Source organism: Kitasatospora sp. NPDC091207 (genome assembly GCF_044768625.1).
GTDB lineage: Bacteria > Actinomycetota > Actinomycetes > Streptomycetales > Streptomycetaceae > Kitasatospora.
In genome coordinates, this window is the sequence record NZ_JBIVVS010000006.1 from 204,282 (window position 1) to 261,205 (window position 56,924).

General features: G+C 73.8%; 52 protein-coding genes (2 of these 52 cut by a window edge). 10 read left to right on the forward strand and 42 right to left on the reverse strand.

Translation table 11 applies throughout. From position 1 onward, the window contains the following. Positions 1-163, forward strand: partial view of a gamma-glutamyl-gamma-aminobutyrate hydrolase family protein gene (locus ACIQTO_RS14045; protein ID WP_402387475.1) — the 3' portion only. Its footprint begins 584 nt before the window's first position; 163 of the gene's 747 nt are visible here — the last part of the coding sequence; its start codon lies off the left edge, out of view; the stop codon is at positions 161-163. Here the strand turns inward: ACIQTO_RS14045 and ACIQTO_RS14050 are convergent. The 7 genes from ACIQTO_RS14050 to chrA all read right to left on the reverse strand — a co-directional run bounded on the left by ACIQTO_RS14050 (position 160) and on the right by chrA (position 7,458). Further along, the gene (locus ACIQTO_RS14050) at positions 160-1,053 is read right to left on the reverse strand and encodes an SGNH/GDSL hydrolase family protein (protein ID WP_402387478.1); all 894 of its coding nucleotides are present in this window, start codon (positions 1,051-1,053) and stop codon (positions 160-162) included. The genes ACIQTO_RS14045 and ACIQTO_RS14050 overlap by 4 nt on opposite strands. A gap of 134 nt (positions 1,054-1,187) precedes the next feature. Then, positions 1,188-2,411, reverse strand: coding sequence for a beta-ketoacyl-[acyl-carrier-protein] synthase family protein (locus ACIQTO_RS14055; protein WP_402387481.1), 1,224 nt, complete (start codon positions 2,409-2,411; stop codon positions 1,188-1,190). Then, positions 2,408-2,656 (reverse strand): acyl carrier protein, encoded by a 249-nt coding sequence (locus tag ACIQTO_RS14060; RefSeq protein WP_402387484.1) that lies wholly within the window; start codon positions 2,654-2,656, stop codon positions 2,408-2,410. The genes ACIQTO_RS14055 and ACIQTO_RS14060 overlap by 4 nt, the downstream gene beginning before the upstream one ends. A 33-nt stretch (positions 2,657-2,689) precedes the next feature. Continuing rightward, the gene (locus tag ACIQTO_RS14065; RefSeq protein ID WP_402387487.1) at positions 2,690-4,099 is read right to left on the reverse strand and encodes an MFS transporter; all 1,410 of its coding nucleotides are present in this window, start codon (positions 4,097-4,099) and stop codon (positions 2,690-2,692) included. A gap of 31 nt (positions 4,100-4,130) precedes the next feature. Continuing rightward, a complete protein-coding gene (locus ACIQTO_RS14070) occupies positions 4,131-5,036 on the reverse strand; it encodes a class I SAM-dependent methyltransferase (protein ID WP_402387490.1) in 906 nt (301 codons plus the stop codon). Then, the gene (locus ACIQTO_RS14075; protein ID WP_402387492.1) at positions 5,033-6,037 is read right to left on the reverse strand and encodes an acyl-ACP desaturase; all 1,005 of its coding nucleotides are present in this window, start codon (positions 6,035-6,037) and stop codon (positions 5,033-5,035) included. The genes ACIQTO_RS14070 and ACIQTO_RS14075 overlap by 4 nt, the downstream gene beginning before the upstream one ends. A 182-nt stretch (positions 6,038-6,219) precedes the next feature. After that, positions 6,220-7,458: a chromate efflux transporter gene (gene chrA / locus ACIQTO_RS14080; RefSeq protein WP_402387495.1), complete on the reverse strand. Its 1,239-nt coding sequence runs from the start codon at positions 7,456-7,458 to the stop codon at positions 6,220-6,222. Between the two features lie 172 nt (positions 7,459-7,630). Between chrA and ACIQTO_RS14085 the strand changes: the two genes are divergently transcribed. Continuing rightward, entirely contained in the window at positions 7,631-8,698 is a 1,068-nt protein-coding gene (locus tag ACIQTO_RS14085; RefSeq protein ID WP_402387497.1) for a cation diffusion facilitator family transporter, read from the forward strand. A 57-nt stretch (positions 8,699-8,755) separates the two neighbouring features. Further along, on the forward strand, positions 8,756-9,655 hold the full coding sequence (locus ACIQTO_RS14090; protein WP_402387741.1) for a 5'-3' exonuclease H3TH domain-containing protein: 900 nt from the start codon (positions 8,756-8,758) through the stop codon (positions 9,653-9,655). Positions 9,656-9,733: 78 nt separating this feature from the next. On the opposite strand, the gene ACIQTO_RS14095 is transcribed toward ACIQTO_RS14090, so the two are convergent. Further along, positions 9,734-12,589 (reverse strand): DEAD/DEAH box helicase, encoded by a 2,856-nt coding sequence (locus ACIQTO_RS14095; RefSeq protein ID WP_402387500.1) that lies wholly within the window; start codon positions 12,587-12,589, stop codon positions 9,734-9,736. 258 nt (positions 12,590-12,847) lie between these two features. On the opposite strand from ACIQTO_RS14095, the gene ACIQTO_RS14100 reads away from it, so the two are divergent. Then, a complete protein-coding gene (locus ACIQTO_RS14100; RefSeq protein ID WP_402387503.1) occupies positions 12,848-13,222 on the forward strand; it encodes a hypothetical protein in 375 nt (124 codons plus the stop codon). A 28-nt stretch (positions 13,223-13,250) separates the two neighbouring features. Then, entirely contained in the window at positions 13,251-13,583 is a 333-nt protein-coding gene (locus ACIQTO_RS14105) for an ArsR/SmtB family transcription factor (protein WP_402387506.1), read from the forward strand. A 73-nt stretch (positions 13,584-13,656) separates the two neighbouring features. Here ACIQTO_RS14105 and ACIQTO_RS14110 read toward each other — a convergent pair whose 3' ends face one another. Then, complete coding sequence (locus ACIQTO_RS14110; protein WP_402387509.1) at positions 13,657-14,832, reverse strand: aminotransferase class V-fold PLP-dependent enzyme; 1,176 nt, start codon at positions 14,830-14,832, stop codon at positions 13,657-13,659. Positions 14,833-14,925: 93 nt separating this feature from the next. On the opposite strand from ACIQTO_RS14110, the gene ACIQTO_RS14115 reads away from it, so the two are divergent. Further along, entirely contained in the window at positions 14,926-16,992 is a 2,067-nt protein-coding gene (locus tag ACIQTO_RS14115; RefSeq protein ID WP_402387513.1) for a prolyl oligopeptidase family serine peptidase, read from the forward strand. A gap of 280 nt (positions 16,993-17,272) precedes the next feature. Then, the gene (locus tag ACIQTO_RS14120) at positions 17,273-19,645 is read left to right on the forward strand and encodes an immune inhibitor A domain-containing protein (RefSeq protein ID WP_402387516.1); all 2,373 of its coding nucleotides are present in this window, start codon (positions 17,273-17,275) and stop codon (positions 19,643-19,645) included. 257 nt (positions 19,646-19,902) lie between these two features. On the opposite strand, the gene ACIQTO_RS14125 is transcribed toward ACIQTO_RS14120, so the two are convergent. The 6 genes from ACIQTO_RS14125 to ACIQTO_RS14150 all read right to left on the reverse strand — a co-directional run bounded on the left by ACIQTO_RS14125 (position 19,903) and on the right by ACIQTO_RS14150 (position 28,453). Next, on the reverse strand, positions 19,903-22,242 hold the full coding sequence (locus tag ACIQTO_RS14125) for a collagenase (RefSeq protein WP_402387519.1): 2,340 nt from the start codon (positions 22,240-22,242) through the stop codon (positions 19,903-19,905). Between the two features lie 480 nt (positions 22,243-22,722). Further along, positions 22,723-23,748: an ABC transporter ATP-binding protein gene (locus ACIQTO_RS14130; protein ID WP_402387522.1), complete on the reverse strand. Its 1,026-nt coding sequence runs from the start codon at positions 23,746-23,748 to the stop codon at positions 22,723-22,725. Next, entirely contained in the window at positions 23,745-24,743 is a 999-nt protein-coding gene (locus tag ACIQTO_RS14135; protein ID WP_402387525.1) for an ABC transporter ATP-binding protein, read from the reverse strand. Before ACIQTO_RS14135 ends, ACIQTO_RS14130 begins: the two co-directional genes overlap by 4 nt. Next, entirely contained in the window at positions 24,743-25,729 is a 987-nt protein-coding gene (locus ACIQTO_RS14140; RefSeq protein ID WP_402387528.1) for an ABC transporter permease, read from the reverse strand. The genes ACIQTO_RS14135 and ACIQTO_RS14140 overlap by 1 nt, the downstream gene beginning before the upstream one ends. Beyond that, positions 25,726-26,685 carry an ABC transporter permease gene (locus ACIQTO_RS14145; protein ID WP_402387531.1) on the reverse strand — a complete coding sequence of 320 codons (960 nt, stop codon included), beginning with the start codon at positions 26,683-26,685 and terminating at the stop codon, positions 25,726-25,728. The genes ACIQTO_RS14140 and ACIQTO_RS14145 overlap by 4 nt, the downstream gene beginning before the upstream one ends. 13 nt (positions 26,686-26,698) lie before the next feature. After that, a complete protein-coding gene (locus tag ACIQTO_RS14150) occupies positions 26,699-28,453 on the reverse strand; it encodes an ABC transporter substrate-binding protein (RefSeq protein WP_402387534.1) in 1,755 nt (584 codons plus the stop codon). Between the two features lie 214 nt (positions 28,454-28,667). Here ACIQTO_RS14150 and ACIQTO_RS14155 point away from each other — a divergent pair, with 214 nt between their 5' ends. Beyond that, positions 28,668-30,143 (forward strand): aminopeptidase P family protein, encoded by a 1,476-nt coding sequence (locus tag ACIQTO_RS14155; RefSeq protein WP_402387537.1) that lies wholly within the window; start codon positions 28,668-28,670, stop codon positions 30,141-30,143. A gap of 33 nt (positions 30,144-30,176) precedes the next feature. On the opposite strand, the gene ACIQTO_RS14160 is transcribed toward ACIQTO_RS14155, so the two are convergent. The 5 genes from ACIQTO_RS14160 to ACIQTO_RS14180 all read right to left on the reverse strand — a co-directional run bounded on the left by ACIQTO_RS14160 (position 30,177) and on the right by ACIQTO_RS14180 (position 33,742). Continuing rightward, the gene (locus ACIQTO_RS14160) at positions 30,177-30,449 is read right to left on the reverse strand and encodes a helix-turn-helix domain-containing protein (RefSeq protein WP_402387744.1); all 273 of its coding nucleotides are present in this window, start codon (positions 30,447-30,449) and stop codon (positions 30,177-30,179) included. Continuing rightward, positions 30,344-30,736, reverse strand: coding sequence for a type II toxin-antitoxin system RelE/ParE family toxin (locus tag ACIQTO_RS14165; protein WP_402387747.1), 393 nt, complete (start codon positions 30,734-30,736; stop codon positions 30,344-30,346). Before ACIQTO_RS14165 ends, ACIQTO_RS14160 begins: the two co-directional genes overlap by 106 nt. A gap of 39 nt (positions 30,737-30,775) precedes the next feature. Further along, a complete protein-coding gene (locus tag ACIQTO_RS14170) occupies positions 30,776-31,804 on the reverse strand; it encodes a nitronate monooxygenase (RefSeq protein WP_402387540.1) in 1,029 nt (342 codons plus the stop codon). Between the two features lie 73 nt (positions 31,805-31,877). Then, positions 31,878-32,537, reverse strand: a complete 660-nt coding sequence (locus ACIQTO_RS14175; RefSeq protein WP_402387543.1) for a response regulator — start codon at positions 32,535-32,537, stop codon at positions 31,878-31,880. After that, complete coding sequence (locus ACIQTO_RS14180) at positions 32,534-33,742, reverse strand: sensor histidine kinase (protein ID WP_402387546.1); 1,209 nt, start codon at positions 33,740-33,742, stop codon at positions 32,534-32,536. Before ACIQTO_RS14180 ends, ACIQTO_RS14175 begins: the two co-directional genes overlap by 4 nt. 234 nt (positions 33,743-33,976) lie before the next feature. Between ACIQTO_RS14180 and ACIQTO_RS14185 the strand changes: the two genes are divergently transcribed. Together ACIQTO_RS14185 and ACIQTO_RS14190 are read left to right on the forward strand one after the other, a co-directional pair. Then, positions 33,977-35,053 carry an ABC transporter permease gene (locus tag ACIQTO_RS14185; RefSeq protein WP_402387549.1) on the forward strand — a complete coding sequence of 359 codons (1,077 nt, stop codon included), beginning with the start codon at positions 33,977-33,979 and terminating at the stop codon, positions 35,051-35,053. After that, the gene (locus tag ACIQTO_RS14190) at positions 35,050-35,730 is read left to right on the forward strand and encodes an ABC transporter ATP-binding protein (protein WP_402387552.1); all 681 of its coding nucleotides are present in this window, start codon (positions 35,050-35,052) and stop codon (positions 35,728-35,730) included. Before ACIQTO_RS14185 ends, ACIQTO_RS14190 begins: the two co-directional genes overlap by 4 nt. 1 nt (position 35,731) lies before the next feature. On the opposite strand, the gene ACIQTO_RS14195 is transcribed toward ACIQTO_RS14190, so the two are convergent. The 22 genes from ACIQTO_RS14195 to prcB form a co-directional block, all read right to left on the reverse strand. After that, positions 35,732-36,328 carry a Uma2 family endonuclease gene (locus ACIQTO_RS14195; RefSeq protein ID WP_402387555.1) on the reverse strand — a complete coding sequence of 199 codons (597 nt, stop codon included), beginning with the start codon at positions 36,326-36,328 and terminating at the stop codon, positions 35,732-35,734. 102 nt (positions 36,329-36,430) lie between these two features. After that, entirely contained in the window at positions 36,431-37,144 is a 714-nt protein-coding gene (locus ACIQTO_RS14200) for a GntR family transcriptional regulator (RefSeq protein ID WP_402387558.1), read from the reverse strand. Between the two features lie 548 nt (positions 37,145-37,692). Beyond that, a complete protein-coding gene (locus tag ACIQTO_RS14205) occupies positions 37,693-38,595 on the reverse strand; it encodes an ornithine cyclodeaminase family protein (RefSeq protein WP_402387750.1) in 903 nt (300 codons plus the stop codon). A 74-nt stretch (positions 38,596-38,669) separates the two neighbouring features. Then, entirely contained in the window at positions 38,670-39,698 is a 1,029-nt protein-coding gene (locus ACIQTO_RS14210) for a proline racemase family protein (RefSeq protein WP_402387561.1), read from the reverse strand. Beyond that, positions 39,698-41,071 carry an aldehyde dehydrogenase family protein gene (locus ACIQTO_RS14215; RefSeq protein WP_402387753.1) on the reverse strand — a complete coding sequence of 458 codons (1,374 nt, stop codon included), beginning with the start codon at positions 41,069-41,071 and terminating at the stop codon, positions 39,698-39,700. Before ACIQTO_RS14215 ends, ACIQTO_RS14210 begins: the two co-directional genes overlap by 1 nt. Before the next feature lie 22 nt (positions 41,072-41,093). Then, positions 41,094-42,098 (reverse strand): proline racemase family protein, encoded by a 1,005-nt coding sequence (locus tag ACIQTO_RS14220; RefSeq protein WP_402387564.1) that lies wholly within the window; start codon positions 42,096-42,098, stop codon positions 41,094-41,096. 88 nt (positions 42,099-42,186) lie between these two features. Then, complete coding sequence (locus ACIQTO_RS14225; RefSeq protein WP_402387756.1) at positions 42,187-43,050, reverse strand: dihydrodipicolinate synthase family protein; 864 nt, start codon at positions 43,048-43,050, stop codon at positions 42,187-42,189. A gap of 118 nt (positions 43,051-43,168) precedes the next feature. Next, the gene (locus ACIQTO_RS14230) at positions 43,169-44,641 is read right to left on the reverse strand and encodes an NAD(P)/FAD-dependent oxidoreductase (protein ID WP_402387567.1); all 1,473 of its coding nucleotides are present in this window, start codon (positions 44,639-44,641) and stop codon (positions 43,169-43,171) included. Continuing rightward, the gene (locus ACIQTO_RS14235) at positions 44,622-44,966 is read right to left on the reverse strand and encodes a (2Fe-2S)-binding protein (protein ID WP_402387570.1); all 345 of its coding nucleotides are present in this window, start codon (positions 44,964-44,966) and stop codon (positions 44,622-44,624) included. The genes ACIQTO_RS14230 and ACIQTO_RS14235 overlap by 20 nt, the downstream gene beginning before the upstream one ends. A gap of 127 nt (positions 44,967-45,093) precedes the next feature. Next, positions 45,094-46,257 (reverse strand): NAD(P)/FAD-dependent oxidoreductase, encoded by a 1,164-nt coding sequence (locus ACIQTO_RS14240; protein ID WP_402387573.1) that lies wholly within the window; start codon positions 46,255-46,257, stop codon positions 45,094-45,096. A gap of 121 nt (positions 46,258-46,378) precedes the next feature. Next, the gene (gene tatC / locus ACIQTO_RS14245) at positions 46,379-47,269 is read right to left on the reverse strand and encodes a twin-arginine translocase subunit TatC (RefSeq protein ID WP_402387759.1); all 891 of its coding nucleotides are present in this window, start codon (positions 47,267-47,269) and stop codon (positions 46,379-46,381) included. 141 nt (positions 47,270-47,410) lie between these two features. Next, positions 47,411-47,710 (reverse strand): Sec-independent protein translocase subunit TatA, encoded by a 300-nt coding sequence (gene tatA, locus ACIQTO_RS14250; RefSeq protein ID WP_380577088.1) that lies wholly within the window; start codon positions 47,708-47,710, stop codon positions 47,411-47,413. A 278-nt stretch (positions 47,711-47,988) separates the two neighbouring features. Continuing rightward, the gene (locus ACIQTO_RS14255) at positions 47,989-48,165 is read right to left on the reverse strand and encodes a hypothetical protein (protein ID WP_402387577.1); all 177 of its coding nucleotides are present in this window, start codon (positions 48,163-48,165) and stop codon (positions 47,989-47,991) included. Between the two features lie 75 nt (positions 48,166-48,240). After that, positions 48,241-48,483 (reverse strand): hypothetical protein, encoded by a 243-nt coding sequence (locus ACIQTO_RS14260; RefSeq protein WP_402387580.1) that lies wholly within the window; start codon positions 48,481-48,483, stop codon positions 48,241-48,243. Positions 48,484-48,486: 3 nt separating this feature from the next. Further along, positions 48,487-49,461, reverse strand: a complete 975-nt coding sequence (locus ACIQTO_RS14265) for a helix-turn-helix transcriptional regulator (protein WP_402387583.1) — start codon at positions 49,459-49,461, stop codon at positions 48,487-48,489. Beyond that, positions 49,458-50,492: a helix-turn-helix transcriptional regulator gene (locus ACIQTO_RS14270; protein WP_402387586.1), complete on the reverse strand. Its 1,035-nt coding sequence runs from the start codon at positions 50,490-50,492 to the stop codon at positions 49,458-49,460. Before ACIQTO_RS14270 ends, ACIQTO_RS14265 begins: the two co-directional genes overlap by 4 nt. A gap of 168 nt (positions 50,493-50,660) precedes the next feature. After that, complete coding sequence (locus ACIQTO_RS14275) at positions 50,661-51,035, reverse strand: FKBP-type peptidyl-prolyl cis-trans isomerase (protein ID WP_380577083.1); 375 nt, start codon at positions 51,033-51,035, stop codon at positions 50,661-50,663. 161 nt (positions 51,036-51,196) lie between these two features. After that, on the reverse strand, positions 51,197-52,516 hold the full coding sequence (locus tag ACIQTO_RS14280; RefSeq protein WP_402387589.1) for an FKBP-type peptidyl-prolyl cis-trans isomerase: 1,320 nt from the start codon (positions 52,514-52,516) through the stop codon (positions 51,197-51,199). A gap of 216 nt (positions 52,517-52,732) precedes the next feature. Beyond that, positions 52,733-53,719 (reverse strand): FKBP-type peptidyl-prolyl cis-trans isomerase, encoded by a 987-nt coding sequence (locus ACIQTO_RS14285; protein ID WP_402387592.1) that lies wholly within the window; start codon positions 53,717-53,719, stop codon positions 52,733-52,735. Positions 53,720-53,847: 128 nt separating this feature from the next. Then, a complete protein-coding gene (pafA, locus tag ACIQTO_RS14290; protein ID WP_402387595.1) occupies positions 53,848-55,209 on the reverse strand; it encodes a Pup--protein ligase in 1,362 nt (453 codons plus the stop codon). Positions 55,210-55,481: 272 nt separating this feature from the next. After that, positions 55,482-56,249, reverse strand: a complete 768-nt coding sequence (gene prcA / locus ACIQTO_RS14295) for a proteasome subunit alpha (protein WP_402387598.1) — start codon at positions 56,247-56,249, stop codon at positions 55,482-55,484. Between the two features lie 30 nt (positions 56,250-56,279). Then, on the reverse strand, positions 56,280-56,924 hold the 3' portion of the coding sequence (gene prcB, locus ACIQTO_RS14300; RefSeq protein ID WP_402387601.1) for a proteasome subunit beta. It continues 198 nt past the right edge of the window; only the last 645 of its 843 coding nucleotides appear in the window; its start codon lies off the right edge, out of view; its stop codon occupies positions 56,280-56,282.

The window sequence follows — 56,924 nt, forward strand, 5'->3', positions numbered from 1 at the left end:
GGACGGCACCGTGGAGGCGGTGGAGGGGCCGGGGTTCACCCTCGGGGTGCAGTGGCACCCCGAGCAGGGGAACGACCTGCGGGTGATGCGGGCCCTGGTCCGGGCGGCGACGGCGGCCCGGACGGTGCCGCTGGACGCGGTCGGGGCCGCCGCCCTCGGCTAGGCCGGGTCGGCGGCGGACCCGGCGGACCCGGCGCGGTCGGGCCCGGCGCGGTCGGGCCCGGCGCGGTCGGGCCGGCACGCCGCCGTCAGCAGGCTCGGCAGCATCCGCTCCGCGTGTTCCGCGTAGCCGAGCGGGGACGGGTGCACGCCGTCCGGGCCGAGGAGTTCGCCCGCCCGGTCGTGGAACTCGGTCTCGGAGGCCGGCGCCGGCACGGCACCGGCCCGCTCGGCGGCACGACTCTGCAGCCGGGCCAGCCGGCGGGAGCGGCGACCGCCCCACCAGCGGGCCGGTGCCCGGAATCCGGGGGCGTACCCCGGATCGGGGCAGGGCACCACGACCAGCTCCCACCCGGCCTCGCGCAGGGCCCCCAGCAGGTGCGCGAAGCGGCGGCCGGACCGGCCGAGCGACAGCGGGAGCAGGGCGTCGTTGCCGCCGACGATCAGCACCGCGAGACCGGGCCGCAGCCGGGCCGCCCGGACCACCTGGTGCCGCAGGCCGGCCGTGGTGGCGCCGACCCGGGCCAGCACCCGCAGGTCCACCGACCGGTCCAGCCGGTGGCCGAGGCCCTCGGCGAGCCGGGCGCCGAGGGTCTCCTCGCGGCGGCCCGCCCCGAGGCTCCGGGCCAGTGAGTCGCCCAGCATCAGCAGGGTGAGCGGGCGGCCGTCGGCCGGTTCGGCGGGCCCGTACCGGCCGTCGGCGAACGGGACCGACCAGTCGGCGGGCGGGCGGCGCATCAGCGCCCGGCTGTAGAGGCGGGCGGCGGCGAGCCGGGCCCGGCCGAGCGGTCCGCCGGGGCGACCGGTGGTCCCGGCGGGGCGGGGCGGCGGCGGGGCCGGGGCGCTCGGGGCGGGGTCGGTGGTCGGGGCGGTCGGGACGGGGCCGGCGGGCATGGCGGTACTCCAGGGCGGGAGGTCGGACGGGGGTGGCGGGACCAGGGCAGGGCGGAGCCGCCGCCCGGCCCTTCCGGGTGCGGCAGCCGGGCCGGGAGCCCGGCGCGGACAGCGGGCAGGCGAAGGGAGGACGGTCAGGCGGCGGTCAGGACGACCACCGCGTTCTGGCCGCCGAAGCCGCTGGAGACCGAGACGGCGGCCTGCAGGGCGACCGGCCGGGGCACCTTGGTGACCACGTCGAGGTCGATCGCCTCGTCCATCCGGTCGAGGTTGGCGGTCGGCGGGATCAGCTGGTGCTGCAGGGTCAGCACGGTCAGCGCCGCCTCGATCGCACCGGCCGCGCCCATGGTGTGGCCGATCACGCTCTTGTTGGCGGTGACCGGCGGCGGGCGGCGGAAGACCTGCCGCAGCGCGGCCGCCTCCGCCGGGTCGTTCAGGGCGGTGCCGGTGCCGTGCGCGTTGACGTGCCCGATCTCGTACGGCGCCAGTCCGGCGTCGGCGAGCGCGGTGTCGAGGGCGCGGGCGAGGCCGTCACCGTCCGGGTGGGGCGCGGTGAAGTGGTAGGCGTCGGCGGCGGAGCCGTGTCCCGCCAGGTAGGCGCGCGGACGGACACCGCGCGCCCGGGCGTGCTCGACGCGCTCCAGGACGAGGACGCCCGCGCCCTCGCCGAGGACGAAGCCGTCCCGGTCGGCGTCGAACGGCCGGGAGGCGCCGGCCGGGTCGTGCCGGCGGCGGGAGAGCGCGCCCAGCCGGTCGAAGGCGGTCGCCACCATCCGGGAGCGGCCGCTGTCCGCACCGCCGGCCAGCACCAGGTCGCAGGTGCCGGCCCGGAGCAGGTCGCAGGCGAGCCCGAGCGCGCTGGTACCGGACGCGCAGGCGGTGCTGACGACCAGGCTGGGCCCGAGCGCCCCGAGGTCCAGACTGACCTCACCGGCCGCCATGTTGGGGATGCTGCGCGGCAGCATCAGCGGGGAGATCCGGTCCGCCCGGCCCTGCTCCAGCCGGGCGTACTCGACCTGGTGGGTCGTGACGCTGGTCGCGCTGACGCCGAGCACCACCCCGACCCGGGCGCCGTCCCACCCGGCCGGGTCGAGCCGGGCATCGGCGACCGCCTCGCGGGCTGCCAGGAGGGCGAGTTGGGCGAACGGATCGAGCCGGCGGGCCAGCCGGCCGCCGAGCAGCCCCGGCGCGTCGTACGGGTCGACGGTGCAGCAGAAGTCGGCGTTCAAGCCGGCCAGCGTCAGGTCCGGGCGGGCGGTCGGCCCGCCACCGAGGAAGTGCTGCCAGGTGGCCTCCGCCCCGAAGCCGGCCGGGGTGATCAGGCCGAGCCCGGTCACCGCCACCGTGCGCCCGCTCAACTGACGGCGCCCGCGGCCAGGCCGGCGTCGGCGAAGGCCGCGAGCTCACCCAGGGTGCCGTCCGGCCGGATGTCGGCCACGGTCACGCCGATCCGCTCCTCCACCAGCAGGGAGAGCTCGACCAGCGCCAGGCTGTCGAGTTCCAACGAGGCCAGGGTGGCGTCGGGCCGGACGCGCTCCGGGGCGACGTCGAACTCCGTGATCAGGCAGGCGTGGAGGATGTCGTAGCTCTGGGACGGGGACATGGCGGTGGGCCTTTCGCTGGCTGGCGGGGGTGGTCAGTCGAGCTCGGGGACGAGGACGGGGGACGGCACCGGGCGGCGCCCGGGCAGCAGGGACCAGGCGAGGACGGCGGCGAGCAGGGCGGCGCCGGCGCCCACCCGGGAGGCGGCGGCGAGACCGTCGGTGAACGCGCCGACGTCGCCCGCCGGGGCGCCGGCCACCGAGGTGGCCAGGACCGAGCCGAGCACCGCCACGCCCAGCGTCGAACCGACCTGCCGGGTGGCGTCGTTGAGGCCGGAGCCGACGCCCGCCATGCCCGCGGGCACCGCGCTCATCACCAGTTCGGTGGCGACCGGCGCCAGCAGCCCGGCGCCGAGACCGCAGATGCCCTCGAAGGCCAGCACCGGCGCGTCGCCCGAGCCGGCGGCCAGCCGGCCCAGTTGGGCGAACCCGGCGACGATCAGCAGCAGCCCGCCGGCCACCGGGACCCGGGCCCCCAGCCGCCGCGCCACCAGCGGGCCGAGCACCGCGCCGACCGCGAGCCCCAGCGAGAGCGGGACCATCCGCAGCCCGGCCTGCCAGGCCGACAGGCCGCGCACCTGCTGCAGGTAGAGCGTCAGCAGGAACATCGCGCCGAACATCGCGAAGGACATCAGCGCCAGACAGAGCGTGGCCGGCCAGACCGGGCCGCCGCGCAGCAGCCGGACCGGCACCATCGGCGCCGCGCACCGCAGTTGCCACCCCGCGAACGCGAGGAGCAGCAGCGCCGCCGCGCCGAAGGCGGCCAGCACCCCGGCACTGGTCCACCCCCGCCCGGGGGCCTCGATGACGGCCCAGACCAGCGCCAGCAGCCCGCCGCAGGAGAGCAGCGCGCCGGGGCGGTCCAGCGGCCGTGCCCCGGGATCGCGCGATTCGGGCAGCACCGGTACGGCCGCCAGGATCGCCGCCACCACCGGCACGTTCAGCCAGAACGCCGCCTGCCAGCCGTACCGTTCGACCAGCCAGCCGCCCGCGACCGGCCCGAACAGCGCGCCGACCCCGGCCACCGCCGCCCAGATGCCGATCGCCCGTCGCCGGTCCGCCGCCGCGGGCAGCACGTGCACGATGGTGGAGAGGGTGGCGGGCATGAAGAGCGCCGCGCCCAGGCCCATCCCGCAGCGGGCGGCGACCAGATGGGCGGGCGCGTCGCCGACCGCACCCGCCACCGAGGCGAGCGCGCAGAGCGCCAGCCCGGTGCCGAAGGCCAGGCGCCGGCCGTACCGGTCGCCCAGCGCGCCGGCGGCCAGGACGCAGCCGCCGAGCGCCAGGGCGTAGCCGTCGACGATCCACTGGGTCTCGGCCAGGCTCGGGCCCAGGTCGGCCCGCAGGCCCGGGACGGCCACGTTCAGGACGGTGAAGTCCAGGCCGAGCAGGAACAGCGCGGCGCAGACCACCGCCACCGCCGCCCACGCCCGCCGCCGGGTCACCGGCACGTTCTCCCGCCGCACGCGCCCGGCCTCAGGCCGGCAGCCGCAGCGGCTCGTCACGCCGCCGCATGCCGATCCGGTACAGCGTGGCCGCGCCGCGCAGGAAGGTCACCTCACAGGCCCGCAGGTACAGCCGGTAGCGCCGGTAGCCCTCCGGGCCGACCAGGCGCTCGGCCTCCGCGCGGGCCCGCAGCAGCCGGGCGGACCAGGCCTTGAGGGTGCGGGCGTAGTCCTCGGCGGAGGCGTGCAGCACGACGACCGAGAAGTACGGGTCGGCCGCCGCCGCGATCTCACTCAACCGGGGCAGCCTGGACCCGGGGAAGATGTCGCTGCCGACGAACGAGCCGACCGGGCCCCCGCCGTCGGCGGCGCCGTCGTACGCGATGGTCTGCAAGGACATCCGCCCGCCGGGGCGCAGCCAGCCGTGGCAGCGCTCGAAGTACTGGGCGTAGACGCCGAGCCGTTCGGCCCGGCTCATCCCGGCGGTGGCGAAGTGCTCGAAGGAGCCCATCCCGACGACCGCGTCGTAGGGCCGCTCGGGGCGGTGGTCCTCCCAGCTCTCCAGCCGGGCCTCGACGCCCGGCAGCCCGAGCGCGTCCAGGTAGGCGTACTGGGCACGGGAGATGGTCAGGCCGGTGGCGGAGGCGGCGCGGTCCTCGCGGACGGCGTGGGACAGCATCGCGCCCCAGCCGCAGCCGACGTCCAGCAGCCGCGCCCCGCCGCCGCGCTCGGCACCGACGAGGTCCAGGTGGTGGTCCAGCTTGGCCCGCTGGGCGCGGAGCAGCGCGGTGTCGTCCGGCTCGTCACCGGGGATGCCCGTCCACATCGCCGCCGTGTACGCCAGCGTCTCGTCGAGCCAGAGCGCGTAGAACTCGTTGCCGAGGTCGTAGTGGAACTCGATGTCGGTGACGCCGGTACCGGTGGTGGTGATGGTCATGCTGCTCCTGTTCGACCGGACGGACTTGCGGGCGACGCGGGCGCGGGCACCGCGGGCGCGGGGGCTCCGCGGCGGGCGCGGGCGGCCAGGGCCTGGTCCCGGCGCTCGACGAAGCGGGCGGCCCGGGTGTCCAGGCGCTCCAGGTGCTCGGCGAGCCGGTCCCGGGCCCGCTCGCCGACCGGGCCCAGGCCGGTCAGCTCGAAGAGCCTCAGCGAGCGGACCAATGGGACCAGGACCTCGTCGTGGTGGACCCGGAGGTCGTACACCCCGGCCACCGCGACCTCGGCCGCCATCCGGGCGAAGCCGGGCATGCCCTGCCCCGGCATGGCGAAGTCGCGGACGGTCCCGTCGAGCACGGCGAGCACCGGGTCGGGGCTCAGTTCCAGGGCGGCCCGCAGCAGTTCGCGGTAGAAGACCATGTGCAGGTTCTCGTCCTGGGCGATCCGGGCGAGCAGCCGCTCGCACACCGGGTCTCCGCTGAGCCGGCCGGTGTTGCGGTGGCTCACCCGGGTGGCCAGCTCCTGCACGGCGGCGTAGGCGACCACGCCGAGCACGCCGGCCGGTTCGGGCACGGCGCCGATGCCGAGCTGGGCCATCCGGGCGCGTTCCAGGGCGATCGGGTCGACGGCCCGGGCGGCGTGCAGGTAGGCCCGGATGGATCCGGCGTGCCGGTCCTCCTCGGCGGTCCACCGGTGCAGCCAGGCGCCCCAGGCGCCGTCCCGGGAGGTCTGCGCCCCGATCGTCCAGTGGTAGCCGGGCAGGTTGTCCTCGGTGAGCAGGTTGACCACCAGGGCGGAGCGCACGGCGGGGCTCAACACGGACTGGTCGGGGTGCCAGGACCGGCCGTCCAGCGGGCCGTCGAAGTCCCGGCCGAGGGTCCACGGCACGTACTGGTGCGGAAACCACTCGCGCGCCGAAGCGAGGTGACGATTCATCAAATCGGCGGCGGTGGGCTCCAATTCGACGAGCCAGCGGACGGCCCCCGCCGTAGTGATCTTCACGGATGGTGATCGTTGCGCAGCCGGGCGCACCTACGCAAACCGGCCTCACCCGATCGGGTCAAGCACGCCGCACCACTGACACGCGCGGCGCCCCGGGGCGGCATCGCGCCCCGGGACCGGACCTCGCCCCACCGCCGGACCGCACCTCAGGCCGGCGGCAGACCCCGGGACCGGACCTCACCTCAGGCCGGCGGCAGACCGGCCAGGACGGCGAGGACGCCGGCCCCGCCGGCCGCGAGCAGGGCGAGCACCACACCCCGGCGGGCCGCGACCAGCCACAGCAGCGCACCCACCAGCACCCCCCACTGCCACCCCTGCCCGAGCGCGGCGGCCAGCGGCACGGCCGAGCCCGCGATCGCGCCGATCACCGCCGGACCGGCCCCGGTGAGGAAGTCCTGCACCCGCCGGTCCGCCCGGAGCCGGTCGAAGTGCCGGCCGCCCAGGATGACGAAGAGGAAGGACGGCGCGAAGGCCACCACCGCCGCCAGCAGCCCGCCGCCGATCCCGGCGGCCGCGTAGCCGACCGCGGCGACGGTGTGCACCACCGGCCCGGGGGTGACCTGGCCGAGGGCGACGGCGTTGAGGAACTGACCGTCCGTCATCCAGTGGTACCGCTGGACCGCGTCGTTCTGCATCAGCGGGATGATCACGAAGCCGCCCCCGTAGGAGAGCGCCCCCACCTTGAACGCCACCCAGGCCACCGCGCCGAGCCCGGCGAGCCCGCCGGCCAACGGCAGCACGGGCAGCACGGCGGCCGGCGGCAGCGGGGCCCGGCGCCCGCCGGTCCGGCCGCCGCCACCGTCGCCGTCACCCTCGCCCCCGCCGTCACCCTCGCCCTCGCTGTCGGCGGGCCGCGCCCGCGCCCGGACGGCGACCTCGGCCAGGCCCGCGGCGACCAGCACCAGCACCAGCCACGGCCCGACGAGGACCGCCGCCGTCGCGCCCGCGAGCGCGTACCCGGTCCAGCGCGCCCGGGCGGAGCGCGCCCGGCCCGCGCGGGTGAGGCTTCCGGGGATCAGTGCGGTGGCCGCCTGCACCGCCACCGCCGGCACCGCCGCACCGGCGCCCGCCGCCGCGCCGAGCACCCAGAGCGGCGGGTGGCCGGCCAGGAAGAGCGCCGACAGGGCGAGGATCAGCACCAGTCCGGGCGCGACGAAGCAGAACCCGCCGACCAGCGCCCCGGGCGTCCCGCGCAGCCGCCACGCGGTGAGGACGGCCAGCTGGGTGGAGGCCGGGCCGGGCAGCAGATTGGTCGCCGCGATGCCGTCCTCGAACTCGCTCGGCTCCAGCCAGCCGCGCCGCTCCACGCAGAGCCGGCGCAGCAGCAGGATGTGCGCGGGCGGCCCGCCGAACCCGAGCACACCGATCCGGCCCCATTCCCGCGCGATGGTGCCGAGGCCGACCCGTCCGGTCCGTTCCATGCTGCGTCTCCCCCGCTCGGTGGCGGCGAGACCCTACCGGACGGGGGTTACGGCGCGGCAATGACAACGGTCTCCAATGCAGCCTTTGGATCTTCTTTCGATCTGCGGTTCACTTCGACTGCAGGAAGTCGCCTCCCTGTCTCCTCCCCCATGCGTCCACGAAAGGACCACGATGGCCGGGCACGAGCACTCCCACGATGATCATGAGCATGACCATCGGCATGCCGCCGGCGCCCACACCCACGGCGGGCACGGTCATGGCGGTCACGGCGGGCACACGCACGGCGTGGCCGCCGACGCGGACCGCCGCTGGCTGGTGAGCGCCCTCGCGCTGATCGTGGTGTTCATGGCCGGCGAGGTCGTGGTCGGCTTCGCCGCCCAGTCGCTGGCGCTGATCTCCGACGCGGCGCACATGCTCACCGACGCCGCCTCGATCGTGCTCGCCCTGGTCGCGATGCGGCTGTCCGCCCGCCCGGCCCGCGGCGGGTACACCTACGGACTCAAGCGCGCCGAGATCCTCTCCGCCCAGGCCAACGGCGTCACCCTGCTGATCCTCTCGGCCTGGCTGGGCTACGAGGCCGTCACCCGGCTGATCGACCCGCCGAACGTGACCGGCTCGCTGGTGCTGATCACCGCGCTCATCGGGATCGTGGTCAACCTGGCCGCCGCCTGGTGCATGTCCAAGGCCAACCGCAGCTCGCTCAACGTCGAGGGCGCGTTCCAGCACGTGGTCACCGACCTGTACGCGTTCATCGCCACCGCCGTCGCCGGCGCGGTGATGCTGGCCACCGGCTTCGCCCGGGCGGACGCGATCGCCTCGCTGATCGTGGTGGCGCTGATGCTGAAGGCCGGCATCGGCCTGGTCCGCGCCTCCGGTCGGATCTTCCTGGAGGCCGCCCCCGCCGGCGTCGACCCGGACGCGGTGGCGGACCGGCTGGTCGCCCAGCCCCTGGTGGAGGAGATCCACGACCTGCACATCTGGGAGATCACCTCCGGCCAGCCGGCCCTGTCCGCGCACATCCTGGTCACCCCCGGCGGAGACTGCCACGCCGTCCGCCGGGAGTTGCAGCGCCGGCTGGCGGGCGAGTACGGGATCACCCACAGCACCCTCCAGGTCGACCACGTCGGCGAGGACGAGGCGGGCGCGCTGCTGCAGATCACCACCCCGGGCGACCTCTCCCCCGAGCACTGCGCCGACGCGCACGGCCCGGTCCACCGCGCCGGCCCGCACAAGCACTGAACCGGCGAGCTGTCGGCCGGGTACGGCATGATCGGAGGCGTGACCGCACCGCGACTGATGCTGCTCGACTCCGCCAGCCTCTACTTCCGCGCCTACTACGGCGTCCCGGACTCCCTGCGCTCCCCGCGGGGCGAGCCGGTCAACGCCGTCCGGGGCCTGCTGGACTTCATCGCCCGGCTGGTCCACGACCACCGGCCCGACCAGCTCGTCGCCTGTATGGACGCCGACTGGCGTCCGCAGTGGCGGGTGGACCTGATCCCCTCCTACAAGACGCACCGCCTCGCCGAGGCGGCCGTCGACGGCGAGGAGGAGGTGCCGGACACCCTCGCCCCGCAGGTCCCGGTGATCGAACAGGTGCTGGACGCGCTGGGCATCGCCCGGGTCGGCTCGCCCGGCTACGAGGCCGACGACGTGATCGGCACCCTCACCGCCCGCGCCACCGGGCCGGTCCAGATCGTCACCGGCGACCGGGACCTCTTCCAACTGGTGGACGACGCCCGCGCGATCACCGTGCTCTACCCGGTCAAGGGGATGGGCAACCTGCAGGTCACCGACGACGCGCTGCTGCTGGAGAAGTACGGCGTACGCGGCGACCGGTACGCGGACATGGCCGCCCTGCGCGGCGACGCCAGCGACGGCCTGCCGGGCGTCAAGGGCATCGGCGAGAAGACGGCGGCGCAGCTGATCCACGAGTACGGCGACCTCGCGGGCATCCGGGCGGCCGCGCTCGACCTCGGGTCGAAGCTCACCCCGGCCCGGCGGCGCAACATCGTCGAGGGCTCCGCCTACCTGGACGTCGCCCCCACCGTGGTCCGGGTCGCCCCCGACGCGCCGCTGCCGGAGTTCGACCCGACCCTGCCTGCCGAGCCGCTCGACCCGATGACCCTGGAGGCGCTGGCCGCCCGCTGGGGCCTCGGCACCTCCCTGGAGCGCGTCCTGGAGACACTGGCCGGCTGACGGACGCGGGGCGCGGGAAGCGCGGACGGCGAAGGGGGCCCGTCGTCACGACGGGCCCCCTTCGCTCGGCTGTCGCCGTCAGCTCACCGACGAGTACGCGATGATGCCCCGGCGCAGCCCGTCGACGGCCTTGCGCGCCGTCCTGCGCAGGTCGGCGTCCTCGCCCGCCGCGTCCTGGATCTGGCCGAGGACGTCGATCAGCTGCTTGGTCCAGCGCACGAAGTCGCCGGCCGGCATGTCGGCGTCGCGCAGGACCGAGTCCAGGCTGTGCCCGAGGGCCCACCGGTAGGCGGCCCAGGCGAAGCCGACGTCCGGCTCGCGCTGGCCGACGCCCTCGGCGGTGTTGATCCGGTGCTGCTCCTCCAGGGCGTCCAGGTGGCCCCAGATCCGGATCATCTGGCCGAGCGCCTCCTTCGTGGCGCCCTCGGGCACCCGGGGAGCGGCGGCGTCGTCGGACTGGCGGGCCTCGAAGACCAGGGCGGAGGCGCAGGCGGCCAGCTCGGCGGCGGCCAGGCCGCTCCAGACACCCTCGCGGATGCACTCGGAGGCGAGCAGGTCCAGCTCGCCGTAGAGCCGGCCGAGCCGCCTGCCGTCGTCGGTGACGGTGTCCCCGCTGAGGTAGCCGAGGTCGGTGAGCAGCCCGCAGACCCGGTCGAAGGTGCGGGCGATGGTGTGGGTGCGGGAGCGCATCCGGCGCTCCAGCAGCTCGGTGTCGCGGTGCAGCCGGTGGTAGCGCTCGGCCCACCGGGCGTGGTCCTCCCGCTCGTCGCAGCCGTGGCAGGGGTGCTGGCGCAGCTCGGCGCGCAGCCGGGTGATCTCCGCGTCGTCGGCGGCGGCCGCGCGGCCCTTGCGGAACCGCTCGGGCTCCAGGTGGCCCGCCTTGGTGCGCAGCGCGGAGGCGAGGTCGCGCCGGGACTGCGGGCTGCGCGGGTTGAAGGACTTGGGGATGCGCACGCGCTCGACGGCGGCGACCGGGTGCGGGAAGTCGATCATGGCGAGCCGCTTGACCTGCCGCTCGGCGGTGAGCACCACCGGGCGCGGGCCGTCCTGGTAGTCGGGGTGGCGCGAGCCGACCCGGCCGTTGCGGCTGACCGGCGGCAGGCCCGGGTCGAGGATGAGCGCGAGCCCGGCGAACTTGCCGGTGGGGACGTGGATGACGTCGCCCGGCTTGAGGTGCTCGATGGATTCGACGGCGGCCGCGCGGCGCTGGCTGCTGCCCTCGCGGGCCAGCTCGTTCTCGCGGTCCTTGAGCTGGTGGCGCAGCCCCATGTACTCGTCGAAGTCGCCCAGGTGGCAGGTCATGGACGCGCGGTAGCCGTCCAGGCCCTCCTCGTTGCGCTGGACCTGGCGGGCGATGCCGACCACCGAGCGGTCCGCCTGGAACTGCGCGAAGGACGTCTCCAGCAGCTCGCGGGAGCGGTGCCGGCCGAACTGGGAGACCAGGTTGACGGCCATGTTGTAGGACGGCCGGAAGGAGGACTTCAGCGGGTAGGTGCGGGTGCCGGCCAGGCCGGCCAGCGCCTCCGGGTCGAGCCCGCGCTGCCAGAGCACCACGGCGTGGCCCTCGACGTCGATGCCGCGCCGGCCGGCCCGGCCGGTGAGCTGGGTGTACTCGCCGGGGGTGATGTCGGCGTGCGTCTCGCCGTTCCACTTGACCAGCTTCTCCATGACCACCGAACGGGCGGGCATGTTGATGCCGAGTGCCAGCGTCTCGGTCGCGAAGACGGCCTTGACCAGGCCCTTCACGAAGAGCTCCTCGACCACCTCCTTGAACCGCGGCAGCATCCCGGCGTGGTGGGCGGCGATGCCGCGCTCCAGCCCGTCGAGCCACTCGAAGTAGCCGAGGACGTGCAGGTCCTCGTCGGGGATGTCGGCGCAGCGCTCCTCGACGATGGCCCGCACCCGGCCGCGGTCCTCCTCCTTGTTGAGCCGCAGGCCGGAGCTGAGGCACTGCTGGACGGCGGCCTCGCAGCCGGCCCGGCTGAAGATGAAGGTGATGGCGGGGAGCAGGCCCTCGGCGTCGAGCCGGTCGATCACGTCGACCCGGCCCGGCGTCCAGACCTTGCCCGGCCGGCCGTTCGGCATCGACCGGCCCCGGCCGCGGCCGAACCGGTCGCGCGGGTTGCGGTCCAGCTCGGAGCGGGCGAGCCGGACCAGCTCGGGGTTGACGGCCTTGGCCGGGTTGCGCGGGGCGTCCTTGGGGCGGCCGTCACGGTCCGGGTTGGCGAACAGGTCGTACATCCGGTTGCCGGCCATGACGTGCTGCCAGAGCGGCACCGGGCGGTGCTCGGAGACGATCACCTTGGTGCCGCCGCGCACGGTGTCCAGCCAGTCGCCGAACTCCTCGGCGTTGGAGACCGTCGCGGAGAGGGAGGCCAGCACGACCGATTCGGGGAGGTGGATGATGACCTCCTCCCAGACGGCGCCGCGGAGGCGGTCGGCGAGGTAGTGCACCTCGTCCATCACCACGTAGCCGAGGCCGTCGAGCGCGGAGGAGCCCGCGTAGAGCATGTTGCGCAGCACCTCGGTGGTCATCACCACCACGGGGGCGTCCCCGTTGACGCTGTTGTCACCGGTGAGCAGGCCGACCTTGGCCGCGCCGTAGCGCTTGACCAAGTCCCCGAACTTCTGGTTGGAGAGGGCCTTGATGGGCGTGGTGTAGAAGCACTTGCGCCCGGACTGGAGGGCGAGGTGCACGGCGAACTCGCCGACGATCGTCTTGCCGGAGCCGGTGGGCGCGGCGACCAGGACGCCCTCGCCGTCCTCCAGGGCCCGGCAGGCCTCCAGCTGGAACTCGTCCAGCGGGAAGTCGTAGAGCTGCTGGAAGCCGTACAGGGCGGTGGCCTGCTCCTTGGCCCGGCGGCGGAAGGCCGCGTACGCCTCGGCGGGGCTGAGCTCCCGGTCGTCGGGCTGCTCGGGCTCAGGGGTGTTCATCGCCGTCCGGGTGTGATTGGTGTGATCTCGCATCTCAGCGAGAGGTTACCCGGGAGGACTGACATCGATAGCACCGATTTTCTGCGCCATCGGATCGGTTCTCTCTCACATCCATAGTTGCAAATGTCTTCAAGCATCCAGGAAGCGGTCATCTTCGAACGTCTCCGGTCATCCCCGGTGCTCTGCCGTCCCAGCTCCCTACATTCGGTCCCACAGCCACCACACAGGGGAGTCCCCCGCTCACAGGAGGAGAAGACGATGGCGAACCTGGAGACCTCGCTCAAGGAGGCCATGGCCATCGAGGGCGCGATCGGCGTGGCCCTGGTCGACTACGGCAGCGGCATGGCGCTCGGCACCCTCGGCGAGGGCGGCGAGCTGGACCTCAACGTCGCCGCCGCCGGCAACACCGACGTGGTCCGGGCCAAGATGCGGGCGATGGAGCTGCTCAACCTCCACGACAACGAGATCGAGGACATCCTGGTCAGCCTCACCAGCCAGTACCACCTGCTCCGGCCGCTCACCATGCCCAACGGCCGGGGGCTCTTCCTGTTCCTGGCGCTCAACCGCGGCCGCGCCAACCTGGCGATGGCCCGCCACCAGCTGAAGCGGATCGAGGTCGCACTGGAGATCTGAGCGGGCCGGGCACCAGGAAAGGAGCGCTGTGGCGGTCGCGCTGTACCAGGCCAAGGCCGAGTTCTTCCGGATGCTCGGCCACCCCGTCCGGATCCGGGTGCTGGAGCTGCTGCAGGCCGGACCGACGCCCGTCCGCGACCTGCTGGCCGAGCTGGCGATCGAACCGTCCAGCCTCTCCCAGCAGCTCGCCGTGCTGCGCCGGTCCGGCATCGTCACCGCCACCCGCGAGGGCAGCACGGTGGTCTACGCGCTGTCCGGCACCGAGGTGGCCGACCTGCTGCGGACCGCCCGGCGGATCCTCACCGGGCTGATCGCCGAGCAGAACACCCTGCTCGCCGAACTGCGGGCCGGTGCCGACTGACACCCGGCCGGGCGCCGGCACCGGCACCGGCCAGGACCCGCCCGGACAGCAGCACCGGCCACGACCCGCCCCGTCACCGGTCGGACAGCAGCTCCGCGAGGCCCGCCGCCAGGGTCCGGTAGTCGTCCGGCCGGTTGTACAGCTGCGCGCTGACCCGCAGCACCCCGCCCCCCGGCCAGGCCCGCACCACCGTCCGGACGGCGTGCCGCTGCCAGAGCACGGCCATCAGCCCGCGGGCCTCCTCCTCGCTCTCGCCCCGGCCCGGGGGCAGCCGCAGCGCCCGCATCGACACGCCCGGCTCGGCCGGCAGCGGGGTCAGCCCGAGGCGGTCGGCCAGCACCGCGCCACCGTGGGCCGCGAGCTCCTCGTTGTGCCGGCGGACGAGGTCCGTGCCGAGCCCGCGCAGCAGCTCGAAGCCGGCCGGGGCGGCCAGCCAGGGCGTGTAGTCACAGGTGCCGCGCCACTCCACGTTCGCCGGGTAGCCCCGCTCGTGCTCCCAGGACACGGCGAGCGGGCGGACCCTGCCGGTCCACTCCGGGCGGACGGCCAGGACACCGGTGGCGCGCGGGGCGAAGGCCCACTTGTGCAGGTTGCCGAACCAGAAGTCGGCCTCCCCCTCGACCGGGGCGGCCAGCATGCCGGGGGCGTGGGCACCGTCCACCACGGTGGTCACGTCGCGCTCGCGCAGGGCGGCGAGCAGGGCCGGGCCGGCGATCCGGCGGGCGGTGGGCGAGCTGATCTGGTCGAGCACCGCGAGCACCGTGCGTCCGCCGACCGCGGCGAGCACGGCGTCCCGGACGGCCTCCTCGCCGGGGGTGTCCAACGGCAGCCGGACGGTGTCGACCCGCGCCCCGACCTCCTCGGCCCGGCGCCGCACCGCCCAGGTCACGGCCCCGTAGCCGTGATCCGTCACCAGGACCCGGTCCCCGGCCGCCAGCGGGACGCTGTCCAGGGCGACCGCGACGGCCTCGGTGGCGTTGGCGACCAGGGCGAGCCCGGCCGGGTCGGTGCCCAGTTCGGCGGCGATCCTGGTCCGGGCGGCGGCGACCCGGCCGGGCAGGTCGGCGAAGAAACCGTCCGGATCGCGCTCCTGCTCCACCCGCAGCCGCTCCTGCAGCCGCTGGACCGGGACGGGTACCGCGCCGTACGACCCGTGGTTGAGGTGGACCACCGCCGGGTCCAGGGTGAACAGCCCGTTCGTACCGGGCAGTGGCACCGGCGCTTCGACGGTCCGCAGGTCCTCGATCACTTCGCCTCCATGGATTGAGATCATAGGTGGTGTGTGACATTTCACATGACGCGCTACTGGTCCAGGACGGTGTCGCGCGGCGAACATCGGGCGGTGACCATCACCGACCCCTTCCTCGACCTCAGCGCCCGAACCGGCCGCTTCGGCTACGGCGCCCCGCGCGCGATCACCCTCAGCGAGGACGGTACCCGGCTGCTGCTGCTCCGTTCGACCGGCCCGGAGGACCGGGTCGACCGGCTCCACCTGCTCGACCTCGCCACCGGTGAGGAGCGCCTGGTCGCCGACCCCGCCGCCCTCGCCCCGGACCGCAGCGGCGACCGGGACGACCTGCCCGCCGTCGAACGCCGGCTGCGCGAACGGACCAGGCTGACCGCCGCCGGCATCGGCACCTTCGCCGCGACCGCGGACCTCGCGGTCGCCGTGTTCACGCTGGACGGGCGACTGTTCCGCGCCGACACCACCGCCGGCACCTGCGCCGAACTCCCCGTCGCCGGGCCCGCCTTCGACCCGCGCCCCGACCCGGCCGGCCACCGCGTCGCCTACGTCGCCGGTGACGCCCTCCACGTCACCCCCGGCCACCCGCCACTGAGCCCCGCCGACGGCGCCCGCTGGGGCGTCGCCGAGTTCGCCGCCGCCGAGGAGCTGGGCCGCTCCCGCGGCCACTGGTGGCACCCGGACGGCACCGCGCTGCTGGCCACCAGGGTGGACGAATCCGCCCTGTCCCGGCGGTACTTCGCCGACCCGGCCCACCCGGACGAGGAGCCCGAGGACTTCGCCTACCCGCAGGCAGGCGGGCCCAACGCGGACGTCCAGCTCTGGGTCCTGGGTCTGGACGGCACCCGGACCCGACTGCGCTGGGACGCCGAGGCGTTCCCCTACCTCTGCGCGGCCCAGTGGGCCGACGCCGGCGAGGTCCTGCTCACCGTCGCCGACCGCCTGCAGCAGAACGTGCTGCTGCTCACCGCCGACCCGGCCACCGGCGCCACCCAGGAACTGTCCCGCACCACCGACGAGTTCTGGGTCGACGACCTGCCGGGCACCCCCGCCCGGCTGGACGGCGGCCGGCTGCTCACCGTGCACGACACCCCCGAGGCGCGCGGCCTCGCGCTGGACGGCAAGCCGCTGGACACCACCGGCCTGCAGATCCGCCGGGTGGTCGGGCGGCTGCGCGGCAAGCTGCTCTGCGAGACCGGCGAGGGCGACCCGGCCGACCAGTACGTCCACCTGATCGACCCGGACGGCGGCGCTCCCGAGCGGATCGGCTCCGGCCCCGGCGTCCACTCCGCGCTCGCCGCCGCCGACACCCTGCTGCTCGTCTCGGCCGACCCCGACGGCGTGCGCCGCCGGGTGACCGGCCCCTCGGGCGAGCTGACGCTCACCGATCTGTCCGCCGCACTGCCCTACCGGGTCGAGCCGCGGCTGGCCCGGGTCACCGAGCACGGTCTGCCCACCGCCGTGGTGTACCCGCGCGGCCACGTGCCCGGCCGCCGGCTGCCCGTGCTGCTCGACGTCTACGGCGGACCCGGCTTCCAGGCCGTGGCGAACGAGCCGCGCCGCTGGCAGCTCCGGCAGTGGTGGGCCGACCAGGGCTACGCGGTCGTCACCACCGACAACCGGGGCACCCCCTTCGTCTCCCCCACCTTCACCCGGGCGATCTTCCGCCGCTTCTCCGAGGCCGCGCTGGAGGACCAGGTCGCCGCGCTGCGGGCGCTGGCCGAGGACCACCCGGACCTCGACCTCGGCCGGGTCGGCGTCCGCGGCTGGTCCTACGGCGGGTACTTCGCCGCGCTCGCCGTCCTGCGCCGCCCGGACGTCTTCCACGCGGCCTGCGCGGGCGCGGCGCCCACGGACTTCCGCCGGTACGACACCGCGTACACCGAGCGCTACCTCGACCTGCCGCAGCACAATCCCGAGGGCTACGCGGCGGACTGCCTGATCGACGACGCGCCGTCGCTCACCCGGCCGCTGCTGCTGATCCACGGCCTGGCCGACGACAACGTGCACCCGTCGCACACCCTGCTGCTGTCCGAGGCGCTCACCCGGGCGGGCCGCCCGCACAGCGTGCTGCCGCTGCCCGGCGTCACCCACATGACCCCGTACGGGGTGAACGAGCAGATCACGGCGGCCGAACTCGCCTTCCTGCGCGGCGCCCTGGGGTAACACGCCGCCCCGGCGCCGCCCCGGCGCCGTCCTGACACCGTCCCGACGCCGGGCCGACGCCGGGCCGACCCCGGGCCGCCGGAGGTCTGTCCTCCTACGGGCGGCCTCCGCTCCCGGCATGACCGGCCGCTCCCTCCGGGGAGCGGCCGGTCGCGTATCCGGGCCCCGCCACCTCGTCCGATGTCTTCCATGTGACCCATGACATGTGAAATATTACCTGCGCTCCATCGACTGTTTCCCGACTCCCCCGACCATCCACCGTCCTGAAAGGACCGGTCAGTTGCGCAGACTGTCCGCGGCATTCGCGGCCGCGCTCACCACGAGCGCGATAGCGGCCGCCCTCCTCGGCACCCCCGCCCAGGCCGCACCCCCCTCCCCCGCCGTCACGGCTGCCGCCGCCGCCCAGGGCACCGAGGAGGGCGGCGCCGAGGCCCCGCCCGGCCCGCTCGCCCCCCAGGAGCGTGAGCGCCAGTCGCTCCGCACCAAGGCACTGGAGCAGCTCAACAAGGGCTCCGTGGCCAAGACTTCGCAGAAGCGGGCACCCGCCAAGGTGAAGATCGGCAACGACTACGTCCAGCTCGCGCAGCAGCGCAAGGACAAGGTCTTCGTCATCCTCGCCCAGTTCGGCGACCAGGTGGACAACACCACCCAGTACAACGGCCAGGCCCGCTACGGCGGCACGCCCGGCCCGCGGCACGACACCATCCCCAAGCCCGGCGCGAGCGACAACCACACGCTCTGGAACCGCGACTTCGACCGCGGCTACTACCAGCAGATGTTCTTCGACGACACGCCCGGCGCGGTCTCGATGCGCAACTACTACCGCACCCAGTCCTCCGGCCGCTACGACGTCGAGGGCACGGTCAGCGACTGGGTCACCGTGCCGTACAACGAGGCCCGGTACGGCAGCAACAAGGGCCCCCAGGGGTCCGGCGCCTGGACCCAGGCGCAGGAGTTCGTCCGGGACGCGGTCAAGGCCTGGTACGACGGTGAGATCGCCAAGGGCCGCACCGTCGCCGACGTCAAGGCCGAGCTGGCCCAGTACGACGTCTACGACCGCTACGACCACGACAAGGACGGCGAGTTCAGCCAGCCGGACGGCTACCTGGACAACGTGATCGTCGTGCACGCGGGCGTCGACGAGACCTGGGGCGGCGGCGCGCAGGGCGCCGACGCCCTGTGGGCCCACCGCAGTTGGGCCTTCCCGGACCCGGCCGGCCAGACCGGCCCGGCGGGCAACCGGATCGGCGGCGCACCGGTCGGCGACACCGGCCTGTACGTCTACGACTACGTCCAGGCCGGCGAGAACAGCGGCGTCGGCCTGTTCGCCCACGAGTTCGGCCACAACCTCGGCCTGCCGGACCTGTACAGCACCAACGGCGGCGACAACAGCGTCAACTTCTGGTCGCTGATGTCCTCCGGCTCGTACCTCGGCAAGGGCAAGAACACCACCGGCGGCTACCCCGGCGACCTCGACGCCTGGAGCAAGCTGCAGTTCGGCTGGCTCGACTACGACGAGGCGCAGGCCGCGACCCGCTCCAGCCACGCGCTCGGGGTCAGCGGCTACAACACCGACCAGGCGCAGGCGGTGCTGGTGCACCTGCCCGACGGCACCACCAGCACCGAGCTGACCGACCCGAACCAGGGTGCGAAGCACTGGTGGAGCGGGACGGGTGACAGCCTGGACAACTCGCTGGCCCGAACGGTCGACCTGCGCTCGGTGACCGGCCCGGTCACGCTGACCGCCGCCGCCTGGTACGACATCGAGCAGGACTACGACTTCCTCGCCGTCGAGGCCTCCACCGACGAGGGGAAGACCTGGAAGGCGCTCGGCGGTACCGTCGACGGCACTCCGATCGGCAACACCACCGCCAACACCCCCGGTCTGACCGGCACGTCCGGCTCCTACCGGCAGCTGTCCGTCCCGCTGGACGGGTACGCGGGGCAGCAGGTCCGGCTGCGCTTCCACGTCACCTCGGACAACAACACCCACGGTCGCGGCGTGCTGGTCGACGCCGTCCGGATCGCCGCCGGCGACACCGAGCTGTTCGCCGACGGCGCCGAGAACGGCACCAACGGCTGGACGGCCACCGGGTTCTCCGTCGTCACCGGCCGCACCGCGGTCACCCAGCACCCGCGCGCCTACCTGGTGGAGAACCGCCGGTACGCGGGCTACGGCGCCTTCCTGAAGACCGGCCCGTACAACTTCGGTTACTCGGGCGTCGACGGCAAGAAGGACATCGTCGACACCTACCCGTACCAGGAGGGTGTGCTGGTGTGGCTCTGGGACACCGGCTACGGCGACAACAACACCAAGGACCACCCGGGCGGCGGGCTGATCCTGCCGGTCGACGCCCACCCGACGCCGATCCGGTTCGCCGACGGCTCGCTGGTCAACGGCCGCGCGCAGACCTTCGACGCGACGTTCTCGCTGAAGCCGACCACCGCCTTCACCCTGCACAAGGGCGGCGTTCCGGTGCGGATCGGCTCCGAGCCGGCCGTGGCGGCCTTCAACGACCGCACCGGGGTCTACTCCGACCCCGCCACGCCGCAGCTCGGCGTGAAGGTGCCCGACACCAACACGAAGATCGAGGTCGTCCGCGAAGCCCAGGGCGGGCGGATCACCACCGTCAAGGTGGGCCCGGCCTCCTGACCCGGCTCCCCGGCGAAGGCCCCGACTCCCGCGCACGCGGCGGGAGTCGGGGCCTTCCCGCGTCCCGGGCACGGGGGCGGGGCGGAGCCGGGGCAGAGCGGGGCGGAGCAGCGCCGAGCGCGAACACCAACCGGCCGCCCACCGGGGCGGCCGGAAACACCACCGGCGCGCCGCCGAAGCGACGCGCCGGTGGAACCCGGTCGAGCGTGGCCCTCGTGAGGTTCCCCGCCACGCCCGACCGGGCGTCAGTGGGAGGACTACCGCCGCAGCGGGCCCTCGCAGTTGTAGTCGGCGGTGCCGGCCTGGCCGGTGGGCCAGACATCGACCTTGCCGAACCAGCAGTTCATGTCGGCCAGGTTGTTGGCGGCGCCGCTGCCCCGGCCGAGCAGGTAGGTGTCGACGGTGGCGGCCATGTCGGCCCGGACCCGGCCGGCGTCGGCCGCGTTGGTGAGGGTGGCGGTGATGCGGCCCGAGCAGCTGAAGCGCATCTTGCTGTTCCAGTCGCCGTTGTCCTTGCAGACCGGGGCGTTCTGGGTCGCGGCGGCGAACGCGGACTGCACCTCGGAGGCCCAGGCGTACCGCAGCGAGCTGTTCGCGGCGTACTTGGTCACCGGGACGTAGAGGGAGTCGGCGAGCGGGATCTCGGCGTCCAGGTAGGCGTTGTACTCGCGCTGGAGCGCGGCGTCCCGGCCGAGGCGGTCGCGCCAGGCGTCGTAGCCGGCCTTGTCGTCGGCGCGCAGCAGGCGGTACATCTCGACCAGCTGGTCGGGGTGCCTCTCCCCCAGCAGGTTGAAGAACGTCGCCGCGTACGGGTAGGCACGGAAGCCCTGGGAGGCCCAGGTGGCGTGCAGGACCTGGTCGACGGTCAGCCGCGGCCTCTTGTCGCGGTCGTCCCAGCCGACCTGGCGGACCATGTACTTGCGGGCCTTCACGCCGCCGTCGCGGGTGGAGCCGGCGAAGTACTCGGCGGTGCCCTCGTTCATGGCGAAGGTCGCGTCACTGGGCCAGCGGCTGGTGTAGCCGTTCTCGGGGATGGCCCAGCGGGCGTTGAGGTAGTGGGTGTACTCGTGCCGGAAGAGCTCCTCCAGGCTGAAGTACGACTCGTCGCTGGTCCGCTGGTAGGTGTAGAAGGTGGAGCGCTCCTCCAGGAACATGCCGCCGTTGTTGACGTCGCCGATCCCGAAGAGCAGGTTCTGCAGGTTGATGTACCGGGACTTGGTGTCGTACAGCTGGATGTCGAGGGCCGGGTGGGTGTCGTCGGCGATCGGCTGGTCGGTGCCCAGGACGCGGAAGAACTGGGCCTTGACCTGCTTGGTGGCGTAGTAGAGCTGGTCGGCGGTGGCCCGGTCGAGCGCGGTGTGGATGTTCAGGGTGCCGTTGTCGTAGCTGTACGTGTGGGGGAGGATCTCCCGCTCCACGTCGGCCCGGCAGACGTTGTACTGGCCGCAGGTCCCGAGCGCGTTGAGCGCCACGCCGAGGCTGGCCCAGGGCTTGCTGAGCCGGCCGAAGACATCGGTGACCTGGCTGAACGTCTGGCCGGCCTGGTCGCGCAGACCGGACTTGAGCGCGTCGATCGTGGTGAACCGGCCGTACTCCAGCATCGCGTCGCCGGCCGCCCACTCGCTGGCGGTGCCCTTCAGGTGCCGGTAGCCCGCGTACGCCCGGAAGGCCTCGCGGTACTCGGCGTCGGCGGCCACCGCGGCGCGGAACTTGCCCTCCGGGTCCTCGAGGACGTTGCCGATGCCCTGGAAGTTGATCTGCAGGGCGCCCTGGACCGCCCAGTTCCAGCCGTAGTCGCCGATGGCGGCGCCGCCGGGGGCGAACACCCCCAGGACGCGCTTGACCAGAGGGATCCGGCCGACCCGCAGCGTGGGCGAGGTGCCGGTCTGCAGCAGCTCACCCATCGTCGAGCCGTTGGTGGTGGTCGGCTCGAACACCCGGGCGTTGGCGGTGTAGCGGGTCATCGCCCGGTCGACGGCCGCCGTGGTGGCCTCGTCGCGGATGTCGATCACGTCGTGGTGGTAGAAGTCGAAGTTCACCACGACGTGCAGGTAGTACCAGAGTTCCTGCTGGTTGAGGTTGTTGGCGCTGTCGAAGGACGGCGCCAGGTCGCTGATCCGGTCCGCCACCGCCCGGACGTGGGCGCCGGTCATCACCTTGGCGAACCGCGCGTCCCAGCCGCCCAGCAGCGGCCGCAGGCACTCCTCGTACGGGTTCCGCCGGTCGGCGAGGAAGTCGGCCAGCTCGCCGGGGGTGAACGCGCTGAAGCGCTCGACGGTGCAGGGCGCGGCCTGGTCGGCTCCGGCGGCGGCCGGCGCGGCCCCGGCCGGCGTCGCGGGCCGCGGCTCGGCGGTGGTCGGCTGGAGCGCCGCGGCGCCCGGCCAGCCCCCGGGGCCGGCCGCGAAGGCACCGGCCGGCGCGGTGGCGGGGTGTGCCACCGCGTCGTCGGGGCCGTACGCGGCCGATCCGGGCGCCCCGGCCGGGGTGCCGGCGGGAGCGGGAACGGCGGCGGCCGGGGTACCGGCCGCCTGGGCGCTCTGCACGAGCGGCGCGGCCAGGGTCACGGCCAGCGCCACCGAGAGCATCGTGGTACGCATGCGTCGGGTTGAAGACACCAGAACTCCTGTGAGTGGGGTTATGAGCAGTCGGTGTCGTGCAGGAACCTGGCGCGTGCCCGTGAGGGGGTGGAGGCGGGACACGCGCGAGGTCCGATCCCGGGGCGCGGCGGGGAGAGGTGTGCGCTCCGAAGGGACCGGCCGGGTGGAAGGGTCGGCCGGGCCTGACCCGTACGGGTCCGCCGCGGAAGCGGTCAGGACGGCGGGCCCGTACGGGAGTCTGTGGGGCGGGGCTACCGTCGCAGCGGGCCCCCGCGGGTGTGGTCGGCGGTGTCCTCGGTGGGGCCGAGGCCAACGCGGCGCGTGGCGCGGGGAGTTGACACCGGTGCTCCTGGATTGTGGGGGGGGTGGGGGTGGAGCGGACGCACGGCTGGAGGGCGTGTCGGTCGGGCACACTCGGAGCCGCACCGCCGAGCGTGGGGGTGCAGGGCGGTGCGGCGGCGGGCGGGCCCGGCAGGGGCCTCAGTTCTCCGGGAAGTGGCAGGCGGCCTCCCGGGCGCCCGGCCCGGCGATCTGCAGCAACGGACGCTCGGTCCGGCAGATCTCCTGGGCCTTCGGGCACCTCGGGTGGAAGCTGCACCCGGACGGCGGGTTGGCCGGGCTCGGCGGGTCGCCGAGCAGCACGATCCGCTCGCGCGCCCGCTCGGCGGCCGGGTCCGGCAGCGGCACCGCGGAGAGCAGCGCCCGGGTGTAGGGGTGCGCGGGGTTGCCGTACACCTGGGCCTTGTCGCCGATCTCGACGATCCGGCCGAGGTACATCACGGCGACCCGGTCGCAGACCCGCTTGACCACCGAGAGGTCGTGCGCGATGAAGACGTACGCCAGGCCGAGCTCGTCCTGCAGCCGCTCCATCAGGTTGACCACCTGGGCCTGGATGGAGACGTCCAGCGCGGAGACCGGCTCGTCGGCGATGACCAGCCGGGGCGAGGTGGCCAGCGAGCGGGCGATGCCGATCCGCTGTGCCTGGCCGCCGGAGAACTCGTGCGGGTAGCGGTCCAGGTGCTCGGGGATCAGGCCGACCAGTTCCATCAGCTCGCCGGCCCGCTTGCGCGCCTCGGCCGCGCCGGTGCCCTGGACCAGCAGCGGCTCGGAGATGATCCGAGCCACCGTCTGGCGGGGGTTGAGCGAGGAGTACGGGTCCTGGAAGACCATCTGCAGGTCCCGCCGGTGCGGGCGCAGCGCGGCCTGGGACAGGCCGCCGATCTCGGTGCCGTCGAAGGTGACGGTGCCCGAGGTCGGGTCGAGCAGCCGGACGATCATCCGCCCGGTGGTGGACTTGCCGCAGCCGGACTCGCCGACCAGGCCGAGCGTCTCGCCCTTGGCGACGTCGAAGCTCACCCCGTCGACGGCCCGGATCGGGGCGCCGGCCCGGCCGGTGCGGCCGCGCTTGCCGGGGAAGGTCTTCACCAGGTCCCGGACCGACAGGAGCGGTTCGGCGGAGCGCGGCCGGTCGGCCGACGACTGGGAGGGCAGCGGTCGGTCGGTCATGAGCGGGCTCCCAGCGGCACCAGTGGCAGGTGGCAGGCGGCCTGGTGGCCGGGGACGAGCGGGCCGAACGCGGGGCGTTCGGCCACGCAGCGGGCGTGCTCCTCGGCGGTGGCGGCGGCGGTGCGGGCGCAGCGCGGGGCGAAGGAGCAGCCGGGGGCGGGGGCGATCAGCGACGGCGGGCTGCCGGGGATGGCCCGCAGCGGGGCGTCGTCGGTGTCGTCCAGGCGGGGCAGCGAGTCGAGCAGCCCGCGGGTGTACGGGTGCGCGGGGGCGCCGAACAGCCGGTCCACGGGGGCCTGTTCGGCGGCCCGGCCGCCGTACATCACCAGCACCTCGTGGGCGACCCGGGCGACCACGCCGAGGTCGTGGGTGATCATGACGACGCCGAGGCCGCGGTCCTCCTGGATGCGGGCGATCAGGTCGAGGATCTGGGCCTGGACGGTGACGTCGAGGGCCGTGGTGGGCTCGTCGGCGATCAGCAGGTCGGGTTCGCAGGCGAGTGCCATGGCGATCATGACGCGCTGGCGCATGCCGCCGGAGAACTGGTGCGGGTACTCGTCGACCCGGCGGGCCGGTTCGGGGATGCCGACCTCGCGCAGCATCTCCACCGCCCGTGCGCGGCCGGCCTTGCGGGAGGCCTTGAAGTGCACCCGGTAGTGCTCGGCGATCTGCTCGCCGACGGTGTAGAAGGGGTGCAGGCTGGACAGCGGGTCCTGGAAGATCATGGCGATCCGCCGGCCCCGGATGCTACCCAGCTGCCGCTCCCCCAGCCCGTTCAGCTCCTGCCCGGCGAGCCGGATCGAGCCGGTGACGGCGGCGCCGCGGTGCAGGCCCATCACGGCCAGCGAGGTGACGGACTTGCCACTGCCGGACTCCCCGACCAGGCCGAGGGTCTGCCCGGCCGCGACGGTGAAGGAGATGCCGTCGACGGCCCGGACGGTGCCGCGCGGGGTGTCGAATGAGACTGCGAGATCCTCGACCTCCAACAGTGCCATCAGTACCTCACTCTCGGGTCGACCACCGCGTAGAGCAGGTCGACCAGCAGGTTCGCCGCGACGATGAAGAAGGCCGCGAGCAGGGTGACGCCGAGGATGACCGGCTGGTCGGAGCGGATCAGCCCGTCGTAGAAGAGCCGGCCGACCCCGGGCAGCCCGAAGATGGACTCGGTGATGACCGCGCCGGCGAGCAGGCCGCCCAGGTCGATGCCGAAGATGGTCAGGATGGGCGTCATCCCGGAGCGCAGCCCGTGCTTGACCGTCACGGTCAGCGCGGGCAGGCCCTTGGCGCGGGCCGTGCGGATGTACGGCTCGGCCATCGTCTCGATCATCGAGTTGCGGCTCTGCCGGGCGTACGTGGCCGCGTACAGCAGGGCCAGGGCGATCCAGGGGAGCAGCAGGTTGGAGGCCCAGCCGAACGGGTCCTCGGTGAGGGCGTGGTACGACGGGTAGGGCAGCAGGCCGGCGGATCGCACGACGCCCCAGATCAGCATGATCGAGGTGAAGTAGACCGGCAGCGAGGCGGCTCCGACGGAGAGCACCGTCAGGATCCTGTCGGTGACGCTGCCCTTGCGCAGGGCCGAGGTGACGCCGGCGCCGAGGCCGAGTCCCAGCCAGAGCACCGCCGCGCCGAAGGCCAGCGAGATGGAGACCGGCAGGCGGTCGGTGAGCAGGTCCCAGACCGGCAGCCCGTACTCGTACGAGTAGCCGAGGCAGGGGAAGCCGCAGTGCACGGCACTGGGGCCGCTGCCGTAGTCGCGGCCGGCGAAGATGCCGCCCAGGTAGCTGCCGAACTGGCTCCAGATCGGCTGGTCCAGGCCCATCGCCACCTTGACGGCGGCGAGTCGCTCGGGGCTGCACGTCTTGCCGCAGGCGGCCGCGGCGGGGTCGTTGGGCAGCAGGTAGAAGATGGTGAAGGTGATGGCGCAGATGGCGAGCAGGATGCCCGCGACGCCGATCAGCCGGCGGCCGAGGTAGATGATCACGACCGGCCTCCCCGGGGGTCGAGGATGTCGCGCAGCGCGTCACCGAGCAGGGTGAAGGCGAGCACCGCGATGAAGAGGAAGACCGTCGGGATGAGGAAGTACGTCGGGTCGGTCTCGTAGTGGACGATGCTTTCGGAGATCATCTGCCCCCAGGACGCGGTGGGCGGACGGACGCCGACGCCGAGGTAGCCGAGCGCGGCCTCGGTGGCGATCATGCCGGGGATCAGCAGCGTGGTGTAGGCGATGATCGGGCCGGACACGTTCGGCAGGATCTCCCGGGTGAGGATGCGCCAGGAGCGGGCTCCGCCGACCTTGGCCGCCTCGACGTACTCGCGGTGCTTGAGCGACAGCGTCTGACCGCGGACCACCCGGGCGATGCCGGGCCAGCCGAACAGGCCGATCACCAGGGTCATCAGCAGGATCCGGTTGACGTCCTTGGCCACCGACATCATGGCGATCATGAAGATCAGCGAGGGGAAGGACATCGTGAGGTCCATCAGCCGGGAGAGCGCCGCGTCGATGCGGCCGCCGAAGTAGCCGGCGGCGATTCCGGCCAGGGTGCCGGCGACCACGACCAGGGCGGTCGCGGTGAACGCGATCAGCAGCGACACCTGGCCGCCGTGCAGGACACGGGCGAACAGGTCGCGGCCCGAGCCGGGTTCGACGCCGAGCCAGTGCCGGGAGCCGATCCCGCCGAAGGCGCCGATCGGCGTGCCGCCGATGTACGGGTCGACGGCGCGCTTGTCGAACTCCTCGGGGGTCCAGCCGCCGAGCGAGCTCAACGGGCCGGCCAGGGCGGCCGACAGCACCAGCACGGCGACGGTGATCAGGCCGAACCGGGCCGAGCCCTTGGCCCACAGCTGGTCCCAGACCAGCCGCCAGGGCCCGCGCCCGGCGGCCTTCGCGGGGCCCGCCGCCGTGACCTCCACGGCGGCGGGCTCAGTGGTTGTACTCATCGGTGACGGTCCCTCAGCCCTGGCTCTTCGCGGGGTCCTTGAGGCCGACCACAGCCATGTCGATCATGCCGGCGAAGCCGGAGTTGCCGAACGCGCCGGCCACGTTGGTGCCGACCAGCAGGGGGCGGCGCTGCCACATGAGCGGGATGGCCGGGGCCTTCTTCACCAGGTCCTCGTCGAGCTGCTTCCAGGCGGCGTTGGCCTCGGCCAGGTCGGTCATGGCCGCGATCTGGTCCATCCGGTCCATGGTGGCCTGGTCCCGGAACTGGCTGTAGTTGCCCTGGTTGCCCTTCTCCTTGATGGTGCGGCCGTCGAAGAGGAAGGGCAGGAAGGTCGCGGCGGACGGGTAGTCCGGGCACCAGCCGTTGATGTACAGCTCGGGGGCGTTCTTGATGTCGCCGACGGCGTCGGCGACGGCGGACGCGTCCACGGTGTTGACGGTGACCTGGACGCCGGCCTTGGCCAGCGACTGCTGGAGCGCCTCACCGCGGCTCTTGTCGCCGATGGAGACGGTGAGCGAGACCTTGAGGTCGCTCTTGCCGGCCGCCTTGAGCAGGTCCTTGGCCTTCTGCGGGTCGCCGGCGGCCGGGATCTGCAGCGGGTCGGCCTTGACGCCGCCGGTCAGCGCGGGCGGCAGGAAGGAGGTCGCGACGTCGGCCATCGCCGGGCCGCCGAACGCGGTGACCTGGGCCTCGCGGTCGACCGCGTACATCATCGCCTCGCGCACCTTCGGGTCGTCGAAGGGGGCCTTGGCGTTGTTCAGGTACAGCATGTCGGTACAGCCGGTCCGCTCGGCCACCATGCGGGACTTGACGTCCGCCTTGGGCAGCACCTTGGCGACGGACTCGTGCTGCATCCACGGCATCTCGACGGTGGAGGCGTCGGCGCCGTCGCTGGCGATGATCCGGTCGTCGACCTGGCCGCCCTTCAGACCCTGGGTGACCACGATCTTGTCCGGGTAGGCCTTGCGGACCGAGTCGGAGGCCTGGTCCCAGTTGGTGTTGCGGACCAGCACGAGCTGCTTGCCGCGGTCGTAGGACTCGATCTTGTACGGCCCGGAGGAGAACGGCCGCGAGTCGTACTGGGTGCCCTTCTCCTGCGCCTGCGGCACCGGGGAGAAGGTCGGCAGGGTCGCGGTGTACGAGAACTCGGCGACCGGGCGCTTCAGACGGAAGACGATGGTCTTGTCGTCGGGGGTCTCGATGCTGGACAGGTGCTCACCGGTCAGCGGGCCCTTGTAGTTCTCACCGCCGGCCAGGTACTGGACGGCGTAGTCGGGGCCACCGGTGAGGTCCGGGGAGAAGGACCGCTCGACGTTGTACTTGATGTCGGCGGACTTGATCGGGCTGCCGTCCTCGTACTTCAGACCGTCGCGCAGGGTGAAGGTCCAGGTCTTGCCCCCGTCGGAGGACTTGCCGAGGTCGGTGGCGAGGTCCGGGACGATCTCGCTGCCGGCGGCGCCCGGCTCGGCCTTGAACGTGACCAGGGTGCGGTAGATCAGCCGGGTGCCGAAGTCCATGTGCGGCAGCACCCAGTTGCGGGCGGGGTCGAGGTGGGCGAAGTCCTGGTTGGTCAGCACGGTGAGCGTGCCGCCCTTGACGGGGGTGCCGCCGACGATCGAGCCGGCTTCAGCGCCCGGGCCCTTGGTGTTGGTGGCGGCCGCGCTGTTGCCGGCGGTGTCGCTCTTGTCGTTCTTGCACGCCCCGAGACCGAGGGTGAGTGTTGCCGCGAGGGCCGCCGCGAGGGCGGCGTGGGTGCGCCTGGTCATGTGCAACTCCGCAGTGGGGGGCCGCCGTTGAGGCCCGTCGTCCGACCCCGGAGGTGATCCGGAGCCCGACCGGGAGGGCGACCTCGGCGGGTCTAGCCGCTCCACGGTGTGACCCGTAACATAGTAATGTGAAATTGCACTGCACAAGAGATGACGCATCCCGTTATCGAGCTGTGTCCCGTGCAGCCCCCCCGCCCCGCATAGGAGTCCCCCGGTGACCCTCCGACAGACCGGCCTCAACACCAGCAGCCACGACCTGCCGACCTCCCCCGCGCTGGAGGCCTACATGGCCACCGCCTGGGCCCCCACCCCGCTCGCCGACGACCGGCGCGTCCCCGGCTACGCCGTCCTGCCCGGCCGCCGCGCCCGGCTCTCCGCCGCCTTCCCCGGCGAGCGGCTGATCGTCCCCGCCGGCGAGCTCAAGGTCCGCAGCAACGACGACGACTACCGGTTCCGCCCGCACACCGCCTACGCCTGGCTCACCGGCCTCACCGGCGAGGACCAGCCCGGCCACGTCCTCGTCCTGGAGCCCGCCGGCCCCGAGGGCCACGAGCCCGTGCTCTACCTGCGCCCGCGCTCGCCGCGCGGCGGCGACCCCGTCCGCGGCAGCGAGTTCTACCGGGACCGCCGCTACGGCGAGTTCTGGGTCGGCCGCCGCCCCGACCTCGCCGAGGCCACCCGCCTCACCGGCCTGCGGACCGAGCACCTCGACGACCTCGACAAGCTGCTCACCGGGCCGCAGCCCAGCACCCGGGTCCTGGCCGGCGTCGACGGCGTCCTGGACGCCGCCACCGACCGGCCCGGCTCGCCCGCCCGGCGCGAGGGCGACGCCGCCCTCGCCGCGGTCCTGTCCGAACTGCGCCTGGTCAAGGACGCCTGGGAGGTCGAGCAGCTCCAGCTCTCCGTCGACCACACCGTGCTCGGCTTCCAGGACGTCGTCCGCGCCCTCCCCGCCGCCCTGCGCCACCCGCGCGGCGAGCGCTGGATCGAGGGCGTCTTCAACCTCCGCGCCCGCGCCGAGGGCAACGGCACCGGCTACGACACCATCGCCGCCTCGGGCGCCCACGCCTGCGTCCTGCACTGGATCCGCAACGACGGCGCGCTCGACCCGAACGCCCTGCTGCTGCTCGACGCCGGCGTCGAGACCGACACCCTGTACACCGCCGACATCACCCGTACGCTCCCGCTCGGCGGCACCTTCACCTCCGCCCAGCGCCAGGCCTACGACCTGGTGCTCGCCGCCCAGGACGCCGGCATCGCCGCGCTGCGCCCCGGCGCGCGGTTCCGCGACTTCCACCTCGCCGCGATGCGGGTCTTCGCCGAGGGGCTCGCCGACTGGGGCGTCCTGCCCGTCTCCGCCGAGCAGGCCATCGCCGAGGAGAGCGGCCTCTACCGCCGCTACACGCTCTGCAGCAGCGGCCACATGCTCGGCATGGACGTCCACGACTGCGCCAAGGCCCGCACCGAGACCTACCTCGACGGCGTCCTGGAGGAGGGCCACGTCCTCACCGTCGAGCCCGGTCTCTACCTCCAGCCCGACGACGAGACCCTCCCGCTCGAACTGCGCGGGCTCGGCATCCGCCTGGAGGACGACCTCGTCATCACCTCGGACGGCGCCCGCCTGATGTCGAACGCGCTCCCCCGCACCGCCGCCGCCGTCGAGTCCTGGATGGCCGAGCTGCTCGGCTGAGCGCCGCCGCACGACCGGCAGGGGGGCTCGGGCTCAGGCCACCTTGATCGTCCGATCCCCCTGCCGCACGGTGACCTCCACCTCGCCGCCGATCGCCGCCGCGTACGCGCGCAGATTGTCCAGGCTGTCCACCTGGCCGTGCTCGATCTGCGACACCCGCGCCTGGCTCACCCCGAGCAGCCCGGCCACCTCCTTCTGCGTCAGCCCGACCTTGCGCCGCAGCTCCGCCAGCTCGTGGCCGCGGATCCGCGCCAGCGACTCCTGCCGCATCCGCGCCCGCTCGGCCTCCGCCTCGGGGGTCGCCAGCGCGGGGTTTCGGCGCTGTGCCTCGGCCCACACCTCGGTGCGCGGTCTCCCTTCTCCAACTCATCGACGTACTGCTCGTACCGGCCCTCCGCCAACGGAATGTTGACGTCGTACCACCGCGACCACTGACCGGACTTGTCACCGGCGACCAGGAAGATCGCCTCTCGCTCGGCATCGAAGACGAACAGCATGCGGATGTCGCTCTTCCCTGCCGATCCCGGTCGTAGCTCCTTCAGGTTGCGCAGCCTGCTCCCTTGAATCCGGTCCCCCAGCGGGCGGCCGAGCAGCGGCCCTCTCCGGCCAAGACCGGACCACCGCGCCGCGCTTCAGCGCCGGGCCGACCGCCACAGCTCCCTGACGATCTCCGCGGCCGGCCCGCTGCGGGCCGCGCGGTGGCCGGTGCCGGCCCACAGGTGCATCGCCCCGGTGTCCGCCCGCCCGGTGGCCGCCGCCCGCAGCGGCTGGGTGAGGTGGTGCACCTCCGGGTAGGCCGCCGGCGCGTAGGGCTCGTACCGCTCGATGAACGCGTTGCGCAGACCGCGCGCCGGACGGCCGGTGAAGGCCCGGGTCACCACCGTGTCCGGGAAATCGGTCAGGGCGGCCCGGTGCGGCGCGGAAGCGCCGGACTCGTCCGCGCGCAGCAGCGCCGTCCCCAGCTGGACGGCCACCGCCCCGGCCCGCAGCGCGGCCGCGACCGCCGGGCCGTCGGCGAGCCCGCCCGCCGCGATCAGCGGCAGCGTCGTCACCGCCCCGACGGCGGGCAGCAGTTCGAGCAGCGGGACGTCCCCCGGCCGGTCCGCCACCCCGTGGGTGGCCCGGTGCCCGCCCGCCTCCGGGCCCTGTACGCAGAGCGCGTCCACGCCGACCGCCTCGGCGCGCCGCGCCTCCTGCGGCGTGGTCACGGTGGCGACCTGGTGGACCCCGGCCGCCCGCAGCGCCCGGACCTCCTCCGGGGAGGGCAGCCCGAAGGTGTACGACACCACGGGGACGGGCACCGGGTCGGCCAGCAGCGCGGCGATCTTGGCGTCCCAGTCGTCGCGGTCCGGCGCGATCGCCTCCGGCAGCCGCACGCCCCACCGCTCGGCCTCCGGCAGCAGGTGCTCGCGGTAGGCGCGGACGGCCCGCGGGTCGCCGGGCCCGGCGGGCACGAAGAGGTTCACGCCGAACGGCCGGTCCGTCACCTCACGCACCCGGCCGATCTGTTCGGTCATCGCGGCGGCGCTCCGGTACCCCGCCGCCAGGAACCCCAGGCCGCCGGCGGCGTTCACCGCGGCGACCAGCTCCGGCGTGGACGCCCCGCCCGCCATGGGCGCGGCGATGACGGGGACGGCGAGTTCGTCGAGGCGGACGGCCATGGCGGGTTCCTCCACTGCGCGCGACGGTTCGGCCCCCAACCCTACGCCCGCGTCCGCCCGCGGCCCGGGCCCCTCACGCTCCTCGCCGGATCAGCCCCCGCACCCGCGCCTCCCGCACCGCCGCCGTCCGCGAGTCCACGCCCAACTTCGCGTAGATGTGCACCAGATGCGACTTCACCGTGGCCTGGCTCAGATGCAGCCGCTGGCTGATCCCCTGGTTGGTCAGCCCGTCCGCGACCAGCCCCAGCACCTCCGTCTCCCGCGCGCTCAGCGCGGCCGACGGCGTCCGCATCCGCTCCAGCAACCGGTCCGCCACCGTCGCCGCCAGCGCCGTCCGGCCCTGCGCCGCCGAGCGGACGGCCCGGGCCAGCTCCTCCGGCGGCGCGTCCTTCAACAGGTACCCGGTGGCCCCGGCCTCCAGCGCGGGCAGGGTGTCCGCGTCGGTGTCGTAGGTGGTGACGATCAGCACCCGGGGAGCCGACGCCCGGGCCGTGATCGCCGCGGTGGCCTGCGCGCCGTTCATCGCCGAGCCCGGCCCGAACTGCAGGTCCATCAGCACCACGTCCACCTCGACCTCGGCCGCCAGCTGCACGGCCCGCTCGGCGGTGGCGGCCTCGGCGACCACGACGAAGTCCCGCTCGCTCTCCAGCACGGCCCGCAGCCCGGCCCGGACCACCGGGTGGTCGTCGGCGAGCAGCAGGCGGATCACCGGGCGGGTCACGGGTTCGGTCACGGAGAGTCCTCGGTGGCGGCGGCGACGGGCAGCAGGACGGCGAGCGCCGTCCCCTCCCCCGGGGCGGACTCCACCGCGAAGGTACCGCCCAGGGCTCGCGCCCTGGCCCGCATGGAGGGCAGTCCGAAGCCGCTCTCCCCGCCCGCGGTCGCGGCGGCCCGCGCCGGGTCGAAGCCCGTGCCGTCGTCGAACACGTCCAACGCCACCTCGCCCTCCATGTAGCTGAGCGTCACCTCGGCGTGCGAGGCCTTCGCGTGCCGCACCGTGTTGCCGAGCGCGGACTGCGCGATCCGCAGCAGCGCGACCTCCTGCGGCACCGGCAGCCGGACGGGGTCGCCCGAGACGTGCAGCCGGACGGGCAGACCGGCGTGCGCCGACGTGGTCGCGCAGAGCCGTTCGAGGGCGACCGGCAGCGAGGCGCTCTCCAGGTCGGGCGGGGTGAGCGCGCGGACGAAGCGGCGGGCCTCGGCGAGGTTGTCCTGGGCGGCCTGCCGAGCCTGTTCGACGTAGTCGGCGGCGGCCTCGGTCCGCTCGGGCAGGGCCCGCTGGGCGGCGCGCAGCAGCAGTTGGATGCTGGACAGGCTCTGGGCGAGGGTGTCGTGGATCTCCCGGGCGAGCCGTTCCCGCTCGGCCAGCACACCGGCGGTGTGGTGGGCGGCGTCCAGGCCCGCGCGGGCGGCGGTGAGCTCGTCGATCAGCCGGCGGCGCTCCTCGCTCTCCCGGTAGAGCGCCTGGTAGCCGAGGACGGTGACGGTGGCGACGGCCGCGCCGAGCGTGGGGCCGATCGCCCCGGCGAAGCCGACGGTGTGCTGGTGCCAGGACCACGCCACGACCGCGACGAGCGCGGTGAGGGCGACGGCGGCCGGCCCGCTGCGGCGGCCGAGCAGGTGCAGCTCCAGGAAGTACAGCGGGAAGGCGAGCCAGACGCCGTCCTGGGTGGCGATCAGCACGCCCACCCAGGTCACCCCGAGCAGGGCCAGCCAGAGCGCGGCGGCCCGCCGCGACCGGCGGACGGCACCGACCAGCGGGCCGGCCGCGTAGACGGCGGCCATCGCCGTGCCGGCGGCGACGACGGCCGCCGGGTCGCCGCCCCGGCCGACCACCGCGCGGGTCACGGCCAGGGCGAGCAGGCCCGCCACCAGCAGGTGCAGGCAGACCTGGAGTACGCGGGCGACGGGAGTGATGCGGGGTCGTTCGGTCGCCATCCGTCCAGCCTAGGGTCCGGGTCGTCGGAGCGGCATCAATCAAAAGGTTGAACTCCGCCTCTCCCCTTCGATGCCGAGGTTCCAATCCCGCGTGCGATGCCCGCCGGCCCCCTTCCGCGCGACCGTGGTGAGTGTCGCGGCCGGAGCCGTCGCCGTCACCGCCGGCGTCACCGAGCCACCGAAGTCACCGAAGTCACCGACTCACTGAACTCACCGAAGAAGGAGAACGCGGACGTGTTCGTCGCCTGGAGGGACCTGCGGTTCGCCAAGGGGCGGTTCGCCCTGATGGGAACCGTCGTCGTGCTGATCACCGTACTGGTCGGCCTGCTGTCCGGCCTGACGGCCGGGCTCGGCCGGCAGAACATCTCGGCGATCACCGGGCTGCCCGCCGACCACCTGGCCTTCGCCGTCCCGGCCGACGGCCAGAAGCTCTCCTTCACCGAGTCCCAGGTCACGCCCGAGCAGTGGCAGGGCTGGGCACAGGTGCCCGGAGTCACCGCCGCGCAGCCGCTCGGCATCACCACCACCAAGGCCGCCGCCGGTCAGCGCACCACCGCGCTCTCCGCCTTCGGCGTGCCGGACGGCTCGTCGCTGGCCCCGCAGGGCGCGTCGGTCGGGCCCGGCCGGGCCGTGCTCTCCCAGGCCGCCGCCGAGGACCTCGGCGGCCTGCGGCCCGGCGCCGCGTTCACCCTGGCGGGCCGCCCGCTCCAGGTCGCCGCGGTGACCGGCGACGCCTCGTTCAGCCACACCCCGGTCGTCTGGACCAGCCTGGGCGACTGGCAGTCGGTCGCCCCGGGGGGCACCGGCCACGCCACGGTGATCGCCCTGACCACCTCCCCCGGCGCCGACCTCGGCGCGGCGGACGCCCGGTACGGCACCGAGACCCGGGACCGGCAGGACGCGCTCGCCGCGATCGGCTCCTACACCTCGGAGAACGGCTCGCTGCAGCTGATGCGCGGCTTCCTGTTCGCCATCTCCGCCCTGGTGATCGGCGCGTTCTTCACCGTCTGGACGATCCAGCGCAGCGGGGACATCGCGGTGCTGAAGGCCCTGGGCGCCTCCACCCGCTACCTGCTCAAGGACGCGCTCGGCCAGGCGGTCCTGCTGCTGGTGCTCGGCACGGCCGTCGGCACGGCGATCGCGGTCGGCGCCGGCGCGCTGCTCGGTTCGGCGGTGCCGTTCGTGCTGGACGCCCCGACCGTCCTCGTCCCGGCCGTCGTGATGATCGCGCTCGGCGCGGTCGGCGCGGCCCTGTCCATCCGCCGGATCACCTCCGTCGACCCGCTGACCGCCCTGGGGAGCGCCCGATGAGCCTGCACCTCGACCGCATCACCCTCACCTACCCGGACGGCGACGGCCGGCTGACCGCGCTGGACGAGGTCTCGCTCACCGTCCCCAAGGGCTCGATCACCGCGGTGGTCGGCCCGTCCGGCTCCGGCAAGTCCAGCCTGCTCGCGGTCGCCGCGACGCTGACCACCCCGGACACCGGCCGGGTGGTGGTCGACGGGGTGGAGACCACCGGGCTGAACCGCGCCGAGCTGACCGCGCTGCGCCGGCACCGGATCGGGATCGTCTTCCAGCAGGCCAATCTGCTGCCCTCGCTGACCGCCGCCGAACAGCTCCAGGTGATGGCCCATCTGGACGGCCGCTCACCGCGCGCCGCCCTCCCCCGCGCCCTCGAACTGCTGGCCGCAGTCGGCCTGCGCGACCAGGCGGCGCGGCGGCCGCACCAGCTCTCCGGCGGTCAGCGCCAGCGCGTCAACATCGCCCGCGCCCTGATGAACGACCCGACGGTGCTGCTGATCGACGAACCCACCAGCGCGCTGGACCACGAGCGCGGCGCCGCCGTCCTCGACCTGATCACCGAACTCACCCACCGACGCGCCACCGCCACGGTGCTGGTCACCCACGACCGGACCCACCTCACGGCCGTCGACCGGGTCGCCGAGGTCCACGACGGAAGGCTCACGGTGCCGGCGGCGGCGTGAGCTACTTCTTCGCGGTGAGCACGTCGTCCACCGCGAGCGTCACCGACGCCCCGATCGACTCCGGCAGCGTGAACGACTGGCCCGGGTGGTGGACGGCGTGCACCCGGTACTCGCCGTCGTGCGGCTCGGTGAGCACCATCACCCGCTGGTTGCTCCGGTCCACGATGACGTAGACCGGCACCCCGGCGGAGGCGTAGGCGGCGGGCTTCCTCTTCAGATCGTCACCGAGGTTCGAGGAGGTCACCTCCAGCACGAGGCGGAAGGCCACCGGGTCGTAGCAGTGGTACTCGACCAGGTGGTCCTCGATGTCGGCGTCGGTGATCACCAGGTCGGGAATGGCGAAGTCCGAAGGTCCGTCCGGCAGCCAGAGGCCGATGTTCTGCAAGACCTCGCTCTCGCCGTGGCCGAGGCCCGCTGCGAAGAGCACCAGCATGAGGCGGCTCAGCGACTTACCGTGCGAGGCATTCGGCGGCGGCGTCACGGTGATCTGGCTCCCGACGATCTCGACCCGGTAGCCGGCGAACTGGTTGGAGATCAGCTCGGCGACTTCGAGCAGCGTCGGCTGCTCCATGGGCTCTTCCACTGCGGCGGCGGACATGGAGTCCCTCCTGATTGCCGATGTCGAGAGCATCATCGTAGGACGCGGATGCCGTCGGCCGCCCGATCGTCGGTGCTCACCCGAACGAGCGGCCCCGGGCCGCTACCGCGCCCGCAGCCGCAGCGCCGGGCGGACCTCCTCCTGCGCCTCCTCCCGGCCGGCCGCCCAGAGCGAGCGGACGTGGCCGAGGTGGCGGGACATGCAGGCCTCGGCGGCTTCCGCGTCGCCGGCGAGCATCAGGTCGAGCAGCTCCAGGTGCTCCTCGGCGGAGGAGACCAGCTCGCCGCGCTCGTCGAGGCGGTTGAGGCCGTAGAGCCGGGAGCGCTTGCGCAGGTCGCCGACCACCTCGACCAGTCGGGAGTTTCCGGCCAGGCCGAGCAGGTCGAGGTGGAACTGCCGGTCGGCCTCCAGGTAGCCGATCAGGTCGTGCTTGCGGGCGGCGGCGACGATCTCGTCCGCCTGCGGGCGCAGCGCCTCCAACTGCTCGGCGGTCGCCGTACGGGCGACCCGCCCGATGGTCGGGACCTCGATCAGGGCGCGGATCTCGGTGAAGTCGTCGAGGTCGCGCTCGGTCAGCTCGGTGACCCGGAAGCCCTTGTTGCGGACGGCCTCCACCAGGCCCTCGCGGGCGAGGTCCAGCATCGCCTCGCGGACGGGGGTGGCGGAGACGCCGAAGTCGGCGGCGAGCGCGGGCGCGGAGTACACCACGCCGGGGCGCAGCTCACCGGAGATCAGTGCGGCCCGGAGGGCGTGGGCGACCTGGTCGCGAAGCCGCTCCTGAACCGAGATCAGGGTGCGGGGTTTGAGGTCGGCCATGGTGTTCCTCCGGATGGGTCGCAGAACACCAGCGTACAATGTCACGTTACGTTGAGTGTGCAACATTTCGTTATTCGGACCACCCGCCACCGGCCGCTTTCCCCCGGAGCGCCCATGGTGTCAGCGGTGGCCGGCCACCGCAACGGCCGGCGGCGGATCCGGGGCTGAGCGCCCCGCCACAGCGCCGTGCACAGCCCTCGCCCCGGACGCTCCGTGACCGGCCCCGGCGTCACGGACGATCGGCCGCGCACCGTCGTGGCGGAGCCGCCGCCCCCGACGGGCCTCGGCGAGGAGCCCCCCGCGCACCGCCCGCCGGGCCGCCGGCCCGGCGGATCCGCGTCCACCGGTAGCGGGTACGTGAAAGCGGCCGACGTGGCCGGGGATCCCGTCCCACCACGTCGGCCGCGGCTCTCGGCCCACCCACGCGCCGCCCGGCCCGCCCCGCCGGCGGCGCGCACACGCCCCGGCGGCCGGCTCGGCCTCCCGGGCGGCAGGCGTCGCCGGCAGCCGTCTCCGGCAGCCGTCCGGCGGGGCAGCCCTCGTGGAGCTCAGCCCTGCCGGTGGATCTCCGCCGCGACGGCGAGGTCCTGCCAGGCCATCCCGACGCTCTTGAAGAAGCGCGGCCGGTCGCTCGGCACCGGCGCCTCACCACGCACCAGCTCGGCCAGGTTCCAGAGCGCGTCGGCACCGGTGACACCCGCCATCAGCAGGTCCCCCGCCTCCCGCAGCGCGGCCGTCCGCGCCTCCACGTAGAGCGCGGCCCGGCCGACCAGCACCGCGTCCACCTCCCGCGCCTGCGGCTCGTGCGAGCCGACCGCCGCCACCGCGGCGTGGTCGGGCACCAGCGCGCCGTCGAACAGCGGGGTCCGCGCGGTGGTGCAGCAGACCACCAGGTCCGCCTCGGCCACGGCGGACGCCGTGCCCACCGAGGCCGCCAGCCCGAGACCGCGCGCGTACGCGGCCAGTGCCTCGGCCGGCGCCGCGCTGCGGGCCACCACCGTGACCCTGGTCAGCGGCCGGACGGCGAGCAGCGCGTCCAGGTGCCCGTACGCCTGCGGGCCGGCCCCGAACAGGACCAGGTGCGCGGCGTCCGGCACGGCCAGCCGGCGCAGCGCGACGGCGGTGACGGCGGGCGTGCGCAGCGAGGTGAGCGCCGCGCCGTCGAGCAGGGCCACCGGCTGCAGCGTCGGACCGTCCAGCAGCAGGTAGCTGCCGGTGATCCGGGGCAGCCCGAGGGCGGCGTTGCCGGGGGCCACCCCGGCGATCTTCACCCCGGTGTACTCGGTGGTGGCCGCCGGCATCAGCAGCAGCTCGCCCGCCGGGACCGGCACCGCCGAGCGGGCGGGCCCGGCCTCCGGGTCGAGCCCGGCCAGCAGCACCCGTTCGATCGCCTCGGCCGCCTGGGCCGGGCTCAACACCCTGGTCGACGGCTCGGCGGCGGGCGATCCGATGGAGCCCGGCGCGGCGTACTGGAGCGGCTCAGCCGCCGCGCCGGGCAGCAGGAGGGGTCCGGAACGGTGGTCGGTCACAGCAGGAACCCCGTCCCGAGCGTGTCGTCCGGGTCGAGCAGGAAGGTGTGCTCGCCGGTGCGGTGGGCGGTGCCGGTCACCTCGGTGACCACGCCGGCGCCGAGCGGGTCGCCGCCCGGGAGCACCCGGCCGGTGAACACCGTCCCGATCACCGACTCGTGGCGCAGTTCCTCGCCCGGTGCCAGCCGCCCCTCGGCGGCGAGCACGGCGAGCCGCGCCGACGTGCCGGAGCCGCACGGCGAGCGGTCGATCTGGCCGTCCGCGAAGACGGTGACGTTGCGCTGGTTCGGCCCCGCCGGACCGTCGGGCAGCTCGTCGTACAGGATCACCCCGTAGACGCCCGAGAGCCGCGGGTCGACCGGGTGCCGGACGGCCGGCGAGTCGGCCAGGGCGGCGCGGATCTCCCGCCCGACGGCGGTGAGCTCGGGCAGCAGACCGGGTTCGACGGCGAGCCCGAGCGCGGCCGCCGGCACCGAGGCGTAGCAGGCGCCCGCGTGCGCGACGGACACCTCGACGGTGCCGCGCGAGGTCCGCACCGGCAGCTTCCGCGCGCTGACGACGGCCGGCACGTTGCGGAAGGTCACCCCGGTGGTGCGCCCGCCCGCGCGGTGGACGCTGGCGGTGACCCGCCCGGAGGGCACGTCGATCCGCACCCGGGCCGTGCCGTCGTCCGGGGCCGCGACCAGGCCGGAGTCGACCGCCCAGGCGCCGAGCGCGATGGTGCCGTGGCCGCAGGCGGTGGAGTAGCCGTCCTTGTGCCAGAAGAGCACACCCAGGTGCGCCTCGTCGTCGTCCGCCGGCACCAGGAACCCGCCGTACATCCCGGCGTGCCCGCGCGGCTCGCGGACGAGCAGCTGCCGCACCTCGTCGAGCGCGCCCGGCCGGGGCGCGGTGGCCGTGCCGCCCGCGCCGATCGCGACGGCCCGGCGCTCGGCGACGCTGTCCCCGGCCGCGCCGGGGGCGCCGCCGACGACGATCCGGAAGGGTTCACCGGCGCAGTGGTAGTCCACCGTGCGAACGAGCATCACGCACCGCCGGCCGGCAGCAGGGTGACGGTACGGCCGGCGGTGTAGAAGTCCAGCGCCGCCTGGCCCTGCTCCCGGTCACCGTGGCTGGCGCCCTTGGCGCCGCCGAACGGCAGGTGGAAGTCGACGCCGCTGGAGGGCGCGTTGACCCGGATCATGCCCGCGTCCAGCCGGTCGGCGGCGGCGAGCGCGACGTCCAGGTCGCGGGTGTGCACCGAGGCCGACAGCGTGTACGGGGTGTCGTTGGCGAGCGCGATCGCCTCGTCCAGGTCGGCCGCCGCGTGCAGCACGGCGATCGGGCCGAAGAACTCCTCGCGGTGCAGCGGGTGGTCGTCCGGCACGTCGGCGACCAGGGTCGGGGCGAGGTACCAGCCGGTCCGCTCCGGCGCGCCGCCGCCGGTCAGCACGTCGGCCCCGGCGTCGCGGGCGGAGGCCACGGCGGCGGTGATCTCGTCCCGGGTGGCGGCGTTGATGACCGGTCCGCAGGACGTGTCGTCGACCTGCTCCAGGGCCTTCACCAGGGCGGCCCGCAGCGGCTCGTAGGCCGCGCCGACGGCGATCACCCGGCTGGTGGCGGTGCACTTCTGCCCGGCGTACCCGGCGATCGCGGCGGCCAGGTGCGCGGCGGCCTGCGTCATGTCGGCGTCCGGAAGGACCACGGCCGCGTTCAGTCCGCCGAGTTCGGCCTGGACCGGGATGCCGCGCTCGGTGGCGGTCCGGACGACCTGCCGGCCCACCCCCGTGGAACCGGTGAACGAGACCACGTCGGCGATCCCGACCAGCTCGCCGCCCTCCGCGCCGCCGCCCGGCAGCACGGTGAAGACGTCCGCCGGCAGACCGGCCTCGGCGACCAGCTCGGCCAGCCGCAGCGCGCAGCCGACCGCCTCCGAGGACGGCTTGAGCACCACGGAGTTGCCGACGGCCAGCGCCGGGGCGGCCTTCCAGGTGGGGATCGCCAGCGGGAAGTTCCACGGCGTGATCAGCCCGGCCACCCCGTACGGGCGGCGGCGGGTGAGCAGCAGCCCGGGCCCGGCGGCGGTCTCGTGCACGGCGCCGGAGGCCGCGAACGGCGCCTGCGCGTAGTAGCGCCAGATCGCGGCGGTGCGGGCGACCTCGCCGCGCGCCTCGGCGAGCGGCTTGCCGACCTCGCGGACGACCAGCGCCGCCAGCTCCTCGGCGTTCGCCTCGACCAGCTCGGCGATCCGGGTGAGCGCGGCGGAGCGGGCGCCGGCGCCGGCGGCGAGCCACCCGGCCTGCGCGGTCCGGGCCCGGCCGACGGTGGCCCGGACGGCTTCGATGCCGGGCGCGTCGACCTCGGCCACGAGGTCCTCGGGGTCGGCGGGGTTGTACGAAAGGATCGTCACAGCAGGCAGCCCTTCAGGGTGTTCAGGCGGTTCAGAGCAGGAACCCGGCCGGGAACGGGTCGCTCGGGTCGAGGAAGTACTGGGCGGTGCCGGTGATCCAGGCCCGTCCGGTGACGGTGGGCACGACGGCGGGCCGCCCGGCCACCTCGGTCTCCTCGACCAGGCGGCCGGTGAAGGTCGTCCCGATGAAGGAGTCGTTGCGGAAGTCCCGTCCGAGCGGGAGTTCGCCGCGGGCGTGCAGCTGGGCCATCCGCGCGGAGGTGCCGGTGCCACAGGGCGAGCGGTCGAACCAGCCGGGGTGGATGGCCATCGCGTGCCGGGAGTGCTCGGCGGTGGAGCCGGGGGCGAGCAGCTGGACGTGGTGGCAGCTGTGGATCGACGGGTCCTCGGGGTGCACCGGCCGGTCCGGGCCGGCGTTGATGGCGTCCATCAGGGCCAGTCCGGCGTCCAGGATCTCCTGCTTGCGCTCGCGCTCGAACGGCAGCCCGAACTCGGCGAGCGGCAGGATGGCGTAGAAGTTGCCGCCGTACGCGAGGTCGTAGCCGACCGTGCCGTACCCGGGCACCTCGATCTTGCGGTCCAGGGCGACGGAGTACGAGGGCACGTTGCGGATGGTCACCGCGGTGGCGGCGCCGTTCTCGACCCGGACCTCGGCGATCACCAGCCCGGCGGGGGTGTCCAGCCGCACGGTGGTGACCGGCTCGACCACCGGCACCATGCCGGTCTCGACCAGGACGGTGGCCACGCCGATGGTGCCGTGGCCGCACATCGGCAGCAGGCCGGACACCTCGATGTAGAGCACCCCGAAGTCGGCGTCCGGGCGCGTCGGCGGCTGCAGGATCGCGCCGCTCATCGCGGCGTGGCCGCGCGGCTCGTACATCAGCAGCGTCCGGAACTCGTCGAGGTGCTGCTGGAAGTGCACGCGGCGCTCGGCCATGGTGGCACCCGGGATGACGCCGAATCCGCCGGTGACGACCCGGGTCGGCATGCCCTCGGTGTGCGAGTCGACGGCGTGGAAGACGTGGCGGCTGCGCATGTGGTTGCGGCTCCCGTCGGGGTGGGTGGGGTGGTGGGCCGGGCCGGCTGCCCCAGCAGCCGGCCGCACCCGATGGCAGCGGTGTCGGTTACCCGAGACCCTCGGCCAGCGCCTTCTCGGTGGCCGCGCGGACGGCCGCCTCGATCTCCGGGTTGAGCGGCAGCCGCGGCTCGCGGGTGGGCCCGCCCGGACGGCCGGCGATGTCCATCGAGAGCTTGATCGCCTGGACGAACTCGGTCTTGGAGTCCCAGCGCAGCAGCGAGTGCAGCGACTTGTAGAGCGGCAGCGCGACGTCCAGGTCGTGGGCGACGGCGGCCTGGTACAGGGCGGCGCTCGCGGCCGGCAGCGCGTTCGGGTAGCCGGCGATCCAGCCGACGGCACCGGCCAGCGCCAGCTCCAGCAGCACGTCGTCGGCGCCGATCAGCAGGTCCAGCCCGGGGGCCAGCTCGGCGATCTCGTAGGCCCGGCGGACGTCGCCGCTGAACTCCTTGACCGCGACGATGGAGCCCGCCGCGTGCAGCTCGGCGAGCAGCGAGGGGACGAGGTCGACCTTGGTGTCGATCGGGTTGTTGTACGCGACGATCGGCAGGCCGGCCTTGGCCACCTCGGCGTAGTGGGACCGGACGGCGGCGTGGTCGGCGCGGTAGGCGTTCGGCGGCAGCAGCAGGACGGAGCCGGCGCCGGCCTCGGCGGCCTGCTCGGTCCAGCGGCGGGACTCGGCGCTGCCGTAGGCGGCCACGCCCGGCATGACCCGGGAGCCGTCGCCGGCGGCCTCGACCGCGACCTCGACGATCCGGGCCCGCTCCTCGGCGGTGAGGGTCTGGTACTCGCCCAGCGAGCCGTTGGGGACGACGCCGTCACAGCCCGAGTCGATCAGCCAGCGGACGTGCTCGGCGTAGGCGTCGTAGTCGACGGAGAGGTCCGAGCGCAGCGGGATCGTGGTGGCGACCATGATGCCGCGCCAGGGCCGGGTGGTGTCGCGGGGGGTGATGGACACAGATGACTCCTTGGTGAGGTGTGACATTTTATTAGAGAGCGCGGGCGGAGACAAGTGTCGCCGCACCACGGGTTCAGGACGGCGGCAGTCCGGTTCCCGGACCGGCCGCGAGCTGCGAGAGCGGGACGGGGCAGGACAGCGGACGGCTGTCCGCCCGCGCGTCGCCGGCGCCGGAGAGGCAGGCCACCGCCGGACCGCACATCCGGCCCTGGCACCAGCCCATCCCCGCCCGGGTGAGCAGCTTGACGGTCCGCGCGTCGCCGGCGCCGAGCTCCTCCACGGCCTCGGTGATCTTGGCCACCGGGACTTCCTCGCAGCGGCAGACATCGGTGTCCGGGCGCAGCCACTGCGTCCAGCCGGGCCCGGGCCGGTGCGCCGCCGCCATCAGCTCGGCGAAGGCCCGCAGCCGGGAGCGGCGACGCAGCAGGGCGGTGCCGACCGGCGCGCCGGCGACCGCGTGCGCGGCCAGCTCGCCCTCGGCGATCGCCAGGTCGGCGCCGCCGACCCCGCAGGTCTCGCCGGCCGCCCAGAGACCGGGGATGGTGGTCCGCAGCCGGGAGTCCACCGCGAGGGCGACCGTACCGTCGGGCGTCGTCCTGGTCCCGGCACCCAGCTCGGTGGCCAGCTCGATCTGCGGCAGCAGTCCGTGGCCGACGGCGAGCGCGTCGCAGGCGATCCGGCGCTCGGTGCCGGGCACCGGCCGCCAGTCGGCGTCCAACCGGGCCACGGTGACGGCCGTGACCCGGTCGGTGCCGTGCGCCTCGACGACGGCGCTGCGGCGACGCAGCCGGACACCGTGGCGCAGCAGCGCGGCGCCGTGACCGGCGCCCTCGACGAGCTTGGCCGGGACGGCGGCCAGCACGTCGGGGCGCCGCGCGTAGCCGAGGTAGTTGGTCGCCTCGACCACGGCGGGCACCTCGGCCCCCGCGGTGACCAGCGAGGACGCGGCCGCCAGCAGCAGCGGCCCGCTGCCGGCCACCACGATCCGCCGGCCCGGCAGCACCAGACCGGCCTTGAGCATGGCCTGCGCCCCACCGGCGGTGACCACCCCGGGCAGCGTCCAGCCGGGGAACGGCAGCTGCCGCTCGTACGCGCCGGTGGCCAGCAGCACCGCGGCGGCCCGGACGGTGGCGCGGTCGGCGGCGTCCGGCCCCAGCGTCGCGTGCACCGCCCAGGCGGTGTCGTCCGGGCGCTCCAGCGCCCAGACCTGGTGGCCGCTCAGGAGGTCGACCCGGCCGGTCCTGCGGTGCACCGCGAGCCGGTCGGCCAGGCCGGTGTAGACGGACCAGCCGTGGTGCAGCCGGTCGGGCCGGGTGGCCCCCAGACCGGGGGCGGGGTGGCGGTAGTACTGGCCGCCGGTGCGCGCGCCCGCGTCGAGCAGGGCGCAGCGCAGCCCGAGGTCGGCGGCGGCCACGGCCGCGGCGAGACCCGCCGGGCCGGCGCCGATCACGGCGAGGTCGTAGGCGCGGCGGACACGGAGCCCGAACGGCCCGGACGCCCCGGACGCCCCGGTCGGCTCGGTCGGTTCAGACGGCGAGGTCGGCACGGCCGTTGCCCTCCTGGGTGGTGACGACGGTGCCGGGCTCGGCCGACACCAGACAGGTGCGCTGGTTGGGGCGGCCGTCCACGACGGCCAGGCAGTCGAAGCAGGCGCCGATCCCGCAGAACGCCCCGCGCGGCTTGCCGCCGACCCGGGTGGTGCGCCAGGCGAGCACGCCGTCGGCCCACAGCGCGGCGGCGATCGACTGCCCGGGCAGTGCGGGCACCGGCCGGCCGTCGAAGTCGATGGTGTGGGCGGGCTCCGGCTCCGCCCCGACCAGCGCGGCCGGGGTCCGGCGTTGCATCGGCGGGTTCATCCGCGCATTCTCCATTCCGAAGTTCCTCCGATCCGCCACGGCGACACCGTGCCGCTCGTCCGCCGCGACGGCCCGCGGCTCCCGGTCGCCGCCGACGGCCCGCGGGCACGGCGGCGGCGTGCCGGCCCGTCGCCGGCCGGACTCATTCCCCGGCCGGGAACCGGTCCGCCCGGAACGGCGCGAGATCCAGCTCCGGCTGCTTGCCGGTGAGCTGCTCACTGATCAGCAGCCCGGTCGCCGGGGCCAGCCCGATGCCCGCCCCCTCGTGTCCGCAGGCGTGGTAGAGCCCCGGCACCCGCGGGTCGGCGCCGATCGCGGGCAGGTGGTCCGGCAGGTACGGCCGGAAGCCCCGGTAGGCGCGCAGCACGCTGACGTCGGCGAGGACCGGGAAGAGCGCGGCGGCCTGCGCGGCGAGCCGGTGCAGCACCTCCACCGAGAGGGTCCGGTCGAAGCCGACCCGCTCCCGGCTGGCGCCGATCAGCACCGGTCCGCCGGGGGTGCCCTCGACCACCGCCGAGGTCTGCAGCGCGGCCGAACCGCTGGCCACGTCCGCGACGTAGTCGGCGGCGTAGACCTTGCGCCGGACGATCCGCGGCAACGGCTCGGTGACCAGGACGAAGCCCCGCCGGGGCAGCACCGGCAGGTGTACCCCCGCCAGCCCGGCCAGCTCGCCGCCCCAGGTGCCGGCGGCGTTGACCACGGCCGGCGCGGTCAGCCTGCGCCGGTCGGTGACGACGCCGCGCACGGCGCCGTCCGGCCCGGTGGTCACCGCCCGGACGGTCTCACCGGTGTGCAGCACGGCACCCTCGCGGCGGGCGGCGCGCAGCAGGTGCGCGGCGGCCAGCGCCGGCTGGACCTGGGCGTCCTGGGGGTAGTGGAACCCCCCGGCCAGCCCGGGCGCCAGGTGCGGTTCGAGTTCGCGCAGCCGCTCACCGGGAATCTCCTCGGCGGTGACGCCGACCGTCACCTGCTCGGCGGCGAAGGCACGCAGGGCGTCCTGGCGGGCGGGGGTGGTGGCCACCACCAGGCCGCCCTTGGGCTCGTACTCGACGTCGGCGCCGAACTCCTCGGCGAGCTCGCGCCAGAGCCGGGTGGAGAGCAGCGCCAGGTCGAGCTCGGGCCCCGGCTCCTTGTCGGAGACCAGCAGATTGCCCTCACCGGCACCGGTGGTACCGCCCGCGACCGGACCGCGGTCGACGACGGCGACGGCGAGCCCGGCGCGGGCCGCGTAGTAGGCGCAGGCGGCGCCGACCACGCCGGCGCCGACCACGACGACATCCAGGTGAGGTCTCTGAAGCTTGGACACGACAGTAATATGTCACATTCCATCGAGCCTGCCAAGACTGCCCCACCGGCCGGTCACCCGTACGCAAAAACCCCGGCCCGCCGGGAAGCGGCGGGCCGGGGTTTCGAGGCGGGTCACCTCATCACGTGATGTCGTCCATCTGCTCGTGCCGGGCGGCCGGCACCGACGCACCGGCCGTCGGCGTGCCGGAGGCCTCCACGCTCTCCACCCCGGCCACCGGCTGCACCGACAGGTCCAGCTGCGAGGCCTCCTCGTCGTCCAGCCCGAAGTCCGGGTTGCGACGGGCCTTGCGCCGGTCGTGCAGCAGCGCGATCCCGACCGCGACGAAGTACAGCGCCCAGATCGGCGCGGCCAGTACCAGCATGCTGACGGGCTCGGCGCTCGGCGTCGCGAAGGCGGCGAACACCGTGATGCCCAGCACCATGCCGCGCCACCAGCCGAGCAGCCGCTTGCCGGTGACGATGCCGACCATGTTCAGCATCACCAGCAGCAGCGGGAACTCGAAGGCGAGGCCGAAGACCAGCACCATCCGGGTGGCGATGTCGAGGTAGTCCTCGGGCGGCAGGATCGGCGTGGTGTTGTTCGGGGTGAACGAGATCAGGACGTCGACCGTGGTCGGCAGCACCAGGACGGCGCAGGTCACACCGGCCAGGAACAGCGGCGCGCCGCACGCCATGAAGATGATCGTGTACTTCTTCTCGTGGCGGTGCAGGCCCGGCGCGACGAAGGCCCAGACCTGGTAGAGCCAGACCGGCACGGCCGCGACCACACCGGCCGTCAGCGCCACCTTGAGCATCCAGGTGAAACCGGCGGTCAGACCGATGTTGGAGACCTGCGCGCACTTGCCGTGGTACTGGCCGGAGGTCTCCGGCGTGCAGTGCGGCAGGGGCTTCAGCAGGAAGTCCTCGAGCTGCTTGTGGTAGATCGCCGCGACGATCGTGACGAGCACGATCGCCAGGACCGACTTGACCACGCGGTTCCGCAGTTCCCGCAGGTGGTCGGCGAGGGCCATCCGCCCATCAGGATCCTTGGGCGTCTTCGACGCCTTGGAGAGCTTGCTCAACCCCGGTCCTCAACTCGTGCGTCGAGGCCCGCCGGTCGACGGGCCTCAGTAGTCGCGAATGTCACGTGCGCCGCGTGCCGCGCGGACCGCTCAACGCGGGCCGCCGCCGTCCGTTCCCGTCCCCGTGGGCTGCCCGGCCACCGGCCGGGCCGTCCCGGACGCCCCGGGAGCGGCCTGGATCGTCTTCGCGGTGTCCGCCCCCACGGCGGGCGCGGGCTGGGCCGGCGCGCTCTCCTCCGCGGCACCGTCCGAACGCATCGCCTTGGTCTCGCTCTTCAGGATCCGCATCGACTGGCCGAGCGAGCGCGCCAGATCGGGCAGTCGCTTGGCGCCGAAGAGCAGAATGGCAAGAACCACGATCACCAGGATCGCGGTCGGCGAGATCCGCATGTTCGACCACCTTCAGTCATGGCGGCACCGGCGGGCCACCCGCTGCGCGGATGGTAACCGCTGCGGATGACGCCCTGACGACGGCCGCCCGAACAGGACAGCGGCCCCCGTCGCACTTCAGGAGCCTGCTCAGAGCGTAACCCGCCCGGCCCCCCGCGCAGCAGCCCCCGTACCCCTGAGACACCCCTGATGGGCCACCGGTTCCGAGCCGCCCGGCCGCTCCCCGCGCCGCGGCCTCCGGACCGGGGCCGCCGGCCGGGTCGGCGGCGGCGGCGCGCTCAGCGCCCGGGAACCGCCGCGGCCAGATCGCCGGCCGCCTCGGCCAGCGCCCGGGAGGCGGTGTCCACTCCCTGGGCCAGTGCCCGCACGTCCAGCCAGAGCCGGATCGCGAGGACACCGAGGACCAGCAGACCGGCGGTGGCGAGCAGGACGGCGGCGACAAGCATCCAGGACATGGCCACCACCCTATCCGCCGGCCCCGGACCGCTCGGTCCGGCCCGACCGCCCCGGCCGGCGGACGACCCCGGCACTCACCCGGGGGTGGAGCCCCCGGCCGGGACCAGCCGCATCGTCCGCACCCCGGCACCGGTCAGCGCCGACACGATCTTCTCCCCCGCCGGCTTGCGGACCGACGCCCCGCAGAGCGGGCAGCCGAAGCTGTAGTGCGCCTGGGCCGGCGTCCGGCCGAGGGTGAGGCGGAACTCCTCCGCCGGCAGCTCCACCTTCTCCCGGCACTCCGAGCAGTAGACCTTGAATCTGGTACCCGGCTCCACGGCTCAGACCTGCCCCGGCCCGCCGACCGTCGTGGCCTCGTAGGCGTCCAGCGCCTGCCGCGCCGCCGACCGCGCCTGCTCGGCGAGGGCCGGCGGCGAGACGATCCGCCCGTCCCGGCCGAGCCGCAGCGCCAGCGGGCGCAGCTGGGACGGGTCGGCGCTGCGCAGGGTGATCCGCAGCCCGCCGTCCGGCAGTTCCTCGGCCCGGTCGTGGGTGTAGTACTCGGCCACCCAGCGCCCGCCGGAGGACACCTCGACCACCACCTCCGGGTCGTCCGCGGACGGGTTGACCAGCCCGCCCGAGAGGTCGCGCGGCTCACGCCTGGGCGGGTCGGAGGGGACGTCCAGCACCCGGATCTCGGCGACCCGGTCGAGCCGGAACATCCGGTGGTCCTCGGAGGTCCGGCACCAGGCCTCCAGGTAGGTGTGCCCCTCGGTGAGCAGCCGGATCGGGTCGACCTCACGCTCGGTCATGCCGCCGCGCCCGTGCGAGTAGTAGCGCAGCCAGAGCCGCCGGCCCTCGCTGAGCGCGCGGTCGATGTCGGCGAAGACATGGCTCTCCGCCTCGAAGGTGACGCCGACCCGGGCGCTGCCCTCGGCGCTGTCCCCGGCGGCGTTCTCGATCTTGGCGACGGCCCGGGTGAGCGCCTCCCGGTCGCCGGCCCGCAGCCCGGGCAGGCCCGCCACCGCGCGGGCGGCGACCAGCAGCGCGGTCGCCTCGTCGGCGGCCAGCCGCAGCGGCTGGGCGACGTCGTCGACGTTGTGCCACCAGATCCGCTCGCCGTCGGTGTCGATGTCGAGCAGGTCACCGCCGCGGAAGCTGGTGCCGCACATCGGCAGGACGTTGAGGTCGCCGATCAGTTCGCGCTCGGTGATGCCGAAGGCCCGCGCCACCTCGGCCACCTCGGCACCGGGCCGCTCGCGCAGGTAGGTGACCAGCGAGAGCATCCGCCGGGTCTGGTCGATCGCGTTGCTCATGCCCGCACTCCTTCAGCACTCTCCACCGCGGCGCCGTCGGCGGCGCCCGCCCCGGCCACCGCGCGCAGCCGCTCGATCACGTCGGAGCGCAGCTCCTCGGGGCCGAGCACCAGGACGTCCGGCCCGAACTCGGCGAGGTCCGCGCCGAGCCCGTTCCCGTACGGGATCTCCAGCACGTCCCATCCGTCGTCGGCCCCGCCGGTCCCGCCGGCCGAGGGCTGGGGGACGGTGCTCAGCGCCTTGGTGCGCAGCGGGAAGCCGGCACCGCGGCGGACCTTGACGCGCGCGGTCGCGGTGGCGCCCTCACCGGCGAACTTCGCGACGGTGGCGCGGACGTCGACGTGCTCGGGGACGGCGCCGAGGAAGGCACCGGTGCGGGCGCGGACCTTGCCGGTGATCCGGCTGAGCCGGAAGACCCGGGCGTCGGCGCGGTCGCGGTCCCAGCCGGCCAGGTACCAGTGGCCGCGCCAGCACTCCAGTGCCCAGGGCTCCACGGTGCGCTGCTCGGCCACGGCGGCGCCGGCCTTGCGGTAGTCGAAGGTGACCGGCCGGCGGTCGCGGGCGGCGGTGAGCAGCGGCTCGAACGCGGCCTCACGGGCGGGGATCCGCGGTTCGAGGGCGGTGCGGCCCTCGGTCTCGGTGAACGGGACGCCGGCGGCGCGCAGCTTCTGCAGGGCACCGCTGGCCGCGCCGGACATCTTGGCCTGCTGCCAGACCCGGGCGGCGAGGGTGAGCGCGGCGGCCTCCTCGGCGTCGAGGGCGATCTCCGGCAGGCGGTTGCGGTCGGCGCGGGCGAGGTAGCCGAGTTCGCCGTCGAGGGCGTTCTCGTCGACGTCGATGACCAGACCGAGTTCGCGCAGGTCGTCCTTGTCCCGCTCGAACATCCGGTTGAAGGCGTCCTCGCTGCTGTTCTGCCAGGCCTCGCGGTACGCCTCGATGGATTCCCGCAGCTCCTTCTTGGAGAGCGGACGTCTGGTGTTCATCAGGCACAGGGCGAGATTCATCAGCCGCTCTGCCTTGGCGATCGCCATCGCTGACCCTTCCGGTGTGCCGCGCCGCGCGCGGGGTGCGCCCGCCGGGCAGTGTCGACCCGGCGTGGACCGACCGTACCGGTAGCGGTACGCACTGCAAAAGCCGAGCCCGCAAACGCGTGGGGCCGCACCCCCGGGGCGGGGGTGCGGCCCTCGGTCACGACCGGCTCAGACGCCCAGCAGGTCGACGACGAAGATCAGGGTCGAGCCGGCCGGGATGAGCGGGGACGGCGACTGGTTGCCGTACGCCAGGTGAGCCGGGATGACCAGCTCGCGGCGGCCGCCGACCTTCATCCCGACGACGCCCTGGTCCCAGCCCTTGATGACGCGGCCGGCGCCGAGCGGGAACGAGAACGCGCTGCCGCGGTTCCAGCTGGCGTCGAACTCCTCACCGGTCTCGAAGGTCACACCGACGTAGTGGACCTTGACGACCTGGCCGGGCTTGGCCTCCTCGCCGGTACCGACCTCGATGTCGCGGACCTGCAGCTCGGTCGGCGCGTCGCCGATCGGGAAGTCGATCTCCGGCTTCTTCTTGTCGCTCACAACTGCCTCTTCTCACGATGGTTTCGATCCATGACCAAGCGGCGGGCGCCCGCACCCCGGTCCGTTACCCGGACCACGGTACGGGCGCCCGCCGCCCGTGGGGCTCGGCCACGCGGCCGGTCCCGAAGGTCACACACCCACCATTGTCACCCGAAAGTGGATCAGCCCTGACCCGCATCGAGAATGTCGACCACGAACACCAGGGTGGAGTTGGCCGGAATGTCGCCCTGGGCCTGGTCCTTGTATCCCAGCGAGGCGGGGATGACCAGCTCGACCCGGCTGCCGACGGTCTGGCCCTCCAGGCCCTGGTCCCAGCCCGCGATGACCTGGCCGCCACCGACCGGGAAGGAGAAGGCCTGGCCCTTGCTCAGCGAGGAGTCGAAGACCTTGCCGTCCTTGAACAGCGCGCCGGTGTACTGGACGACGACCTTCTCGCCCTTCTCGACCTTGGGACCGGTGCCCTTGATCAGGACGTGGGTCTTGAGCTCGGTCGGGTCGGCGGCGCCGGCCACCGGGGTGATGTCGGCCGGCTTCTTGCCGTTGTCCTTCACCTGCGGGAAGTCCGCGGGCGGCGGGGTCACGGTGCCGCTGACCACGGCGTCCGGCGCGTTGCTGTTGCGGATGTCGATGACGAAGACCAGGTTGTCCTTGGCCCCGATCGACATGTTGGGGTTGCCCTGGGCGCCGAACGCGGCGGCCGGCGGGGCCACCACGAGCACCCGGCTGCCGGCCTTCTTGCCGACCACGGCCTGGTCGAGCGCCGGGATCAGCGCGTCGGTGCCGGCCTGGAAGATCTGCGGCTTGCCCGACTCGTCGTACGAGCTCGGGATGTCCTTGCCGGTCGTCCAGTCCTTGGCCGTGTAGTCGACCGAGGTCCAGGAGTTCTTCTCGACCTTGGGACCGGTGCCCTCGGAGAGGACCTTGACCACGAAGCTGCCGTCGGCCTGCTCACCGGGCACCTCGATGGCGGCCTTCTTGCCGAACTCGCCGGTGACGGTCGGCAGCACCTTGGCGGTGTCCTTGATCGGCGGCACCGGCTCGGCGGACGGCGTGGCCGGCGCGGACTTGGCGGCGTCCGGCTTGGCCGCGGTGTCCGTCTTGGACCCGCCGTCGCGGTTCACCACGTACAGCGTGATGCCACTGCCGACCAGCAGCACGGCCAGCACGGTGCCGAGGATCACACCGAGCTTGCCGACCCCGGGCGGGTTCTCGCTGTACCCGGCCTCCGAGGTGTCCTGGCGGCGCACGTTCGAGGCGAAGATCTGCGGGGTCTCGTCGGTCTTGGTGCCGCCCGCGCTCCGCCTCTCCTGCGCCTCACCCGGCTGGGTCCACCCCGGCGAGTGCTTCAGGATCGACGGCGGTACGACGATCGACTCGCCGTCGCCGGGCAACGGGCCACCGGGCCGCGAGTCGGCCGGGTCACCGGCGGAGTTTCCGTTCGCGGTGCCGGCCCCGCCCGGGCTCGACGCTTTCTCAGACATGACTCCCCATCCATCTCGCCACGAGGTCTTCGAGGTCTACGGCCGGCGTGGTGAGCGCCGGAGTGCTGTCGCACTGCCGCCCGGAACCCGGACGCCGACGGCGCCTACCACAGTGCGAGGGCAGTATGACAGGTCAGGATGAGGGCGGACGCTTTCCTGTGCGAGCGCCCGCCCAAGCGTACGGACCCCGCCCGCCTCCCGACAGGGTTCGGCGGCTCAGACCGCCTCGAGAATGTCGATCACGAAGACCAGCGTCGAATTCGGCGGGACGGAGCCCTGCGCCTGGTCCTTGTAACCGAGGGCGGGCGGCACCACCAGCTCCACCCGGCTGCCGACGGTCTGGCCGACCAGACCCTTGTCCCAGCCCTCGATCACGCTGCCGGTGCCGATCTGCAGCGCCTGCGCGCCGCCGTGGCTCCAGGACGAGTCGAACTGCTGGCCGTTGCTCCAGAGCACCCCGGTGTACTGCACGACGAGGGTCTGCCCGGACTTCACCGGCTTGCCCTCGCCCTTGATCAGGACGGCCTGCTGGAGGTCGGTGGGCGGGGCCTGCCCCGGCGGGATGGTGATCGTCACAGCGGCCTTGCCGTTGTCCTTCACCTGCGGGAGGTTCGCCGGGGGCTGAGTCATGGCGCCGGAGAGGGTGGAGTCCTGCGGCAGGCTCTCCATGATGTCCAGCACGAACACCACCGTGTCGCCGGGGCCGACCCCGAGCTGGCCGTTGCCCTGACTGCCGAACGCGGCGGCCGGCGGGGCGACGACCAGCAGCCGGCTGCCGACCTTCTTGCCGATCACGCTCTGGTCGAAGGCGGGCACCAACTGCCCGCTGCCCGCCTGGTACAGCTGCGGCTTGCCGCCCTCGTCGTAGGAGCTGGGCAGGTCCTTGCCGGTCGTCCAGTCCTTGGCGGAGTAGTTCACCGTCACCCAGTCACCCTTGTTGACCGTGGAACGGTCGCCCTCGCTGACGGTGTTCACCACGAACTGGCCGCTGGGCGCACCGGGCGGGATGGTGATGGTGGCCTTGCTCCCGAACCCGCCGCCCGACAGCGTCGGCATCGGCGAGGCCTCGTTCACCGGTGCCGGCACGGTGGGGGCCGCGCTGGACGCCGAGGGCGTCGCCGGGCTGGTCGCCTTGGTGGAACTGCTGCAGGCGACCGCCAGCAGCAGGGGCAGGGTGAGAAGCAAACCGGCGGTGCGGCGCACGGTGATCCTAACTGTCGGTCAAAGTCGGTTCTCCGGACTCGACGGACAGCGTATTCCCCGACGTGGTCCGGCCCCGGTAGACACCGCCGGGGCCGGACACCGCAAAGATCACAACGGGACGGCGCGGCTCACATCCCCGCGATCAGCTTCTCCACCCGCTCGTCCACCGAGCGGAACGGGTCCTTGCAGAGCACCGTCCGCTGCGCCTGGTCGTTCAGCTTCAGGTGCACCCAGTCGACCGTGAAGTCCCGGCGCTGCTCCTGCGCCCGGCGGATGAAGTCCCCGCGCAGTCGGGCCCGGGTGGTCTGCGGCGGGACGGACTTGGCCTCGAAGGTCTTGAGGTCGGTGGTCATCCGCTTCGCCTGGCCCTTGCCCTGGAGCAGGTAGAACAGGCCGCGCCGGCGGTGGATGTCGTGGTACGCGAGGTCGATCTGGGCCACCCGCGGGTTGGACATGCTCATCTGGTGCTTCTCGCGGTAGCGCTCGATGAGCTTGTACTTCATGATCCAGTCGATCTCGGTGGCCACCCCGTCCAGCCGCTCGGTGCGGACCGCCTCCAGGGTGCGCCCCCAGAGGTCCAGCACCTGGGCGATGGTGCCGGTGTTGATGCCCTTGTGGTCGGCGAACTCCAGCGCCTTGCTGTAGTACTCCTCCTGGATGTCCAGGGCACTGGCCTCACGGCCGTTGGCGAGCCGGACCTGGTGGGTGCCGGTGAGGTCGTGGCTGACCTCGCGGATCGCCCGGATCGGGTTCTCCAGGGTGAGGTCGCGCATCACCACGCCGGCCTCGATCAGCCGGAGCACCAGGTCCGTGGCGCCGACCTTGAGCAGGGTGGTGGTCTCCGACATGTTGGAGTCGCCGACGATGACGTGCAGCCGGCGGTAGCGCTCGGCGTCGGCGTGCGGCTCGTCGCGGGTGTTGATGATCGGGCGGGAGCGGGTGGTCGCGGAGCTGACGCCCTCCCAGATGTGCTCGGCGCGCTGGCTGACGCAGTACACCGCGCCGCGCGGGGTCTGCAGCACCTTGCCGGCGCCGCAGATCAGCTGGCGGGTCACCAGGAACGGGATCAGCACGTCGGCCAGCCGGGAGAACTCCCCGTGCCGGGCCACCAGGTAGTTCTCGTGGCAGCCGTAGGAGTTGCCGGCCGAGTCGGTGTTGTTCTTGAACAGGTAGACGTCCCCGGCGATGCCCTCCTCGTGCAGCCGCCGCTCGGCGTCCACCAGCAGCCCTTCGAGGATGCGCTCGCCCGCCTTGTCGTGCGTCACCAGCTCGACGACGTCGTCGCACTCGGGGGTGGCGTACTCGGGGTGGGAGCCCACGTCGAGGTAGAGGCGGGCACCGTTGCGCAGGAACACATTGCTGCTGCGGCCCCAGGAGACAACGCGGCGGAAGAGGTAGCGCGCCACCTCGTCCGGTGACAGCCGTCGCTGACCCCGGAACGTGCAGGTGACGCCGTACTCGTTCTCCAGCCCGAAAATTCGGCGGTCCATGGCACCTTCTCTCGAAGGAATCACCGGCTGTGGCCGGTGCGCGGATCGGGATCCTGAACTCTGCGGCACCGGGCCGCAGCTGGCCTCATAGGCTGATCCCCTGCTTCGGCAGCGGGCAGGGCTTGTCCGGGGCCGGCCGTCAGGTCGGCTTGAAGCCCCGCGGTCTCGACCGTTGGGGAGGAGTCACGAGGCGTCCGTTCTCTGAGAGGACCTCCGAGGGAAGTCCCGCACGACGGCGGGTGGTGACCGCCGTACGGGACTCCCCGGCACTGCTAGTCCGACTCTGCCGCCGGCGGGGCGGCCACCGGCTTCTCGTCGTCGTCCGTCTCGGCGGTCTCGTCGCCGTCGAGCAACCGGGCGAGCTGGCCGCCCAGGATGCGCTTGAACTTGCGCTGCTGGAAGCGCTGGCGGTCCAGGACCGCCACCTCCAGCTGCTCGGGGGTCAGGGTGCGCGGGCTGCCGCCGTTGGGGTCCCGGGCGAGGGAGTCCACCGCGACCTTGATCGCGTCGGTCAGGGACAGCCCGCCGCGGTGGCGCTGGCCCAGGTAGTTGCCGATCGAGTCGGCGTTGCCGCCGACCACCACGTAGTTCTTCTCGTCGACGACCGAGCCGTCCGGGGTGAGCCGGTAGATCTGGTCCTCGTCCGTGGTGCGGCCGACCTCGGCCACGATCAGCTCGACCTCGTACGGCTTCTCGCCGACCGAGGAGAAGATGGTGCCGAGGGTCTGGGCGTAGACGTTGGCCAGGCCCCGGGCGGTGACGTCGGCCCGGTCGTAGGAGTAGCCGCGCAGGTCGGCGTAGCGGACGCCGCCGATGCGCAGGTTCTCGAACTCGTTGTAGCGGCCGACCGCCGCGAAGGCGATCTTGTCGTAGATCTCGGAGACCTTGTGGAGCGCCCGCGAGGTGTTCTCCGCGACGAAGACGATGCCGTCGACGTAGGTGAGCACGACCACGCTGCGACCGCGCGCGATGCCCTTGCGGGCGTACTCCGCGCGGTCCGCCATGGCCTGCTGGGGCGAGACGTAGAACGGTGTCGACACCGGCGGTCGTCCCTTCCTTGGTAGGTGTGGCTAGAGCAGCGGGGCCTGCGGGCCGTTGGGGTGGATGAGGCGCTCGTCGGTGATCGAGACGGCGATCGCGGAGACCTCGGCCTCGGTGAGCCGGCGGAAGCCGTCCTCGGTGATCAGCGAGACGATCGGGAAGATCTTCCGGGCCAGGTCCGGACCGCCGGTGGCGGAGTCGTCGTCGGCCGCGTCGTAGAGCGCCTGGACGACCAGGGTGGAGGCCTGCTCGGCGGTCAGGTCGGCACGGTAGAGCTTCTTCAGCGAGCCGCGGGCGAAGACCGAGCCGGAGCCGGTGGCGGCGAACCCGCGCTCCTCGGAGCGGCCGCCGGTGACGTCGTAGGTGAAGATCCGGCCGCGGCCGAGGTCGAGGTCGTAGCCGGCGAAGAGCGGGACGACCGCGAGGCCCTGCATCGCCATGCCGAGGTTGCCCCGGATCATGGTGGTGAGGCGGTTGGCCTTGCCCTCCAGCGAGAGCACCGCGCCCTCGATCTTCTCGTAGTGCTCCAGCTCCAGCTGGAAGAGCCGGACCATCTCGACCGCGAGCCCGGCGGTACCGGCGATGCCCACCGCGCTGTACTCGTCGGCCGGGAAGACCTTCTCGATGTCGCGCTGGGCGATCACGTTGCCCATGGTCGCGCGGCGGTCACCGGC

What these genes read in the sequence shown, in the direction of transcription:
- ACIQTO_RS14195 (WP_402387555.1), bottom strand. Translation starts at nt 36,328, where the DNA reads ATGTCCGCCGCCGCAGTGGAAGAGCCCATGGAGCAGCCGACGCTGCTC.
- ACIQTO_RS14135 (WP_402387525.1), bottom strand. Translation starts at nt 24,743, where the DNA reads ATGGCACTGTTGGAGGTCGAGGATCTCGCAGTCTCATTCGACACCCCG.
- ACIQTO_RS14180 (WP_402387546.1), bottom strand. Translation starts at nt 33,742, where the DNA reads ATGGCGACCGAACGACCCCGCATCACTCCCGTCGCCCGCGTACTCCAG.
- ACIQTO_RS14090 (WP_402387741.1), top strand. Translation starts at nt 8,756, where the DNA reads ATGCTGCTCGACTCCGCCAGCCTCTACTTCCGCGCCTACTACGGCGTC.
- ACIQTO_RS14125 (WP_402387519.1), bottom strand. Translation starts at nt 22,242, where the DNA reads ATGCGTACCACGATGCTCTCGGTGGCGCTGGCCGTGACCCTGGCCGCG.
- ACIQTO_RS14265 (WP_402387583.1), bottom strand. Translation starts at nt 49,461, where the DNA reads ATGAGCAACGCGATCGACCAGACCCGGCGGATGCTCTCGCTGGTCACC.
- ACIQTO_RS14050 (WP_402387478.1), bottom strand. Translation starts at nt 1,053, where the DNA reads ATGCCCGCCGGCCCCGTCCCGACCGCCCCGACCACCGACCCCGCCCCG.
- ACIQTO_RS14100 (WP_402387503.1), top strand. Translation starts at nt 12,848, where the DNA reads ATGGCGAACCTGGAGACCTCGCTCAAGGAGGCCATGGCCATCGAGGGC.
- pafA (WP_402387595.1), bottom strand. Translation starts at nt 55,209, where the DNA reads ATGGACCGCCGAATTTTCGGGCTGGAGAACGAGTACGGCGTCACCTGC.
- ACIQTO_RS14235 (WP_402387570.1), bottom strand. Translation starts at nt 44,966, where the DNA reads ATGGAGAATGCGCGGATGAACCCGCCGATGCAACGCCGGACCCCGGCC.
- ACIQTO_RS14280 (WP_402387589.1), bottom strand. Translation starts at nt 52,516, where the DNA reads ATGTCTGAGAAAGCGTCGAGCCCGGGCGGGGCCGGCACCGCGAACGGA.
- ACIQTO_RS14270 (WP_402387586.1), bottom strand. Translation starts at nt 50,492, where the DNA reads ATGGCGATCGCCAAGGCAGAGCGGCTGATGAATCTCGCCCTGTGCCTG.
- ACIQTO_RS14190 (WP_402387552.1), top strand. Translation starts at nt 35,050, where the DNA reads ATGAGCCTGCACCTCGACCGCATCACCCTCACCTACCCGGACGGCGAC.
- tatC (WP_402387759.1), bottom strand. Translation starts at nt 47,269, where the DNA reads ATGGCCCTCGCCGACCACCTGCGGGAACTGCGGAACCGCGTGGTCAAG.
- ACIQTO_RS14130 (WP_402387522.1), bottom strand. Translation starts at nt 23,748, where the DNA reads ATGACCGACCGACCGCTGCCCTCCCAGTCGTCGGCCGACCGGCCGCGC.
- ACIQTO_RS14060 (WP_402387484.1), bottom strand. Translation starts at nt 2,656, where the DNA reads ATGTCCCCGTCCCAGAGCTACGACATCCTCCACGCCTGCCTGATCACG.
- ACIQTO_RS14220 (WP_402387564.1), bottom strand. Translation starts at nt 42,098, where the DNA reads ATGCGCAGCCGCCACGTCTTCCACGCCGTCGACTCGCACACCGAGGGC.
- ACIQTO_RS14170 (WP_402387540.1), bottom strand. Translation starts at nt 31,804, where the DNA reads ATGGCCGTCCGCCTCGACGAACTCGCCGTCCCCGTCATCGCCGCGCCC.
- ACIQTO_RS14070 (WP_402387490.1), bottom strand. Translation starts at nt 5,036, where the DNA reads ATGACCATCACCACCACCGGTACCGGCGTCACCGACATCGAGTTCCAC.
- ACIQTO_RS14085 (WP_402387497.1), top strand. Translation starts at nt 7,631, where the DNA reads ATGGCCGGGCACGAGCACTCCCACGATGATCATGAGCATGACCATCGG.
- ACIQTO_RS14225 (WP_402387756.1), bottom strand. Translation starts at nt 43,050, where the DNA reads ATGGTCGCCACCACGATCCCGCTGCGCTCGGACCTCTCCGTCGACTAC.
- chrA (WP_402387495.1), bottom strand. Translation starts at nt 7,458, where the DNA reads ATGGAACGGACCGGACGGGTCGGCCTCGGCACCATCGCGCGGGAATGG.
- ACIQTO_RS14255 (WP_402387577.1), bottom strand. Translation starts at nt 48,165, where the DNA reads ATGTCCTGGATGCTTGTCGCCGCCGTCCTGCTCGCCACCGCCGGTCTG.
- ACIQTO_RS14150 (WP_402387534.1), bottom strand. Translation starts at nt 28,453, where the DNA reads ATGACCAGGCGCACCCACGCCGCCCTCGCGGCGGCCCTCGCGGCAACA.
- tatA (WP_380577088.1), bottom strand. Translation starts at nt 47,710, where the DNA reads ATGCGGATCTCGCCGACCGCGATCCTGGTGATCGTGGTTCTTGCCATT.
- ACIQTO_RS14210 (WP_402387561.1), bottom strand. Translation starts at nt 39,698, where the DNA reads ATGCTCGTTCGCACGGTGGACTACCACTGCGCCGGTGAACCCTTCCGG.
- ACIQTO_RS14095 (WP_402387500.1), bottom strand. Translation starts at nt 12,589, where the DNA reads ATGAACACCCCTGAGCCCGAGCAGCCCGACGACCGGGAGCTCAGCCCC.
- ACIQTO_RS14145 (WP_402387531.1), bottom strand. Translation starts at nt 26,685, where the DNA reads ATGAGTACAACCACTGAGCCCGCCGCCGTGGAGGTCACGGCGGCGGGC.
- ACIQTO_RS14200 (WP_402387558.1), bottom strand. Translation starts at nt 37,144, where the DNA reads ATGGCCGACCTCAAACCCCGCACCCTGATCTCGGTTCAGGAGCGGCTT.